General features: G+C 49.5%; 56 protein-coding genes and 1 tRNA gene (1 of these 57 cut by a window edge). 29 read left to right on the forward strand and 28 right to left on the reverse strand.

Annotation, left to right across the window (positions count from 1 at the left end):
• The first annotated feature begins 69 nt into the window (after positions 1–69).
• On the forward strand, positions 70–213 hold the full coding sequence (locus tag B5D63_RS34675) for a hypothetical protein (RefSeq protein ID WP_200817013.1): 144 nt from the start codon (positions 70–72) through the stop codon (positions 211–213).
• Positions 214–417: 204 nt separating this feature from the next.
• Positions 418–1101, forward strand: coding sequence for a carboxypeptidase-like regulatory domain-containing protein (locus tag B5D63_RS17310; protein ID WP_078670022.1), 684 nt, complete (start codon positions 418–420; stop codon positions 1099–1101).
• Positions 1102–1183: 82 nt separating this feature from the next.
• On the opposite strand, the gene B5D63_RS17315 is transcribed toward B5D63_RS17310, so the two are convergent.
• Positions 1184–2776, reverse strand: coding sequence for a RagB/SusD family nutrient uptake outer membrane protein (locus B5D63_RS17315; protein ID WP_078670023.1), 1593 nt, complete (start codon positions 2774–2776; stop codon positions 1184–1186).
• A 20-nt stretch (positions 2777–2796) separates the two neighbouring features.
• Entirely contained in the window at positions 2797–5910 is a 3114-nt protein-coding gene (locus B5D63_RS17320) for a SusC/RagA family TonB-linked outer membrane protein (protein WP_159456058.1), read from the reverse strand.
• Between the two features lie 908 nt (positions 5911–6818).
• On the opposite strand from B5D63_RS17320, the gene B5D63_RS17325 reads away from it, so the two are divergent.
• The gene (locus tag B5D63_RS17325; protein ID WP_078670025.1) at positions 6819–7478 is read left to right on the forward strand and encodes a hypothetical protein; all 660 of its coding nucleotides are present in this window, start codon (positions 6819–6821) and stop codon (positions 7476–7478) included.
• Positions 7479–7543: 65 nt separating this feature from the next.
• Positions 7544–9628 carry a glycosyl hydrolase family 28-related protein gene (locus tag B5D63_RS17330; RefSeq protein WP_078670026.1) on the forward strand — a complete coding sequence of 695 codons (2085 nt, stop codon included), beginning with the start codon at positions 7544–7546 and terminating at the stop codon, positions 9626–9628.
• A gap of 168 nt (positions 9629–9796) precedes the next feature.
• Here the strand turns inward: B5D63_RS17330 and B5D63_RS35050 are convergent.
• Positions 9797–9868: transfer RNA gene (locus B5D63_RS35050), tRNA-Arg, on the reverse strand.
• Between the two features lie 48 nt (positions 9869–9916).
• Positions 9917–10483 (reverse strand): MarC family protein, encoded by a 567-nt coding sequence (locus B5D63_RS17335; RefSeq protein WP_078670027.1) that lies wholly within the window; start codon positions 10481–10483, stop codon positions 9917–9919.
• Positions 10484–10547: 64 nt separating this feature from the next.
• Here B5D63_RS17335 and B5D63_RS17340 point away from each other — a divergent pair, with 64 nt between their 5' ends.
• From B5D63_RS17340 to B5D63_RS17355, 4 genes are all read left to right on the forward strand, one after another.
• Entirely contained in the window at positions 10548–11132 is a 585-nt protein-coding gene (locus B5D63_RS17340) for a helix-turn-helix domain-containing protein (RefSeq protein WP_078670028.1), read from the forward strand.
• 124 nt (positions 11133–11256) lie between these two features.
• Positions 11257–14466 (forward strand): SusC/RagA family TonB-linked outer membrane protein, encoded by a 3210-nt coding sequence (locus B5D63_RS17345; protein WP_078670029.1) that lies wholly within the window; start codon positions 11257–11259, stop codon positions 14464–14466.
• 20 nt (positions 14467–14486) lie between these two features.
• The gene (locus tag B5D63_RS17350; protein WP_078670030.1) at positions 14487–16073 is read left to right on the forward strand and encodes a SusD/RagB family nutrient-binding outer membrane lipoprotein; all 1587 of its coding nucleotides are present in this window, start codon (positions 14487–14489) and stop codon (positions 16071–16073) included.
• A 189-nt stretch (positions 16074–16262) separates the two neighbouring features.
• A complete protein-coding gene (locus B5D63_RS17355) occupies positions 16263–17564 on the forward strand; it encodes a DUF5690 family protein (RefSeq protein WP_078670355.1) in 1302 nt (433 codons plus the stop codon).
• A 62-nt stretch (positions 17565–17626) separates the two neighbouring features.
• Here the strand turns inward: B5D63_RS17355 and B5D63_RS17360 are convergent, their stop codons facing one another.
• The 12 genes from B5D63_RS17360 to B5D63_RS17415 form a co-directional block, all read right to left on the reverse strand.
• Entirely contained in the window at positions 17627–17842 is a 216-nt protein-coding gene (locus tag B5D63_RS17360; RefSeq protein WP_078670031.1) for a Sec-independent protein translocase subunit TatA/TatB, read from the reverse strand.
• Between the two features lie 132 nt (positions 17843–17974).
• The gene (cobC, locus tag B5D63_RS17365; protein ID WP_159456059.1) at positions 17975–18532 is read right to left on the reverse strand and encodes an alpha-ribazole phosphatase; all 558 of its coding nucleotides are present in this window, start codon (positions 18530–18532) and stop codon (positions 17975–17977) included.
• Positions 18514–19290, reverse strand: coding sequence for an adenosylcobinamide-GDP ribazoletransferase (locus B5D63_RS17370; protein ID WP_078670033.1), 777 nt, complete (start codon positions 19288–19290; stop codon positions 18514–18516). Before B5D63_RS17370 ends, cobC begins: the two co-directional genes overlap by 19 nt.
• Entirely contained in the window at positions 19287–20330 is a 1044-nt protein-coding gene (gene cobT, locus B5D63_RS17375) for a nicotinate-nucleotide--dimethylbenzimidazole phosphoribosyltransferase (RefSeq protein WP_078670034.1), read from the reverse strand. Before cobT ends, B5D63_RS17370 begins: the two co-directional genes overlap by 4 nt.
• A gap of 11 nt (positions 20331–20341) precedes the next feature.
• Positions 20342–20854: a bifunctional adenosylcobinamide kinase/adenosylcobinamide-phosphate guanylyltransferase gene (locus B5D63_RS17380; RefSeq protein WP_078670035.1), complete on the reverse strand. Its 513-nt coding sequence runs from the start codon at positions 20852–20854 to the stop codon at positions 20342–20344.
• A 110-nt stretch (positions 20855–20964) separates the two neighbouring features.
• Positions 20965–22293, reverse strand: coding sequence for a DUF5074 domain-containing protein (locus B5D63_RS17385; RefSeq protein WP_078670036.1), 1329 nt, complete (start codon positions 22291–22293; stop codon positions 20965–20967).
• Positions 22294–22421: 128 nt separating this feature from the next.
• Positions 22422–23018, reverse strand: a complete 597-nt coding sequence (locus tag B5D63_RS17390) for a DUF6580 family putative transport protein (RefSeq protein ID WP_078670037.1) — start codon at positions 23016–23018, stop codon at positions 22422–22424.
• Positions 23019–23035: 17 nt separating this feature from the next.
• Complete coding sequence (locus B5D63_RS17395) at positions 23036–24976, reverse strand: TonB-dependent receptor plug domain-containing protein (protein WP_078670038.1); 1941 nt, start codon at positions 24974–24976, stop codon at positions 23036–23038.
• A gap of 102 nt (positions 24977–25078) precedes the next feature.
• On the reverse strand, positions 25079–25729 hold the full coding sequence (locus B5D63_RS17400) for a tetratricopeptide repeat protein (protein WP_078670039.1): 651 nt from the start codon (positions 25727–25729) through the stop codon (positions 25079–25081).
• Positions 25730–25793: 64 nt separating this feature from the next.
• Complete coding sequence (locus B5D63_RS17405; RefSeq protein WP_078670040.1) at positions 25794–26699, reverse strand: EamA family transporter; 906 nt, start codon at positions 26697–26699, stop codon at positions 25794–25796.
• 93 nt (positions 26700–26792) lie between these two features.
• On the reverse strand, positions 26793–28022 hold the full coding sequence (locus tag B5D63_RS17410) for an MFS transporter (RefSeq protein ID WP_078670041.1): 1230 nt from the start codon (positions 28020–28022) through the stop codon (positions 26793–26795).
• Positions 28023–28105: 83 nt separating this feature from the next.
• Positions 28106–28780: a FadR/GntR family transcriptional regulator gene (locus B5D63_RS17415; protein ID WP_078670042.1), complete on the reverse strand. Its 675-nt coding sequence runs from the start codon at positions 28778–28780 to the stop codon at positions 28106–28108.
• A gap of 64 nt (positions 28781–28844) precedes the next feature.
• On the opposite strand from B5D63_RS17415, the gene B5D63_RS17420 reads away from it, so the two are divergent.
• The 8 genes from B5D63_RS17420 to B5D63_RS17455 all read left to right on the forward strand — a co-directional run bounded on the left by B5D63_RS17420 (position 28845) and on the right by B5D63_RS17455 (position 38351).
• Positions 28845–29534, forward strand: a complete 690-nt coding sequence (locus B5D63_RS17420) for a sterol desaturase family protein (protein ID WP_078670043.1) — start codon at positions 28845–28847, stop codon at positions 29532–29534.
• Between the two features lie 92 nt (positions 29535–29626).
• Positions 29627–32020 carry a S9 family peptidase gene (locus B5D63_RS17425; RefSeq protein WP_078670044.1) on the forward strand — a complete coding sequence of 798 codons (2394 nt, stop codon included), beginning with the start codon at positions 29627–29629 and terminating at the stop codon, positions 32018–32020.
• A gap of 259 nt (positions 32021–32279) precedes the next feature.
• Complete coding sequence (locus B5D63_RS17430; protein ID WP_078670045.1) at positions 32280–33158, forward strand: helix-turn-helix transcriptional regulator; 879 nt, start codon at positions 32280–32282, stop codon at positions 33156–33158.
• A gap of 18 nt (positions 33159–33176) precedes the next feature.
• The gene (locus tag B5D63_RS17435; protein ID WP_078670046.1) at positions 33177–33638 is read left to right on the forward strand and encodes a DUF983 domain-containing protein; all 462 of its coding nucleotides are present in this window, start codon (positions 33177–33179) and stop codon (positions 33636–33638) included.
• A 147-nt stretch (positions 33639–33785) separates the two neighbouring features.
• Complete coding sequence (locus B5D63_RS17440; protein WP_078670356.1) at positions 33786–35132, forward strand: TolC family protein; 1347 nt, start codon at positions 33786–33788, stop codon at positions 35130–35132.
• Positions 35133–35145: 13 nt separating this feature from the next.
• Positions 35146–36378, forward strand: a complete 1233-nt coding sequence (locus B5D63_RS17445; RefSeq protein ID WP_078670047.1) for an efflux RND transporter periplasmic adaptor subunit — start codon at positions 35146–35148, stop codon at positions 36376–36378.
• Positions 36375–37121, forward strand: coding sequence for an ABC transporter ATP-binding protein (locus tag B5D63_RS17450; RefSeq protein ID WP_078670048.1), 747 nt, complete (start codon positions 36375–36377; stop codon positions 37119–37121). The genes B5D63_RS17445 and B5D63_RS17450 overlap by 4 nt, the downstream gene beginning before the upstream one ends.
• Positions 37122–37130: 9 nt before the next feature.
• Positions 37131–38351: an ABC transporter permease gene (locus B5D63_RS17455; RefSeq protein ID WP_078670049.1), complete on the forward strand. Its 1221-nt coding sequence runs from the start codon at positions 37131–37133 to the stop codon at positions 38349–38351.
• Between the two features lie 89 nt (positions 38352–38440).
• Here the strand turns inward: B5D63_RS17455 and B5D63_RS17460 are convergent, their stop codons facing one another.
• Positions 38441–38746, reverse strand: a complete 306-nt coding sequence (locus B5D63_RS17460; protein ID WP_143312950.1) for a hypothetical protein — start codon at positions 38744–38746, stop codon at positions 38441–38443.
• A gap of 204 nt (positions 38747–38950) precedes the next feature.
• Between B5D63_RS17460 and B5D63_RS17465 the strand changes: the two genes are divergently transcribed.
• The gene (locus tag B5D63_RS17465; protein ID WP_143312951.1) at positions 38951–39514 is read left to right on the forward strand and encodes a hypothetical protein; all 564 of its coding nucleotides are present in this window, start codon (positions 38951–38953) and stop codon (positions 39512–39514) included.
• A 108-nt stretch (positions 39515–39622) separates the two neighbouring features.
• On the opposite strand, the gene B5D63_RS17470 is transcribed toward B5D63_RS17465, so the two are convergent.
• Complete coding sequence (locus B5D63_RS17470) at positions 39623–40018, reverse strand: nuclear transport factor 2 family protein (protein ID WP_078670357.1); 396 nt, start codon at positions 40016–40018, stop codon at positions 39623–39625.
• A 148-nt stretch (positions 40019–40166) separates the two neighbouring features.
• On the opposite strand from B5D63_RS17470, the gene B5D63_RS17475 reads away from it, so the two are divergent.
• The gene (locus B5D63_RS17475; RefSeq protein WP_078670052.1) at positions 40167–41168 is read left to right on the forward strand and encodes an AraC family transcriptional regulator; all 1002 of its coding nucleotides are present in this window, start codon (positions 40167–40169) and stop codon (positions 41166–41168) included.
• Here B5D63_RS17475 and B5D63_RS17480 read toward each other — a convergent pair.
• On the reverse strand, positions 41156–41710 hold the full coding sequence (locus B5D63_RS17480) for an SMI1/KNR4 family protein (protein WP_159456060.1): 555 nt from the start codon (positions 41708–41710) through the stop codon (positions 41156–41158). The genes B5D63_RS17475 and B5D63_RS17480 overlap by 13 nt on opposite strands.
• 162 nt (positions 41711–41872) lie before the next feature.
• Here B5D63_RS17480 and B5D63_RS17485 point away from each other — a divergent pair, with 162 nt between their 5' ends.
• Positions 41873–42154 (forward strand): hypothetical protein, encoded by a 282-nt coding sequence (locus tag B5D63_RS17485; protein ID WP_078670054.1) that lies wholly within the window; start codon positions 41873–41875, stop codon positions 42152–42154.
• A gap of 55 nt (positions 42155–42209) precedes the next feature.
• Here B5D63_RS17485 and B5D63_RS17490 read toward each other — a convergent pair whose 3' ends face one another.
• Positions 42210–43061, reverse strand: a complete 852-nt coding sequence (locus tag B5D63_RS17490; protein ID WP_078670055.1) for an AraC family transcriptional regulator — start codon at positions 43059–43061, stop codon at positions 42210–42212.
• Positions 43062–43144: 83 nt separating this feature from the next.
• On the opposite strand from B5D63_RS17490, the gene B5D63_RS17495 reads away from it, so the two are divergent.
• Complete coding sequence (locus B5D63_RS17495) at positions 43145–43543, forward strand: DoxX family protein (protein WP_078670056.1); 399 nt, start codon at positions 43145–43147, stop codon at positions 43541–43543.
• An 82-nt stretch (positions 43544–43625) separates the two neighbouring features.
• On the opposite strand, the gene B5D63_RS17500 is transcribed toward B5D63_RS17495, so the two are convergent.
• On the reverse strand, positions 43626–45221 hold the full coding sequence (locus B5D63_RS17500) for a Na+/H+ antiporter (protein WP_078670057.1): 1596 nt from the start codon (positions 45219–45221) through the stop codon (positions 43626–43628).
• A gap of 109 nt (positions 45222–45330) precedes the next feature.
• On the opposite strand from B5D63_RS17500, the gene B5D63_RS17505 reads away from it, so the two are divergent.
• Complete coding sequence (locus B5D63_RS17505) at positions 45331–45765, forward strand: hypothetical protein (RefSeq protein ID WP_143312952.1); 435 nt, start codon at positions 45331–45333, stop codon at positions 45763–45765.
• 1 nt (position 45766) lies between these two features.
• On the opposite strand, the gene B5D63_RS17510 is transcribed toward B5D63_RS17505, so the two are convergent.
• Positions 45767–46486 carry a carboxypeptidase-like regulatory domain-containing protein gene (locus B5D63_RS17510; protein ID WP_078670059.1) on the reverse strand — a complete coding sequence of 240 codons (720 nt, stop codon included), beginning with the start codon at positions 46484–46486 and terminating at the stop codon, positions 45767–45769.
• Between the two features lie 68 nt (positions 46487–46554).
• Here B5D63_RS17510 and B5D63_RS17515 point away from each other — a divergent pair, with 68 nt between their 5' ends.
• Complete coding sequence (locus tag B5D63_RS17515) at positions 46555–47520, forward strand: hypothetical protein (protein ID WP_078670060.1); 966 nt, start codon at positions 46555–46557, stop codon at positions 47518–47520.
• A gap of 9 nt (positions 47521–47529) precedes the next feature.
• Positions 47530–48303, forward strand: a complete 774-nt coding sequence (locus tag B5D63_RS17520; RefSeq protein ID WP_078670061.1) for a hypothetical protein — start codon at positions 47530–47532, stop codon at positions 48301–48303.
• Here the strand turns inward: B5D63_RS17520 and B5D63_RS17525 are convergent.
• Complete coding sequence (locus B5D63_RS17525; protein WP_159456061.1) at positions 48281–48847, reverse strand: 2'-5' RNA ligase family protein; 567 nt, start codon at positions 48845–48847, stop codon at positions 48281–48283. The genes B5D63_RS17520 and B5D63_RS17525 overlap by 23 nt on opposite strands.
• A gap of 204 nt (positions 48848–49051) precedes the next feature.
• Between B5D63_RS17525 and B5D63_RS17530 the strand changes: the two genes are divergently transcribed.
• Complete coding sequence (locus B5D63_RS17530; RefSeq protein WP_078670063.1) at positions 49052–49798, forward strand: glycosyltransferase family 2 protein; 747 nt, start codon at positions 49052–49054, stop codon at positions 49796–49798.
• 9 nt (positions 49799–49807) lie between these two features.
• On the opposite strand, the gene B5D63_RS17535 is transcribed toward B5D63_RS17530, so the two are convergent.
• A complete protein-coding gene (locus B5D63_RS17535) occupies positions 49808–50389 on the reverse strand; it encodes a hypothetical protein (RefSeq protein ID WP_078670064.1) in 582 nt (193 codons plus the stop codon).
• 157 nt (positions 50390–50546) lie between these two features.
• Between B5D63_RS17535 and B5D63_RS17540 the strand changes: the two genes are divergently transcribed.
• The 4 genes from B5D63_RS17540 (at position 50547) to B5D63_RS17560 (ending at position 53452) form a co-directional block, all read left to right on the forward strand.
• A complete protein-coding gene (locus B5D63_RS17540; RefSeq protein ID WP_078670065.1) occupies positions 50547–51272 on the forward strand; it encodes a hypothetical protein in 726 nt (241 codons plus the stop codon).
• Between the two features lie 495 nt (positions 51273–51767).
• Positions 51768–52049 carry a hypothetical protein gene (locus tag B5D63_RS17545; RefSeq protein ID WP_078670066.1) on the forward strand — a complete coding sequence of 94 codons (282 nt, stop codon included), beginning with the start codon at positions 51768–51770 and terminating at the stop codon, positions 52047–52049.
• An 18-nt stretch (positions 52050–52067) separates the two neighbouring features.
• Positions 52068–52580 (forward strand): hypothetical protein, encoded by a 513-nt coding sequence (locus B5D63_RS17550; protein WP_078670067.1) that lies wholly within the window; start codon positions 52068–52070, stop codon positions 52578–52580.
• Between the two features lie 644 nt (positions 52581–53224).
• Positions 53225–53452 carry a helix-turn-helix domain-containing protein gene (locus B5D63_RS17560; protein ID WP_078670069.1) on the forward strand — a complete coding sequence of 76 codons (228 nt, stop codon included), beginning with the start codon at positions 53225–53227 and terminating at the stop codon, positions 53450–53452.
• A 633-nt stretch (positions 53453–54085) separates the two neighbouring features.
• Here the strand turns inward: B5D63_RS17560 and B5D63_RS17570 are convergent.
• Both B5D63_RS17570 and B5D63_RS17575 read right to left on the reverse strand, forming a co-directional pair.
• On the reverse strand, positions 54086–54430 hold the full coding sequence (locus tag B5D63_RS17570) for a DUF5615 family PIN-like protein (protein ID WP_078670071.1): 345 nt from the start codon (positions 54428–54430) through the stop codon (positions 54086–54088).
• Positions 54427–54654 (reverse strand): DUF433 domain-containing protein, encoded by a 228-nt coding sequence (locus B5D63_RS17575; RefSeq protein ID WP_078670072.1) that lies wholly within the window; start codon positions 54652–54654, stop codon positions 54427–54429. The genes B5D63_RS17570 and B5D63_RS17575 overlap by 4 nt, the downstream gene beginning before the upstream one ends.
• A 945-nt stretch (positions 54655–55599) precedes the next feature.
• On the opposite strand from B5D63_RS17575, the gene B5D63_RS17580 reads away from it, so the two are divergent.
• Positions 55600–55935, forward strand: coding sequence for a thioredoxin family protein (locus B5D63_RS17580; protein WP_078670073.1), 336 nt, complete (start codon positions 55600–55602; stop codon positions 55933–55935).
• Between the two features lie 88 nt (positions 55936–56023).
• On the opposite strand, the gene B5D63_RS17585 is transcribed toward B5D63_RS17580, so the two are convergent.
• Both B5D63_RS17585 and B5D63_RS17590 read right to left on the reverse strand, forming a co-directional pair.
• Positions 56024–56404 carry a hypothetical protein gene (locus tag B5D63_RS17585; RefSeq protein ID WP_078670074.1) on the reverse strand — a complete coding sequence of 127 codons (381 nt, stop codon included), beginning with the start codon at positions 56402–56404 and terminating at the stop codon, positions 56024–56026.
• A gap of 39 nt (positions 56405–56443) precedes the next feature.
• Positions 56444–56739, reverse strand: partial view of a DUF6371 domain-containing protein gene (locus B5D63_RS17590; protein ID WP_143312953.1) — the 3' end only. Its footprint extends 373 nt past the window's final position; the window shows 296 of its 669 coding nt (coding positions 374–669); its start codon lies off the right edge, out of view — the gene reads right to left on this strand; the stop codon is at positions 56444–56446.

Consider the following 56739-nt stretch of genomic DNA (forward strand, 5'->3'; position numbering starts at 1 on the left):
GGTTATATACCAGGGAGTCCGGAGATGCATCTCCGGACTTTTTTATTTTTGACTCAAAAAACAAGGGTGATGGAATACAGACAACTAGGACAATCAGATTTAAAAGCCTCCGTGATCACGTTTGGCGCCTGGGCCGCCGGCGGCTGGATGTGGGGCGGCACGGAGCGGAAAGGTGCTGTTAGGGCCATCAGGGCATCACGATTGCGCTGGTAGGCGCCCGTAACGCCGAACAGGCGGTACAAAATGCCAGGGCGGCCAACATTCAGCTCTCACCGGAGGAAATCCGTTTCATCTCGGCAGAACTGGATAAGCTGGTGCTGGAAAAATAACGGGCATAAAGTAACGGCCGGCGCGGGATCTCCTGCGCCGGCCGTGCTGTTTCAGTCAAAAGCTGTAATTTACGGTAACTGATACCTTATGCGAAAAACATCCCTGACCGTTTCCATACCAAGTCCCTGCCAGCAATCCTGGGAAAATATGACACCGGCAGCCGGCGGCCGCTTCTGTGGCAGCTGCCAGAAGACGGTTGTCGATTTCTCCGGCCTTACGGACAGCCAGATACATGAATTGCTTTCCGATACCTCTCAGCGGTATTGCGGCCGTTTCAGGAAATCACAGCTGGACCGGCAGATACAACCGGAGCAGCAGGCGGCTTCGTTGTTGCCCGCTGCTGTACTGGGTGCGCTGCTGGCAGCCGGTTTACCGGCGACTGCAGCTGCGGCGGGTGACCACGCCGCGCAAATGGCGGATACGGCAACAACACGCACTATTACCGGAAAAGTAACCGTGGAAAATGGTCAGCTCATGCCGGGAGTGAGCCTGGTAGTTAAAGGCACGAACAAAGGAGCGGTAACAGATGTCAACGGTTATTACCGGTTAACCATTCCTGTTTTGCCGGCGGACCAGAAAGTGACGGTGGTAGTTGACTGTATTGGATTTAAGCGAACAGAGATGGCAATAGCAGCAGAACAGACGGTAGACGTAGTGTTGAAGGACGCGGATGCGCAGCTGAGTGGTGAAGTTGTTGTTGTCGGTGGCGTGCGTAGAAACAATACCTGGCAACGTTTCAAATACAAATGGAGAAAGTTCTGGCATCGCTGATGGCAACAGCTTATAACTGATTGTATAAAAAAACGGGGACGGCTATACGCCGCCCCCGTTTGTATTAAAAGAGAAAAGAGGATTAATTGGATTTTACCGGTGCAGAAGTGTTGCTGGGAGTATTAAAGTCCAGTTCATTTTGCGGAACGTCCCAATAATCGAGGTAGTTGTACTCGATAGTAGCATCGGCATCGAGGGTATTGTCTGGTTTTATTACCCAGGCATGCTGGCGTCCGCCGCCTTGTGCGGCAGGAGCGGTAACGTTCCATCTCCGGGCGTCGTAGAAGGCCACATTTTTCAGGAAGAGGCCAATCCTTCTTTCGCGGCGCAGCTCTTCGAGGGCGTTTGCCTGGGAAAGGCCGGTACCGGATACATGTGCCAGGCCTGACTGCTGATAGTCACGTACGGCGTCAACATATTTCAGCCCTTCGTCGATATTACCGAGGCGGATATTTGCTTCCGCAATCATCAGGGCATTTTCTTCGTAAGTGCAGGCAACCGGTAATTCAGCAAGGCCGGTAATAGTAGATGCCCAGTCGCCGCCGTCGGCAACATCATAGAGATACCACCTGGTAGCATATTGAACGCCCCTGTTTCTTTCATTGCCGTATGCAGCATAAGGACCGTCGATGTTACGGGTATAACGTTCATCACCGGCTTTGAAGTCCTGGATGAGGCGTTCGCTGATATTTTCCCAACCGATCTGTAAGCGGTAGGGAGACCAGGCGGTGATGGAAACGAGGTCGTTTACATCGGCGCTGCGCATCGTAAAGATTTTATCGTCTTTGGTAATGCCGGCAGTAGCGAGGTTTAACACGTTGGTCCAGTCGGCATTGGTCATTTGCGCCACCTTTTTGTTTACCAGGAGGTTTCTGGCTTTATAGGTGCTGATATGTCTCTTCCATGCTTCGGGGCTGATAACGCCGCCTTTACCGCTGGTGGTGAAATCGGGGACGAGGCGTTTAAACAGCACGTTATAGGCGCTGATGTTGGATACTTTGTTCAGTTCAGCCACGCAGGCGTCGAAGTTGTCGTTGCCCAGTTTTACGATCGCGTCGTGTGTAACGAAATCGCTGTTCATCAGGGTACCGTCTACGAACTTATCGGCTTGTACGCCGGCGATGTAGATGGAACCGAGGCGGGAGTAGGCATACCCCTTCCACCAGTAAGCAAATGCACGGATAAGGGCTTTTTTGGTAGCAACTTCTTCGGCGCCGCCGCTCATGACCAGGTCATTTTGTGCACTTACGTCGAGCACCTGGTTGGCCTGGTTATTTACGAAATAAAGGGCGGCCCATTCGTTATAGAAGGCGTTGTCATTGCCGAAAGAACGGTCATTGCGGTTTTTGAGCTCCTGCCCTTGGGAACCGCCCTGGGGTGGAGTCAGCACGGTGCCGTTGGACAAAGTAACTTTGGATACCTGGTTTACCCATCTCCAGGAGAAGTTACCTGCGCTGATGGTATAGCTGTCGCCCATAGCGTCATGGTTGGCGAGGGCTATCCACCAGAATTCAAGGCCAAATTTGTTGTAGATACCAAGGGTACCCCTGATCAATCCTTCTTCTGTTTTCAACACCGCCGGGGTGGGTTCATTTGGGTTCAACAGATCCAGGCTGCTCTTGCTGCAACTAAAAAAAAGGGATGCTGATAATATGGTGATGAATATTTTCTTCATGATCTTGATTTTTTTGTTTTTTAGAAACCGAACGTTACGCCAACCTGTATAGACCGGAAGTTGGGGAAAGAGTATACATCGATACCTCTTCTAACGGGGTTGTTTACACGTGCGCTGGCTTCAGGGTCCAGGCCAGAGTAGCTGCTGATGGTGAAAAGGTTTCTGCCTGTGAGGCTGATCTGCGCTGTGTTGATGAATTTGTTGGTGAGGAATTTGTCCAGTCTGTAGTTCAGCGTGAGGTCACGCAGTCTCAGGAAGGAACCGTCTTCTACGAAAACAGCGTTGGTGGTGTTGGTATTGTAAAGGCTGTTGTAATAAGCTACAAAAGCGCCGGTCTGACCGTTGATGGTAACAGGTTTTTCCAGGTCGCTGCTGATTTTATCAGCGTACAGCCATTGGCGTGTCTGGTTGTAGATCTGACCGCCATATACCCAATCTAATTGGAAGGACAATGTGAGCTGACCGTTGAAGGTGAGGGTATTGTTAAAGCTCATGTTGAATTTCGGCGTAGGGTCACCGATTTTTTTATTTTCGGTACCGAACATTACAGCCTTGGTATTTTTATTCACAACATAACCATTGGGGCCTACTTCATAGTTGCCTTTTACAGCAGTAGCGGGGAGCTCATCGATGCTGGTGAGCGGTGTAACGCCAAAGAATGCACCAATGCTTTCACCTTCTTTCAGGACGAACTGACCTTCGCCGGAGCCGCCAATAGTGATGGGTTTGCCGTTGGAGATCTTATCAACAAGAGAGCGTTGTTTACCGAATTTAACGCCAAAGTTCCAGTACATTTTTCTGCTTTCCAGTACGTCCAGGTCGAAAGAGAACTGGAACCCGTTGGATTTGAGACTCAGCGCATTGGTCAGGATACCGCTGGCTCCTGTAGAAGGAGAAAGGTCGATAGCGCGGATAACGTTTTCCGAGGTCCTGGTCCAGTAAGTAGGATTGATAAAGATTTTTCTGAACCACATGCCTTTGTTTAGCTGCAGGCCGAAGTCGATACCTAATTCTGTTTCTTTAGATGTTTCTACTGTGAGGTCTGGGTTATTCAAAGTGCCTTTGAGAATAAGGTAGTTTGAATTTCCGATAGCGCCCTTTTCAAGCGTGATCTGACGGTCGTATACGCCCGGCTGGATACCTGCCGCGCCATACGCGCCTCTGATCTTCAGTTCGTAGATGCTGGGCACTTTCAACAATTCACCCACCCGGAAGTAACCGTCAGCGCGACCGAACGTAAAGGGTTTGGTACCGCGGCCGAAAGCGGAAGAGTAGTCAACCCGCACGCCACCGGAGATGCCGAACAGGTTGCCGTAGTCAATACGTTGGTTGATCAGGTAGCCGTAGGTAACGAATTCTTCGCGGAGTTCATCGTTGCTTTTGGAAGCGGCGTTGGCCAGGGTGTAGGGAGGGAAAGGAGCGAAGCCAACACCTTCCATGGTAACGTTGCCATATACACGTTTACGCCAGTCGTATGCAAACTGGGTGCTGGTGGTGATGGGAACTTTCATGTTGAAATCGCGTTCAAAGTCGGTTTTTACGAACAGCGTCAGCAAGGAGTTTTGTGTGGTTTCGTTATCTCTGTCGTAACCCAGCCGGCCGTTAAACGGATCGAGGCCTTTACCGGGAGTTAGTGTTTTTTCCTGGTTGTGGATAAAGTCGGAAAAATCATAACGATAGTAGTCGATACCGTATTTATAGTCTAATTCAATGAATCTGATTGGTTGATAGTTGAGGTTCACACCTTGTACTACACGGCTTGTTTTAGCTTCGTAGGTCCTGTTCTGGAAGGAGTAGTACGGATATACGGAGTTATCTGTCATGATGGTGTTAAACGGATAGTTGCCGAGGGAATCTCTGAACAGCAGGTCCTCATAAGGATAAGAGGACATGGCAGTACCGAGGCCGCTGTAGATGTTGTTCTGGCCCGTGATACCGCCGGTAGTATTCTTGGAGGTAATGAGCTGTGTAGTGGAACGGAGTTTAAGATTTTTCATGAGGTCGGCCCCTACGTTCAGGGAGAGGTTGGTCCTGCTGTAATCCCCGTTGATAATACTTGTTTGTTTAAGGTTTGAGACGTTGAGGGCGAAGTCCATGCCATCGCGGCCACCGGCGATGTTGATGGAATTGTTGTAAGTGGGAGCGCCGTTTTTGAACAACTGATCGACGTGATCGTAGGTAGGTTCCTTGAAGTTTTTATCTGTTACGGTATTAGGAGTGATGTCTCGGTTCGGCTGTGACCAGATGCCTCTGGCGTCGGGTTTTATGCGTTTCCCGGAAGGATCGATAATGTATCCCTCAGCATCGGTGGGGTAGTAGTGTTTGTTGAGGTATTTGAAGTTGCCGGTCAATACGTCGTCGAAACTAGCCCTTGAGCTGAAGTTGACATTTATTTTACCACTACGGGTACCCTTTTTGGAAAAGAGCTGGATAACGCCGTTGGCGCCCTGTGCACCGTAGATGGTAGCTGCGGCAGCACCCTGTACCACTTCCACTCTTTCTATATTGGAGAGGTCGAGGTCAGCGAGCCTGGAGGAGAGGTTACCGGAAGAACCGTTGGTGCTGTTGCCTGCGTTGATCTGCACACCATCGAGGAGTATCATGGGCTGAGTGCCACCCAGTGAGTTGATACCACGTAAGATGATCTGTGCCTGCTGGCCTGGCTGACCGGAAACAGAAGATATCTGTGCACCGGCGATTTTACCTACCAGTGCCTGGTCAATAGAGGCGGCGGGTACTTTAGGTAAATCTTTTGCAGACAACGATTCTACGGCGATAGCGACTTTTCTTCTGTCAGTAGCTGCACCCACACCGGTTACCACTATTTCCTGCAGACCTTTGGTGTCTATATGCATGGAAACATCCACGCGGCTTTTACCGGTAGTGGATACTGTTTGGTTGAGATAACCCACATAGGAAAACACCAGCGACGCATTGTCGCTCACCGGTATTTTGAAGCCTCCGTCAGGACCTGTCATGGTACCCGTTCTGGTGCCACTGATGCTGACAGTCACACCCGGTATAGGTGAACCGTCTTTTGCATCTGTGACTTTACCGGAGATTGTTCGCGTCTGAGCATAAGCATGCACAATACTGCTGGCCACGAACAGCCATAAGAGTAGCAAATTTTTCATGAGCAATTTAGATTTGATTTTCTGAGATAACATATAAAGACAGGAATTCCCCGACCACCTACAGTATATGGCTCCGAGATCAGTAAGAAATAAAGACAGATCGTCCTTGATTACTGTGGGTCACTCACGAGTATATATGTAAATGGCAATAGCAAAACCGCAGGCCTTGACAAGGCCTGAAAATGACAGTATGGATGTTTAAAAATGTCTTTAATTAAAAGCAAAAACAAGTGTTGCTACGATGCTGTGACTACTTTTTTGATCATAGGTTGACTTAGATTTATTGGTTGAAAAAGTACCCTTTCTCTTCACGGGCAACAGCACAATTTTTAGATTTATGATTTACTTCGCTGATATAGATTGTTTAGTTTCCAAACAATTTGGCAACATTATGGGCGATAAGGATTATACAGATTTTGGTTATCTAGTTGTATGTCTCCAAATATAGATAAAACCCTGCTATTCAACATAACACATTGGTGTTATAGAGAAGTTTACGAGAATATGCTTCAGTGCAGGCAGGTAGCATCAGGCGAAAATTCAGCAAATCACCGCAAATATTGAAACACTTACTGCGGATATCAACTGGCCGTGCGGGGCGTTTTAGGTTGTACTACTTTTACTTCAGTTTACAGGATGACGCTTAAGAAAAGAAGGTTTAACGCCATCCGGCATAAAAAATATCCACTGTTTGATGGTTTGCTGCCATTGATATCATGACTGTTCAACGTCAGAACACTGGCAGCAAACATCCCCCAAAGTTATGCTGTTAAAACGAATGAACAATACTGCGGCGTTATGCCAAAGTTCACAATCATAAACGACTAGTAACGTTAACCCAAATCAAAAAAACGCCCATTCAGTTCTCTGATGGGCATTTTTCTTATCTTTTAACGAGGCATTTTTACATGGCAAAGAAAATTTCAACAGGCGACATTTTTTACTGGAAACAGGAAGGGCATCCCCGCTATATTTTTGGCAGGGTGCTGTTTGATGTGGACCGGCAGCTGAAAAATGTAATCGTCGATAAAGAGAGTTATTTTAACAGTTATGCCGGTTGCCAGCTGGTCGAAATATTTAAAGGAATATATGCTTCCACCTCTCCTCCTGATAACCCGGAGATATTGATCCCAAGGGTGTTTGTTTTTCGTATGGACCTGAAGAGCCATCAGATGGAATGTGGAAAAGCCGGATACAAGGAAGTAGATATTACCAAAGTAGAGTTTCCGGAGGTCGTAGGGAATGCTTACAATGAGGTGAGACTGATGAGAGGTGAATTGTATTTCCGTACCGCGATAAAAGATGCCGTGGCGTATCCTGGCATACTGCCGGGAGCGGAGTTTCCGGCGGTGATACTGGACGCGGCATTGGCACTACAGGGGAGAGAGGATTTAATAGAAGGGGAATATTATCCCGAAAGCCTCACAGACCTGGACCTGCATTACCATCCGGATTTACGGCAGAAGATTTACCATGACCTGAAAATAAGTCCCGATGTCAGTTATTATGAACTGGCGAAAGAAATGGGGCGGGATTTGGAGCGGTTGTATGCAGTACATAAAAAATAGCTTCGGCGCGCAGGTATGATGCGTAGTGGTCTGTTATCTTAGTTTGGTAACCAAATTGATGTAGTATGACAACAGAGACAATCAGTATTTTAAAGACCACCGCCAGTACCCAACAAAATGAGCATTCCTTTGTACTCGGTTATTATGCCGCAGGTGATGGTGGCGGAGGTGATTTCTATTGGGATAACACTTCCGATCAGGGAAACAACGATGGCACCATTATTTCGGTTGCAGGTCAGGGAAGGTGGAAACGGCTCGTGACAGGCGGCAGCATTAATGTGAAATGGTTTGGCGCGAAAGGCGATGGAGTATACAACGATACGGATGCCATTGCTAAAGCTGCAAAAATTATTGAAGATAATGATGGTGGAACGTTGATTTTTCCCGGAGGCACTTACCTGGTGGGAGGGCAGCTTTCCGGCCAGCCGGGCATATACCTGGCACCGAAACCTATTGTTTCAATTGCCAATTGTAAGGGAAATGTGAGCATTATTGCTGAGGGATGTAAAATTAAGTTTGTATCGGGTTTGAAGTTCGGCACCTTCGATCCTGCAACAGGGGCACCGTACTTTCCGCCGCTCCCTTTTCATATATCATCTTACAGGGCGGATATTGGCTCCTTTATTGACCTGGAAAATAATAGTAATGTTTCTGTATCGGGTTTCACTATTGATGGAAATATCCAGCAACAGATTATTGGTGGCGCATGGGGAGATGCTGGCTATCAGTGCCGGCATATTGGTGTGCGTTGCCTGGGAAATGTTTCGGTGGAAATATCCGATGTGGTAGCAGAAAACTTCGGCCTCGACGGGGTATACCTGGCACAAAATGTAGGCTTTTCTGAAACCGGCAACCACACCAGCAGTATTCTGGACAATGTCACTTGTCAGTACGCGGGGCGTAACGGATTATCCATTGTGGGCGGTACCCATCTAACAGCGAGATGTAGTAAGTTTAATCACACAGGAAATGGTATTATACCGACATCTGCACCGGGAGCCGGTGTGGATATTGAACCGGAAGAGCAATACATCGGGGAGGTCGTATTCAATAATTGTGAGTTTATCAATAACGAGCGCGTAGGGTTGCTCGCATTGGCGCATGCTACAAATATTAAGATCGAGAACTGTTTGTTTTGGGCCATCAATGGTTTAGCTGCGGAGTGCCACAGTGACAGGCTACACTTCGCTGATTGTACCATTTACGGAAGCGTATCCCTTTCTCCATATACAGAAATAAAAGAGGTGAGTAACTTTTTGAAGTTTACCAGGTGTCATTTTGAAGACAGAAAACACCCGGTATATGGTGGGAATCAGTCAGGCAAGCCTATGCTGACAAACAACGGCTGCCTTATTGATGCCTGTACGTTTAAATATACCAATAGCAATATGATTGCTAATAACACCACGATGGCTATCAACGTGAACCTGAGCTATATTACCGATTCCTTTCTGATATTTTCAGACAACAACAGGCCTGACGGGTCTGCCATCTTGCAGCTGTTCAAAACCAAGTTCTCCCGTTTTACCGTTATAAATGATCTGCCTGCGCAGCCTGTCAATGGCTATTATATTAGTGATAATGGGAACAATACCTTGGAGGATTACTGCGAAGGGGACTCGACTATCATCTCCACGACAGCTGGTAACAACATATTCTGGCAATCCGTTTCTGGAAAGAAGACATCTCTGTATAAAAGCGGGAACCTGTCACTGAGTGAAAAATCTGTGACCCTGAGCGCAAATTATACCTGTACCGATATGGGGCATGAAAAAGTGTTCATAGATGCAAGCGGTGCAACAAGAGTGGTAACACTGCCGGCTGCCAGGGTGCTCAACACCGGCTATTGCAAGACTATCAAGAAGATTGACAGTACCGGCAACGCTGTTACAATTAATTGTTTCAGCGGAGATGTCATCCCGGAATTGGCGGCGGCCACAGTGTCATTATTGGGTACAGGGGATTTAATTACGTTGCAGGTAGTCTCAAACGGAGCCTGGAGAATTGTAGGCAGCATGATTAAAGCCGGGACCTCACCCGATTCAGCACTATCAGCCGGAACTAGTTATTCCCAAACGCAGGTACAGGGCATCCTGAACGAACTGAGAGACCTGAAACTTAAATTGCGTACAGCCAGGATATTGTCCTGAGAAACCTACCGGGCGCTATATTTTGGGGTACACTGGGGTACATTTTGGGGACATTTTTGCTTAATTTCTCTTTACTCCCCTTTACCGCTCTTTCCTCTGAAACCCACGCCCATAAATGAAAAACGCCCAAACCTAGTAAAGCTAAGTTTGGGCGAATTAATGTTTTAGTAGCCTCGTCAAGAATCGAACTTGAATCTGGAGCTTCGGAAACTCTTATACTATCCATTGTACTACGAGGCCAAAAGGGAACGCGAAGTTACATTTTCTCCTGAATAATCCCAAATTACATTAAAGATTGATATTACTTTTAAAAATTTTTACAGCGATAGCCAGCAGGATCACCCCGAAAAATTTACGCAGCACCATCAGTCCGGCCTTTCCCAGCAGGCGTTCTATGTAGTTAAGGCTCTTTAAAACCAGGAAAACGATCAGCAGGTTCAGCACGATACCGGCGAAGATATTATACTCCCCGAAGTTGGCTTTGAGCGACATGATGGTGGTCAGGGTGCCGGAACCAGCGATCATCGGGAAAGCTATGGGGACGATACTGCCGGATTTAACGTCCTGGCCGCTCTTGAAAAGTTCAAGCCCCAGGATCATTTCCAGGCCGATCACGAAGATAACAATGGAGCCGGCTACCGCAAACGAATGCACGTCTACGCTGAACAGCCGGAGGAACTGCTCGCCTACCAGCAGGAACAGCACCATCAGGAAGCCGGAAGCAAGCGTGGCCTTGCCGGCGTCGATATGCCCCAGCTTCTCCTTCAAAGATACCAGCACTGGGATGGAGCCAACAATATCTATAACGGCAAACAGTGTGAACGCGATGGCTAGAATTTGGTCGATACTGAACATGCGGCAAATATATAACGTAATGCATTAGCTTTCTCTCCCTATATTTGTCCCAAGACCGACCTATATGACCGAGGATATTATTATTCAGATCAGTAACAGGATCAAAGAAAAGCGGAAAGCCAAAGGCATTACCATACAGGAACTGGCTGATAAGGCGGAAGTCAGCAAAGGCCTTATCTCTCAGATCGAGAACAACCGCACCGTGCCTTCCCTGCTGGTGCTCATCAATATCATCCGCGCGCTAAACCTCGACCTGAATGAATTTTTCAATGAAATAGACCAGCAGTCGCAACAGGCCAAGGTCATCATCAAACAGAAATCCTCCTACCAGGAGTTTGAAAAGGAGCCAGCCAAAGGGTTTCAGTATAAAAGAATACTCACCAAAAACGTCAAACATTTCCCGGTGGATATCGTTATGCTGGAACTGAAAAAAGGAGCCCGCCGTTCCCAGGTCGTTAAAACCGACGCCTATGAATATAAATACATCATCAAAGGCAAAGTGGAATACCTGATCGATAACGAAAAATATATCCTCGAAGAAGGTGACTCCCTCTTCTTCGACGGCCGCCTGGGCCATAAACCCGCTAATATCGGCGAAGAAACCGCGCAGATCCTCGTCGTTTATTTCTTCCTCGAATCAGAGAAATAGTAAACTTTTTTGACCTATTATATACAAATACTTAACGTTAAATTTAGTATATCTTAACATTTCCATCATATTCGAACCTAACCTTTGCATGGTAATCAACATTACCCCCTTAATCTAAATTGCCATGCAAGCAAACCTACGACAGGCACTTACGAAGTTATGTGCCCTGCTACTGCTGTTGCTGAACGTATCTACAGCAACAGCACAACAAGCCGTTACCGGAAAAGTCCTTTCGGCCGACGATCACCAGCCGGTCATCGGCGCTACCGTGAAGGTAACCGGCGCCAACAGAGGAGCAGTCACCGATGCCAACGGTAACTTCAGCATCACCGCCAGCGGCACAGATATCCTCGAAGTAAGCTCCATCGGCTTCCTGACGGGTAAATTCCCGGTCAACAACCACAACTTCCTCTCCATCGTCCTGCAGACAGACAAAAAAGCGCTGGATGAAGTAGTGGTAACGGCACTGGGCATACGTAAAGAAGTGAAACGCGTAGGCTACGCGGTACAGGAAGTCAAAGGCGCCGATCTTGTGAAAGCCAGGGAACCCAATCCCATCAACGGGCTGGTAGGTAAAGTGGCCGGCCTCACCGTAGGAGCCTCGGCGGAACTCCTGGCCGCCCCCATGGTACAGCTCCGCGGTAATAACATCAACCTCTACGTGGTGGACGGCGTACCTATCAACTCCGATACCTGGAATATCTCCCCGGACGATATCGAAAGTTACACCGTCCTGAAAGGTGCTACAGCCTCCGCCCTCTACGGTTCCCGCGGCCTCAACGGCGCCATCATGATCACTACCAAAAAAGGCTCCAGGGACAAAAGAGGCTACGCTATCGAATTCAATTCCAGCACCATGTTCGAAAGAGGCTTCAACGCCATTCCCAAAGTACAGGACCTCTACGGCCCCGGCGATCACGGTAAATACGCGTTCGTAGACGGTAAAGGCGCCGGCGTCAACGATGCCGACTACGACGTATGGGGACCGAAATTTGAAGGCCAGCTCATTCCGCAATACGACAGCCCTATTGATCCCGCTACCGGCAAACGCACCGGTACCCCCTGGACAGCCCGCGGGAAAAACAACCTGCAACGCTTCCTCCGCACCGGCATGCTCAGCACCAACAACCTCGCCGTTTCGGCACATACTGAGAAAGCCGACCTGCGCTTCTCTCTGTCTAATTCCTACCAGAAAGGCATCGTTCCCAATACCTCGCTCGATATCGTCAATTTCAATATCTCCGCAGGCTATAGCTTTTCCCCCAAACTGCGACTGGAAGGCTACCTGAACTATAACCGCCAGGCCAGCGATAACTTCCCGGATGTGACGTACGGCCCCAACAGCCTTATCTATAACACCGTTATCTGGGCAGGCGCCGACTGGAGCATGGACGACATGCGCAACTACTGGCAGCCGGGCAAAGAAGGCATTCAGTCCATCTACGCTGAATACCAGCGTTATCACAACCCCTGGTTCATGGCCTACGAATGGCTGCGCGGTCATCATAAAACAGATCTGAACGGCTACGCTAAACTGACCTACAAACTGTCAGACAAGCTGGAACTCATGGCCCGCACGCAGGTCACCAGCTATGATCTTGTCCGCACGGAGAAAATGCCCTATTCCGCCCACCCTTACGGCCGCGAAGAAGGCAAAGGCGACTACCGGGAAGACAAACGCTCCCTGTACGAAAACAATACCGACGTGATGCTGTCCTATGCCAATGTATTTCCGCACAAAATAGGTATCCGTGCATCCGTAGGCGGTAACGCGCGTTCGTATAAATATAATTCCAGCTTCGTTTCCACCAGCTACCTCAACGCACCGGGATGGTATGGCTTCGGAAACTCCCGCGATCCATTGTTTGCTACCAGCTACAGCGCACCCATGCTGGTGCTCAGCGCCTACGGCTATGTGGACATCGACCTGGGCAAATACGCTACAGTGTCCCTGACCGACAGGCTGGACAAAGCATCCAACCTGCCCGTAACACACAACACCTATTCTTACCCTTCCGTATCCCTCAGCACCGTGGTGTCTGACTATGTACACCTGCCGGAAGTGATCTCTTTCCTCAAATTCCGTGGCTCCTATGCCAACGTGAAAGGCGGCTTTACAGTACCGACCATCGGCGCCACCCCGGAAGCCAGCTATCCGCTGGGTTATGGTACGGAATACCAGTCCTCGTACGACGGTCCCCGCTATAACACGCCCGTGTACAGCGTGTCCCCGGTATATGGCAACCAGGCCGCGGCCTATTATGCCCGCGTGATTGCCAACCCCGACCTGCAGCCGTTTACCAGTAAAGTAACAGAAGTGGGCATGGATATCCGCTTCCTGAAAAACCGTATCGGCGTAGACGCTACTTACTTCTCCAACCTCAACGGCCCGCGCATCTATTCCCTGCTGCTGGCCCCCAGCACCGGCTATTCCGACTATCTCGTGAATGGGGTGAACACCCGCAAAACCGGTTATGAAGTATCCGTAAACGCTACCCCCATCAAGAACACCCGCGGGCTCACCTGGACGGTAACCGCCAACTGGGCCACCTTCCAGGAGAAATACGTGAGCATCTACGGAGACCAGACAAAACTGAACGCCTACATCGGCGCAGGCGACCGGGTGGATAGATTCTTCGGGACCAAATTCGTCAGAACGCCGGACGGCCAGATCATCAACGGCCCCGATGGCCGCCCCATCGTGAATCCCACGCAGCAATACCTCGGTAACGCCAGCGCCGACTGGGTATGGGGCATCAATAACAGCTTCCGGTACAGAGGCTTCAATCTCAGCTTCCAGTTCGATGGCCGCGTAGGCGGACAGATGATCGACTATATTCAGCAGCAGACTTTCCGTGGCGGCCGTAATATTCTTACCACAGAAGGCGCCATGGGAGATGCCCGCTACCAGGACTATAAAGGCGTGAAGTCATGGCAGGGGGAAGGAGTGGTGATCACCAACAATGTCCCCATCCAGTATGATAACAACGGTAATGTTACGAACGCAGATAAACTGCAGTTTGCTCCTAACACTACCAAAACTTTCCTGCAGGATTATATCAGCGTATACTATAAAACCAACGAAGCAAACCTGATCAGTAAAACTTTTGCCAAACTGAGAGAAGTGACACTGGGCTACACCCTGCCGGAAAGCCTGTTGAAAGGTACTTTCATCCGTTCGGCCAATGTTTCTTTCGTGGGCAGGAACCTCCTGTATTTTGCCAAAAATAAAGATGTGGACCTGGACCAGTACCCCGGCGCCGACCAGGGTTCTTCCACCCTGCAAACACCGACTACGCGCCGGTTTGGCTTTAATGTTAATCTCACTTTCTGATCCGCTTAAACACGCATTGTATGAAATCACTGAAAATAGTTGCCTTTGCTGCGCTGGCCGGTATCGCCCTCAGTAGCTGCAACAAAAAGTTTGAAGATTATTCCGTCAATACAAATAAACCCGCGAAGGTGCCGCCAAGCCTGGTATTAGGCGGTATCCTGGGAGATATGAATGCAGACAAACCCTGGAGCGCGGTGATGCGCTGGAACCAGTTTGACTGCTGCAACTATAACTATTATGGCGACCAGCGTTACGATTGGAACGGCGCCGATTTCGCCAGCTATTTCTCCCTGACCAATGTGCAGCAGATGGAAGCAGAAGCCATCCGCCTCGGCGGAAAGGACGTGAACCCCTATAGCGCGCTGGGGAAATTCGCCCGTGCCTTCTTTTACTACCGGCTGTCCAGCCTTGTAGGGGACGTGCCGCTGAAGACCGCATTGCAGGGCAAAGACAATATCGCGCCAACCTACGACGCGCAAAAGACAGTGTTTGTACAGGTCCTGCAATGGCTGGAGGAAGCAAATACACAGCTGGCCGCACAGATCGCCAATCCGGATAAATCCAATACCGCCGAAGGGCAGGTGCTGAAAGGAGACTTTTATTATGGCAACGATCTTACAAAGTGGCAGCGCGCCGTGAACACCTTCCGGCTGAGGGTATTGATAGCGCTGAGCAAAAGAACAGGAGAGTCAGATCTTAACATTGCGCAGCAGTTTAAGGATATTGTTGGTAATCCTTCCAAATACCCCTTGATGGAGTCGATGGACCACAACATGCAGTTCATCTACAACAATATCAACAAATACCCTTCCAACCCGGATAACCTCGGCTTCGATGCTACCCGTTACAATATGTCGGCCACCTACCTGAACACGCTGGTAGCACTGAAGGACCCAAGGGCCTACATCACAGCGGAACCGGCCACCAAACAGATCAACGAGCTGCATAAGCTGCCTTCGGATATCACCGCCTATGTGGGTGCTTCTTCCGGGGAGAGCCAGGAAGATATGTCTTCCAAAATGTCTAACGTAGATACCGCCGCTTATTCCCTGCGCAGCAGAAACCGCTACTATAGCAGCTATGCGGCCGAGCCAGGCGTGATCGTCGGTTTTCCTGAACTGTGCTTTAACATGGCGGAAGCCATTAACCGCGGCTGGGTTACCGGAGATGCGGAAGCATGGTATAAAAAAGGTATCAAAGCTTCGCTGGGTTTCTACGGTATCCCTACAGAAGTAGCGGGTACCGTAAGCAAAACGTATAAGGGTACACGTTATGACATACCGTTCAGTTTTGAAAGTGGTTATTACCAGCAGGCTGCGGTGAAGTATCAGGGCAACAATGCGCAGGGGTTAACACAGATCCTGACGCAGAAATACCTCGCGTTCTTCGAAAACTCCGGCTGGGAGGCCTATTTCAACTGGCGCCGTACGGGGGTGCCTACCTTCCTGACAGGTGCTGGTACGGGCAACAGCGGCATGATCCCCAAACGGTTCAAATATCCGGACACCGAAAGGGCAGCGAATACCGTTAACTGGACCACCTCGCTGAAAAGCCAGTTCGGCGGCACTACAGATGATATTAACGCGGCGATGTGGCTTGTTAAATAAATAGGATCATCATCTAAGTAAAAAGAAGGGCTGACCTAACCGGTCGGCCCTTCTTTTTATACCGCTTCTCATCGCCCGGGTCTTTAGCATTACTACTCTTGTTTTAGTAATACTTAACAATTAGTTCAGTATTGCTTAACAATTAGTTTACATTGGATAGGCACCTTTGACCCAAATACCTGAATGGAAATGCTGACTATTCCCTGGATACAAAAGCGGCTGGAGCGTGCGCCGAATATTGTTTTGTCTTTGTATGCCGCATTGGTGGCCTTTGGCACCTATTCCTGCATGTATGCTTTCCGGAAACCGTTTACCGCGGGAATATTTGAAGGGGTGTCCTTTCTGGGGATAGACTACAAAATCTGGCTGGTGATCAGTCAGACGATAGGCTATGCCTGCAGTAAGTTTTATGGTATCCGGTTTATTGCGGAAATGAAGGGCAGCAACCGCGCGCAGTACATCATGATGCTGATCCTGGTTTCCTGGGTGGCGTTGCTGGGCTTTGCGCTGGTACCGGCGCCATATAACATCCTCTTCCTGTTTATCAACGGCTTTCCCCTGGGCATGATCTGGGGATTGGTGTTCAGTTACCTGGAAGGCAGGCGGAGCACGGAGTTTATGGGCGCGGTATTATCCATCAGTTTTATTTTCTCTTCCGGTTTTGTGAAATCAGCCGGGAAGATGACCATCCTGTCCTGGCATGTATCGGAGTTCTGGATGCCGTTTGTAACGGGACTGTTGTTTTTAGGGCCTATCCTGGTGTTTATCCTCTTGCTGGAGCAGATACCGCCGCCGGGCGCGGAAGATGTGAAGATGCGCACGAAAAGGGTGCCAATGAACAAGCAGGAGCGGAAACGTTTCCTGCAGACATTCCTGCCAGGCCTGGTGCTGTTGATAGGCAGCTATGTATTGCTGACTGTACTGCGCGATATGCGGGACAATTTTGCGGCAGATATCTGGAAAGACCTGGGGTATGGCACAGACACAGGCATCTTCACCCGTACGGAAATACCGATATCTATCGCCATTATTGCTATTATGGGAATGCTGGTTTTTGTGAAGAACAACTATCAGGCGTTTATGCTGAACCATGTGATCGTGATCTCCGGATTCCTGATCGCGTTGGTGAGCACGCTGCTGTTCCGGCAGCACCGGTTGGATCCCGTATGGTGGATGACGCTGACAGGATTAGGTTTGTACATGGGGTATATTCCTTTCAATTGTATCTTCTTCGAGCGACTGATAGCCGTTTTTAAATACGCCAGTAATGTAGGCTTTATCATGTATGTGGCCGATTCGTTTGGATATCTGGGTAGTGTAGGAGTGATGCTGTTCAAGAACGCCAGTCATATGCCCTTGTCCTGGAGCCAGTTTTTTGGAGATGCCGTACTGGGCGTTTCTGTTACAGGAATAGTAATGATGGGGGTATCTTCCTGGTATTTCAAAAAAAAGTATAATGGCGACAGCCTCAAATTAGGAATAGTGAACTAAACAAAAAAAAGCGAAACTGAATTTCAGTTTCGCTTTTTTAATAGCTTTCTTATTCACGTTATTTATGCCTTAGGAGCTTCAGAAGCACCTTTTGATTCTTTTTTGGGTTCATCTTTGGCATCTTTGAACTCGCGTATGCCACTACCCAAACCACGCATTAACTCAGGTATCTTTTTACCACCAAACAAGAGGAGAACTACCAGCGCAATCAGCAGTAATTCTTTGATACCGATTTCCTGCAGGAACAAAAACGGAATATTCAAAAGTGATGTTGCCATTATAAACTGTTTTTTATTGTGTGCTTTTAATATACGGCGATTCCGGACATAAAGTTAGCACGAAATAAGAGTTTTTTCGACTTTTGCCGAGATATTTGAGAATTTTAATATAATTGTCATCAAAACAATGGGTTACGAATTATAAAAAACAACTTTTATATCTCCATTCTCCACTTGCAGTTGTGAAATTCTCCCGTATTGTACCTTCAGGTCGAAGGAATCTGCCAGGGGGGTATTGGTGGCGTGGGCCAGGATAGACCGGATGACACCGCCATGGGTAACGAGCACTGCGTTGTTGCCCTTTTCGATGATCTCTTCTATAAAAGCCATACTGCGGGTATAGAGTTCCTCGTAGCTTTCGCCCTGCGGTACCTTTGCCTGTACAAAATCGTCCGCCCAGGTTTGCAGCTCTTCTTTGCCGATGGCTTCCCAGGCCAGCATTTCCCAGGCGCCGAAATTCATTTCCTTCAATCGGTCATCTGTATGGACATCTTCACCAAAGAGAGTGGTGGCGAGCTTCTGACAGCGTTGCAGAGGGCTGCTGTATACATCGAACGTGCCGGTGGGCACTTTGGCCTTTATGGCGGCAGCTTCCGTTTCAAAGGTACCGGCTACGCCGATGTCTGAAAAGCCGTAACAGATGCCGCTTTCAATAGCCGGCGTCGTATGTCTTATGAGGTAAATTTCCATGCGAGAATGCAAAAGCACAAATATATGACTGTTTCGGCAACCTGCTGTACGGCCCCGAGGCAGTCGCCGGTGTAGCCGCCGATCCATTTGTTCATCAACCGGGCCATGTACCATCGTACCAGTACCAGCGCGGGGAGGATCAGCAGCAGCGCGTAATTACGGGTAAAGGCGATCACCATCAGCAGGGGCAACAGCCCGAAAGCGCCGGCGAGCAACAGGTCCGGCAGCAAAATACCTTTGGATACCGGCTTTGCCTTGCTGTCTTCGTTTTCCCTGACATACTGGTGCGTATAGATAATGCTGACAGCCACAAAGCGGCTCAGCGGCTGCGCGATGATCACAGCCAGCATCACTTTGTTGAGCGTCAGTGGTATGAGGCAGATGTATTTTGTGGTCATCAGCAGCAACAGGCCCAGCATGCCATACGTACCGATGCGGCTGTCTTTCATGATTTCCAGTATCTTTTCTTTGGTCCACCCGCCGCCAAAGCCGTCGCACATATCGGCAAAGCCGTCTTCATGAAAAGCGCCGGTCACCCAGATGCTGATAACAAGGGATAATAACACGGTCACCAGGCGGGGTGCAATATCGCCCAATGCATACAACACTGCCAGCATAAAGCCTCCGGTGATCCAGCCTATCAGCGGCAGATAGCGGGTAGCCTTGTTGAGCATATCAGGACTGTACGCATTAACGGTGACGGGTATACGGGTATAGAACATAATAGCGGTTAGCAAAAGCTGCCACTGTTTTTTCATATGCTGCGGTTTGAGACCTGGGCGCTGTTAAAGCTGGCCATTTCCTGCAGGAAGAGCACAGCGCTTTGGATAACAGGAATGGCCATGGCTGCCCCGGTACCTTCGCCGAGGCGCATATCCAGCTGTAGCAATGGCTGTACGCCCAAAAACTGCAACATGGCCTTGTGACCTTTTTCTTCGGAGCAATGCGCAAACACACAGTAATCTTTTACGGCAGGCTGCATGGCCACGGCGGCCAGCAGTGCGGAGGAGACAATAAACCCGTCGATCACCACCATCATTTTCAGGGCCGCTGCCTGCAGAATGGCACCGGTGATCATGGCAATTTCGAAACCGCCATAGGTGGCCAGCGCCAGCTCGGGAGTGGGCGGTTTCACATGATGGGCCATCACTTGCTGTAGTACCGCTTTTTTCTGCGCCAGCTGCTGCATATTGCTGCCGGTGCCGGTACCTACGCAGTCAGCAATGGAAATACCGGTAAAATAACTCATCAGCAGCGCAGCAGACGAGGTGTTGCCGATCCCCATCTCTCCGAAACCAATGATATTGCAACCGGCGGCATGCGCCAGCTCCACTTCCCCGGCGCCGGCAGTCATCGCCAGCCGGCACTGGTCCGGCGACATGGCGGGACCATGCAGATAGTTATTCGTACCACAGGCAATCTTACGGTCATGCAACAACGGATGTGCAGGAAATTCATGATTGACGCCCGCATCCACCACGGTCAGCTGCAGCTGGTGCTGCCGGCAGAATACATTAATGGCGGCGCCACCCTGCAGGAAATTGTAGACCATCTGCGCGGTAACGGCCTGCGGAAAAGGATTTACCAACCCTTCGGCAGCGATGCCATGGTCGCCGGCAAACACCAGCAGGTGGGGGTGCCGCAATTCCGGAGTAAGGCTGTTTTGTATCAGTCCGGCCTGTAATGCCAGCTGTTCCAGCCTGCCCAGGGAGCCGGGCGGTTTTGTCTTCTGATCAATCTTGTCCTGTAACGCTGCTTTCAGTTCTTCGGACAAAGGGGAGACGGCTATCTGCATCATCTGTTTTTTTATCAGTCTCTTTTCTTTATTACAACCGGAATGCCGGAAACCATTAGTATAACCGTGTCGGCGATACGTGCAATGTACTGGTTGGCCCAGCCCTGGAGATCGGTAAACTTACGGCCAACGGCTGTTTCGGCATGTAAGCCCATACCTATTTCATTGGTGACAATGAGGAAATGCCCCGGTTGTTCCCGCAGCGCGTCAATCTCCGCCTGCAGGGACGCCAGCGCTTTGTCAATATCGTAATCGTGAAGCGTGAAAAAATTCGTGAGCCATAAGGTGACACAGTCTATCACCACAGTCCGCCCGGCGAGCGGCAACCGGCTTACATGCAACGCTTCTTCGTAGTTGGTCCACGAAGGACCGCGCTCTGCCTGATGGCGCCGGATACGGGCGGCAAAATCCTCGTCCCATATTCTGGCGGTGGCCACATATACCGGCTGCTCACAGGAGGCCAGCGCCTGGTCCTGTGCATACCGGCTTTTACCGGACCGGGCGCCACCTGTAACGAGTGTGATCATACGGGTAAATTACGAATGATGGATGGCGGATTACGAATGGAGGGCCGCCTTTTTGAAAGGTTATTAAATAACCCCTCGCAAGGAGGCCCTCCATTCGTAATGCGTAGTTGCTAATTAAAAACGGGTATAGCCGGGAAGAAATAGCCGGTATACGGAATGCTCTTCACAACAGCGCCGGTAGAGGCGTTGTAGATAAAGAGGGTGTTCTTTTCAAAGTGGGTACCGTAGCCGGGCTCTACGCCGGTGGCCACCAGAGTGTTGTTGGCCGGGTTATACCTGAAACCGGCGCCATACAGCTCTCTGTCGGCCGGTAAGGTGATGAAAGGCGTCTGCAGGGAAGCAGCGTTGCCCGGTAAGTATTTAAAAATCTGTTTGCCATTGATGCCCCAGTCATTGGTTTTAGCAATGAATACGGCATTCTCAACGGTAGAAGCGGTGATCATCGTTGCGTTCCATGCGCCCCATGCGCCATACAACGGGAAGGGCAGCGCTATGGTGTTCACCGCCAGCGAGGTGGGATTGATAGCATACAGGTGCTGTCCTTCGCCTGCCCAGATGGTACCATCCGGCGTACGCGCCAAACCTACGTCTGCTTTTACCAGGGTAGACACAATGCTGAAGTTACTGGCGTTGAGGACCACGATACCGGCGGACTGAGACATCACAAACACGTAGTTGCCTGCTTTCAGCATGCCACCCACCTGACCGTCGATACCGGCGATTTTGGCGCCGATGGTGAAAGCCCCGAGGTCTACAGGATAAACCCCGTCGGTAGTGGAGAGCAGGCCGGTGCTGTTGTTAACAGGGCAAAAAGCATTAGCCATCGCCGGAGGAGGGGCAGTGCGGCCCACCTCTTTCATGGAATGCACATCGGCTACCACCAGCGGCGCATCTTTGGACACCAGGTAGATCCGGTTGTTGAATACAGTGCCGTAACCAGCAGTATTGCCCAGGGTCTTGCCAGGGTTCTCCCGCTGGAAGATGTTGCGGTGCAGGGTGTCTTCACCATAACGGTAAAAGTTCACATCAGCCTTGTCATGGCCAAACCAGCCTTCATTCACGATGAAGAAGCCATTATCATACTTATCTGTTACCTTGATACGGTAGAAGTAGGAGTTGAGACTGTTGCCTGCGCTTACCTTAAAGGAGATGGTATAATCACCTGCAGCGGTAGGCGTAAAGGTATAGGTAGAGTCGGTGCCGGCAGTTACTCCGTTAACCAGCCAGAGGAACGTAGGCTCTTTGGCGTTAACGAGCTGTGGACGCAGCACGCGCGTTTCGCCAACGGCAATGGTGTCTTTACCGTCTTTAAGTCCGGGGTTGCTGATAACAGGAATAACCACTTCTGCCACATTATCTTTCTGACAGGCGGAAAAAGTCAGCAATGCAGCTGCTGCCAGTAGAAAGAGCTGTTGCAAACGGCATGTAAATCTTCGCATGGTACGATTGTTTGTTGGATCTAAATATTTAGAGATTTAGCTACTGCTACAGTGCAGGCTATTCTTATCAAATAGCCGGTGCGCTGTAACAATAATTAAATCTCTAAATCAAAAAGTGAGAAAATATCTTAGTGAGCCAGACGCAGTTTGCGTTGTACAAGGGCATAGCCGCCGAAGAAAATAGCGCTGTATACCAGGGTGCCTACCAGGAAGTACTTCATGAAAGGAATAGCCAGTATATAACATTTGGTCAGGCCTGCCATGTCTCTGGTGAAAGGCAAACCGGTGGTAATATCGGTAGAACCGCTTACCCATACGCCAAAGTTGGAAATCAGGAAATGCACCAGCGCTCCTGCCACCGCTGCAACAGCGATGCGGCCCACACTCATTTTACGGATCACCAGCTGGCCAATCAGCACGATAAACACGAAGCTGATATAGTTAGCTGCCCAGCCTTTGTAGAGCAGGCCCTGTGCATATTCGCGGTGGAAAACCTGCATCAGGATCACGTCACTGAGGAATAACGTCAGCAGCGGGAATGCATAGGATTTCCATTTTTCAGAGAAAGAAGCACCGCCAAACAGCGCCATGGCGCCCACCGGGGTGAACATAGCGATCGGCTGGAGCGTAGACTGGTCTGCTCCCAACACTACTCGTATTATACCTGCTACGAGCATAAACAGCAGCAGAATGCCAAACCGGGGATTAAGATTCTTTAAAGACATTATGTTGGATTTAATGTTTACAAATTCAAAACAACACCGGCATTACAGTTAAACCGGCGGGAATTATAGCCAAGGATATCAAAATACTGATAATTGGTAATATTTCGGAACCCGGCATAAATTTTCAGCAAGTTACCAAATTTATACTCACCATAGAGGTCTACGGTGTAATAATCTCCCATGGGCGTTGTTCCCTGGTAACGCTCGCCGGTGTACCGGAAGGCGGCGCTGGCGTACAACGCCGGGGTTACCTGGTAGCCCAGGGTAGCATTCACGGCATGTTTGGGAATCCTGTACAGGTTATACCAGGAGGTGTCCTTGCCACTCTGGGTGGTGTGTAACCGACCGTCGGTATAGACATAGTTCATATTCAGGTCCAGCTGGCGGGTAATGTGCCAGTCTGCCTCCACCTCGGCGCCGTAAGCCCACTGTTTGTCGGCATTTACATAATGACTGGTGAAAAGGATCAGGTCTTTGGTATGGCGGGCGAAGCCTGTTACCCGGAAATCCAGCGCGCGGTTGGCCACGGAAGCCTGATAACCGGCCTCATAGCTCACTGTGGACTCCGGCTTCAGGTCTTTGTTGCCGTATATCGCGGTATATAACTGGTACAGGGAGGGGATTTTATACCCGGAAGAAACGTTCACAAACACCTTATGGTTGTCCCTGATCAGGTAAGACGGGTTGAAGGTGAAGGTGCCGTTGTTGCCGTAGATATTATGGTGGTTGAAACGACCGCCGGCTTCCATATTGAACCCGCCGAGGTTATGGAGCAGCACGGATGCATAGGCGCTGATCTGGCGGGCATGGGCGCTGTCGTCTGCCAGCCGGGTGTATTCCATCTTCGGATTGGGGTCCCACGGAGCGGGCTGGCCCAGGCGCTGGTTCAACTGGTCCATATTGGCTGCGCTGAAAGCGCCACCGGCCACCAGCCGTATAATACGGGAGGCGTTCCAGTTTACATAACTTTCAACCTGGTGTATGTTGGAGGTAAAATCAGACAGGTCGAACACGCTGTAGCCGGTAGGGGCTACATAACCGGAATCGTTGACGATATGGCGTTTGGTTCGCTGGTAGCTGTATAATACCTGCCAGCTGCCGTTTTTGAACTGGTATTCGCTGCCGAAGCCGTTGAGCAGGTTATTGGATTTGCCGGTATAGTCGCGGTCATCGATAAAAGCGCCTTCGTCGAGATCGTGATGGTAGTCGCTGTAGTTGAACAGGTACTGCAGCCTCCAGCGGGAAGCAGCCTGCAGGCCCAGTTTGGCGAATACGCTATGCTGGCGGAAGCCGTCTTTATCGAAACCGGCTTTGCCGGTGGAATCGTAGGCGTCGGACAGGCCGTTGGAGGTTTCGTATTTGTAGCCCAGCAGGTAGGAGAACTTGCCGGCATTGCCATAGGCGCTGACATTACCGAGGAAGCTGTTGTAGCTGCCGTAGCTGGTATTGGCAGATACGCCGAACTTTTTATCGCTTTTTTTCCGGGTGATGATATTGATCACCCCAGCCACGGCATTGGAGCCGTAGAGGGTGGACTGGCTGCCGCGGAGGATCTCAATTCTCTCTACCTGTTCGGGGGTAATGAAGTTGAGGTCGAAGGAGTTGGCGATCTGGGAAGCGTCGCTGACCGGCAGACCGTCTACCAGTATCAGGGCATTGCCGTTGGAGGCGCCCCGCATATATACTTCCGGTACGGTGCCCCGGTTGTTCTGGGCGCCGTTGATCGTAATGCCTGCTTGTTCACCAAGAAGGGCGGCGATGGTTTTACCGCTGTTTTTCTCCAGGTATTCGTGGGAAAGGATGGTGACCACCTTTCCGGTTTCACTGGCTTTCTGGGGGCCTTTAGTGGCTGTGACAGATACCTCGTTCAACTGGCTGATCCGCGGCACGGAATCTTGTGCTGTAGCGGAAAAAGGTAAAGAGAAGAGGAGGGGAAGTGTGTAAAGTTTTAAGTTCATAGGGGGCGAAATTACGAATTCGGCAGTATGTGCCGCATTAAAATAGCAGGGCCGGATGAAAGTTCATCCGGCCCTGCTTTACACTTAAATATGTTGATCAGATCAACCAGGCATTCTGGAGATGTATTTGTCCATTTCCTTGATCTGGCTAACGATCTGGGCGGTAGTGGGCTTCTGTGCTTTGGCTCTGCGGAAGTATTCTTTGGCAGATTTGAAGTCACGGCGGCTCATGGCGATGGACGCCAGGGTGAGCAGGGCGGCGGCGGTGTTTTCCTTGTCAGGCAAACCCATCCGCACCGCTTTCTTCAGGTTCTGGTCAGCCGTTTTGAGGTCGTTCTTCTGGTAGGCGATGGTGCCCAGCTGGAAGTACTGCATGCCTTCGTATTCTTTCATCGGGCTGCCGGACTGGATGCTTTGCCGGATGGTAGCTTCCGCTTTGTCCAGGTCGTTGCTGTACATGGCCATGTTGCTTTGCATGAAGTAGTATACAGAACGAATAGGTTTATACAGCAGTTTAGGGAACTTCACTTTGTTCATGAGAGCAGTGGCGCGCTCTATATCACCGGCTTCCACGGCTTCCTGTACCAGCCGCATAGGGCCAAACAGGAGGTGCGTTACAATACAGATAACGGCGAGCAGCAGCACAATGGTCGCTTCCCACCAGCCTATCGTGAACCCGAGGGCAATACCGGCTACCAATAACACGATCCCGACCGGGAAACGATATAGAATAAAAAAGTTAAATGCTTTCATGAAAAAACTGTTCGTAAGTCACTTGTTTCTAATAGCGGGGGCAAAGATAAATAAAAAAAACACCTCATGGGTTTAATAGTTCGCTTTTAGCCGGCGCCGCTTTCGGTTTTTTCAGGTTGGCCGCCACAATGGCCGCCAGGATAACGAAGATGCCGGTGATCTGTACCGGGGTAATGACTTCGTGTAACAACAGGGTGGCGGCTATCGTTGCTACCGGCAGCTCCGCGGCGCTGAGAATGGCGCCCAGTGCCACGCCTGTTTGCGGCATGCCCTTAGAGAACAGAAAAGGTGGCAGTACCGTCCCGAAAAGGGCCAGGGGGAGCCCCCAAAGCCACAGCGGAGGGGCGGTGAACCGGCCGTTCCACAGATAGGCCGGCGGGAACAGCAGGCTGATGATGATAAACGCGCCGGTAACGATCCAGGCGCTTTTCAGCACCGGCGTGAGGGAATGGCCCACCCGGCCGCTGACTACGATGAAAGTGGTGTAAAAGAGCGCTGCCAGCATGCCAAAGCCGATGCCCCGCCAGTCGAGACGGAAACCGTTGCTGTTGAACAGCCCGCCCGCCAGCAGTGTGCCTGCCAGGATAAACGCAACAGCCACCCATTGGATAGCGGTAGGCCGCTTTTTATAAATCAGCCATTCCGCCAGCATGCTCATCCAGGTAAATTGCATCAGCAGTATGATGGCTATGCTCGCCGGGATATATTGTACACTTTGATAATAGGTGATGCTTACAAGACCGGTAGAACTACCCAGCATAAAGCAGGTGCGGGCCTCTTTGTTCTTCAGCCCCGGGGTGGCACGGCCCGATAAAAAGTGAAGGCCCCATAACGCCAGCATGCCGAAGCCAGCCTGCACACTGCATAACTCCCCCAGGGTAAAGCCCTCCTGGTAACCCAGTTTAACGATCGTCGATAAAATTCCAAAGCTGCAGGCGCCCAGGAGCACCAGCAGAATACCTTTCCACATGCTCAATAAATTTTTGATTTTTTGATTTTCGATTTTGAGATTTTATAATTCCCAAAATCGAAAATCAAAAAATCAAAAAATCGAAAATCAAAGTTATCGCTTTTCTTTTTTCTCCAGATTAGGCAGGAATCCTGTAAGGAGACCAATCAACGGGAGGAAAGAGCAAACCTGGTATACGTACCCGATACTGGTAGCATCGGCCAGTTTGCCCAGCAGTGCTGAGGCTACGCCGGCCATACCGAACGCCAGGCCAAAAAAGAGGCCGGCAATCATACCCACTTTACCAGGCACCAGTTCCTGTGCATACACCAGGATAGCTGAGAAGGCGGAGGAGAGGATAACGCCGATGAATACACTTAATATGGCGGTCCAGAACAGATTTGCGTAGGGCAGCAACAATGCGAAAGGCGCTGCGCCCAGGATGGATATCCAGATCACATACTTACGGCCGATACGGTCGCCCAAAGGGCCTCCGAAGAAAGTGCCGGCAGCCACGGAAAACAGGAAGATGAACAGGTATACCTGTGAACGCTGAATGGAAACGCCGAAACGGTCTATCAGGTAAAAGGTATAGTAGTTGGTCATACTGGCCATGTAAAAATATTTCGAGAAGATCAGCATCAGCAGGATGCCCAGTGATACAATTACACGGGTGCGGGGCAGGCTTGGCTGCTGCAGATGATGCTGTACTGCCTTCTTCGGTTTTATCCGGTGCGTGTTGCCTTTATACCATTTGCCTATATATACCATCACAAAGATGGCCAGCAGCGCCAGCAGGGAGAACCAGATCACATGGAACTGGCCGAAGGGCACAATGATCAGGGCCGCCAGCAAGGGGCCCAGCGAACTGCCGGCGTTACCGCCTACCTGGAACAGCGACTGTGCCATGCCGTGTTTACCGCCGGAGGCCATATGGGCCAGCCGGGAGGCTTCCGGATGAAAGACAGAGGAACCAATGCCTACCAGTGCCACGGATACCAGCACCATAGGCAATGAATGCGAGAGGGACAGGCAAATCAGCCCCAGCAGGGTGAAGGCCATGCCCACCGCCAGTGAAAAGGGCTGCGGCTTTTTGTCTGTGTACAAGCCTACCAGCGGTTGCAGGATAGAGGCCGACATCTGAAAAGTCAGCGTAATCAGCCCAATCTGCGTAAAGTTCAGTTTCAGGGAGTTGCGTACCAGCGGATAGATGGCCGGGATCAGCGATTGTAGCGTGTCGTTCAGCAGATGCGTAAAGCTAAGCGCAATCAGTATGGGAAATACCGTCTGATGGGCGACCTGTTCAGAGGCTGTTTTAGGGGCCTCCTGTGTAAAAGTTGTCATGGTTTCTTGTTTGAAGGTCAGATCATCTGATGTTTTAAAATAAAAAAATTACGAGGTGCCGGCGAAGCACGGTAGCCTCCGGGCTACTTGCTTTGTGTACTGATTTTTGTAGCCCAGAGTAATGCTTTCTTGGAATCCTTGTCTACAATACTTTGCAGCAAGGCGTCGTGCAGCGATTGTGATTCCACGAACGAATCCGTGTTGTGGTAACGCGATACGAAGGACGTTTTCAGGTGGGTGGCCACCGTTCTGTAAAGGTCCAGCATAATTTCGTTTTTGGAAGCTTCCGCAATCGCCGTATGGAAATTGATATCCGCCTGAATACAAGGCTCCAGCTCATTGGCCGTTGCATAGGTGAAACGTTTCCTGAGAAAACCTTTCATCTTTTCTATGTCCTTGTTATTGCGGTGGATGGCGGCTCTTTCCGCAATCTTCACCTCCAGCAGCAGCCTCACTTCGTTCAACTCTTCAAAATCTGCCCGTTGCAGCCGCTGGCTTAGCGGTTCCCCGCTGCCGATCTGTGATATCACAAATGTGCCAAGTCCCTGTTGCACCTTCACCAGCCCCTTGTTGGCCAGTATCTTCACCGCCTCCCGTATACTCGAACGGCCTACGCCGAATTGTTGCATTAACTCCGGTTCCGTCGGCAGCCGCTGACCGGTGGTATATTTACCGCCAAATATCAGCTCCTGCAGCCTGTCGGCCACTTCTTCCGCGAGATTTTGACGCTTTAATGGTGCAGATCCTGTATTCATCATATCATCAGATGTTTGCAAAGGTAATGAAAGATTTTGTTATTTGGTAATTTTGTGGCCACATGATATGATAAAATACCTGAATGATATTCCTGACTGGCAACTGTGGTGTTTCTTCCTGATAGAAAACGCGCTGATTGTTCCGGGCGTGCTCGCCTGGGGCAACTACCTGCTGCAGCGCCCACGACAGGAGATGTTCCGCTATACCCGTGACCAGTGGAAAATGTGTATCGTGACCACCCTGCTCAATACACTGGTGACGGTAGCCGGTTACCAGCTGTGGAAACATGGGTACGTCCGCATTCACGAAACCCTGTCATGGCGCGTGCTCACAGATGCCCTCGCGCTGTTTCTCGTCATGGACCTGCTCATGTATATCTTTCATTACCTGATCCACCAGACTTTCCTGTACCGGCTGCTGCACCGCCTGCACCATGAAGCGACAGACCCGGTGCCCATCGATCTGTTTGTGCTGCACCCGCTGGAAACACTCAGCTTCGGCGCACTGTGGCTGCTGGTACTGCTGCCGTTCAACATGAACCTGTACGGCATACTGATCTACCTTACCGTCAATGTTGTTTTTGGTATGACCGGCCACCTGGGAATGGAACCCCTGCCGGAAAACATGCGTCAATGGCCGGTACTAAAATACCTCGGCACCTCCACCTTTCATCACGATCATCACCGGCAGGAGCAATACAACTACGGCTTCTATACCAGCATATGGGACCGCCTCTTCGGTACTTTCAAGCAGTAAAACTGCCGCTTACCGTTCAAATAACACACTTTCGATAACCGGAATAATGTACTATTTTGGCCGGATTCATTTTTTCAGAATCAAACTGCTGTATGAGAAAATTAGTACTGACACTGTCGGTGTTCATCACGTTCCGTGCCTATGCACAGGATGCGCTGAAATACCAGACACCTGCACAAAGCATTATGGAGCTGGCCATGGCAGCGCCTTCGCCCGCTGTTAACTTCAGCAGGGGAGACCTCATGCTGATCATGGACCGAACAGGATTCCCTACCATCGAAGAACTGTCACAACCGGAATACCGCCTGGCCGGCTTCCGTATCAACCCGTCTAATTTCGGCCCGAGCCGCGCCAGCTATGTAACCGGTATCCGTATCAAAGAAATGAACGGTAAACGGGAATATGCCGTGACCGGCCTGCCGGCCAACGCCCGCATCGGCAACGTGACCTGGTCCCCGCAGAAAAAGCACCTCGCCTTTACCGTTACCATGAACAATGGCATCACCCTCTGGAAAGCGGATGTAGCCACCGGCGAAGCAAAACAAGTCAGCACCCGCCGCCTGAATGACACGTTCAACGGCGCATTCCGCTGGATCGATGAAGACCGTATCCTGGTACTTTCCGTGCCCGCCGGCCTGGGCGCCGCACCGGAAAAACCACTGGCGCCGGAAGGCCCCACCGTGCAACAAACAGCCGGAAAAGCCGCTCCCGCCGCCACTTACCAGGACATGCTCAAAAATCCCTACGATGAAAAGCTGTTCGACTACTACTTCCAGTCAGAACCTGTGATCATCAGCGCAGCCGGCGAAAAAGTCATCGGCAAACCCGCCGTATATACCGGTATCACACCTTCTCCCGATAAACAATATTTGCTGGTCCACCAGCTGAACCGTCCTTATTCTTACCTCGTGGGCGCCTACCGCTTCCCCGCAGAGATCAGCATCTGGGACCTCCAGGGCACTGTGGTGAAACCACTCGCCAAAAATCCGCTGGATGAAGTACGACCCAAAGGTTTCGACGCTACGAGCAACTACCCCCGCGGCTATCAGTGGCGCGGCGACGCTCCCGCCACCATTTGCTGGGTGCAGGCCCTCGACGGCGGCGATCCTAAAAAAGAAGTACCCTTCCGCGACGTGGTGAATACCCTGGAAGCGCCATTCACCGCGGCGCCTGTGGAACTGGTGAAAACCCGGGACCGCTTCGGCGGCCTTACCTGGGGTAATAACCAGCTGGCCCTCGTAGCAGAAGGCAACAGCTCCAAACAGACCGTGAAAGTGAGCCGCATCGATCCGTCCCATCCCGGACAGGAGCCCGTAGTAGTGATCAACCGGTCCGAAAACGACCGTTACAACGATCCCGGCGAACCGGTTATGGTAAAGAATCAGTATAACAAGCCTGTTTTATACGTGTCTCCTGCCAATGAACTGCTGATGATCGCGCCGGGCGCTTCCCCTGAAGGCGACCGCCCGTTCCTTTCCAGCTTCAGCCTGAAAAACGGCAAACAGCAGATACTGTGGCGTTCACAAGCCCCCTATTATGAACAGGTGGCGGAAGTGATCGACCCTGCTAAACTGCAGATCGTGGTAGCCCGCGAATCAGCAGCAGCGCCGGTGAATTATTACCTGCAAAACCTGAAAAAGAAATCAGCGGCTGTAGCGCTGACCAGCTTCCCGCACCCGCAACCCCTGCTGGAAGGCGTACAGAAACAACTGCTCAAATACAAAAGGAAAGACGGCGTGGACCTCACCGCCATGCTATACCTGCCTAAAGGTTACGATCCCGCTAAAGACGGCCGTTTGCCGGTACTGATGTGGGCTTATCCCCGTGAGTACAAATCCGCCAGCGATGCGGCACAGGTAAGAGGCTCCGCCTATAAATTCACCCGTGTTACCTACGGTTCCCCCATTTTCTGGGTTACCCGCGGCTTCGCCGTGATGGACGCCACCGAAATGCCGATCGTAGGTGAAGGGGATAAAGAGCCCAACGACAACTTCGTGGACCAGCTGGTGATGAACGCTGAAGCAGCGGTAGACAAAATCACCGGCATGGGTGTGGGCGACAAAGACCGGATCGCCGTGGGCGGCCACTCCTATGGCGCCTTTATGACGGCCAACCTGCTGTCGCATACCAGCCTGTTCAAAGCAGGCATCGCCCGCAGCGGCGCCTACAACCGCACGCTGACGCCCTTCGGTTTCCAGAACGAACAACGTAGCTACTGGCAGGCGCCGGAAGTGTACTATAAAATGTCGCCGTTCTCCTACGTGGACAAGCTGAAGACGCCGATCCTCCTGATCCACGGCGAAGCGGACAACAACTCCGGTACGTTCCCCATCCAGAGCGAAAGACTGTACAATGCCCTTAAAGGCAATGGCGGTACCGCCCGTTTGGTGTTCCTGCCCCAGGAAAGCCACGGATACGCCGCTAAGGAAAGTATCCTGCACATGCTGTGGGAAATGGACAACTGGCTGATGAAATACGTGAAATAATCCGGACCTGTCAACTCAGCAATTAACGAGCGGAGGCTTCATCGCGCTTTTTCAATAAACGGCATTAGTAAAGCGTAAGCCTCCAATTAATAAAAAGCCTGAACAAAACATCGTAGCCCAGGGCCTTAGCCCTGGGTTTTTTATATGATGCCATCCCGAACCTTTTATATGATGAAAATATGCCAATAGGTAAAAAGTGCCATTGAAGACCCATTTAACACAATCAATTTCACGCCATGCCCTGTACCTTTGTGTCATCATGTCAAAGGCACATATCCATACATATGATATCTGTTCGCTGGTGATGGACAAACCTGCATCAGAAGACATTCTGGTGGCGAGATTTACCGACTACCTGGCAGCACACCCGGACATCAGATTCCCGCACCGGCATTCCTTCTACCACCTGGCATTTTTTACCGGTGGAAGAGGTTCGCATACAATCGATTTTGAGCGCTTTCCGGTGGCGCCGGGCCAATTATACTTCATGGTCCCCGGACAGGTGCACAGCTGGTTTTTTGAAGGACGGACGGAAGGATATGTCGTTAATATGGCGGCCGGCTTTTTCAACGCTTTTTTGCAGGATGCCGGTTATGTGGAACGTTTCCCTTTTTTCAGCGGCGTAAGCGCCGAAGGGGTAGTGACACTGCCGGAAGAAGCACAGCCCGGCATTGTGGCGCTGTTTGAGGAAATGCTGGTGGAAATGGACGGCACAGAAGCCTACAGCCATGACATGCTACGATTGCTGATGCTGGAGATGTTTGTGAAAGTAAGCCGGGAAACACGCAACGGCGACGTTCCGCAGGAGCCGCCGCACAACTATGTGCTGCTTCGCAACTTCCGCAAACTGGTGGAACAGCATTATATGCAGCTGCGGCTGCCGAAAGAATACGCTGCGCTGCTGTACGTCACCCCCAATTATCTCAACGCTTTTTGCCGGCATATGCTGGGTAAATCGGCCGGAGAGATTATCCGTGACAGGGTACTGCTGGAAGCCAAAAGACTGCTGATCAATGTTGATATCAGTATCTCCACCATTGCCTACCAGCTGAGCTTCGCCGACAATTCCTACTTCACGAAATTCTTCAAAAAATATGAAGGGGTAACACCGGAAGAATTCCGGAAAAGTATTTCCTGACATTAAAAGCTTCATTATATGTGTGCAGATAAAAATCATGAGAAACCGAACATCTTCAAAAGCGTATTTACCAATAAATGTGCACGCTGCAGAAGAGGTGCTATCTTCCTCAGCAAAAATCCCTATGACCTTAAAAGCTGTATGAAAATGCCGGAAAAATGTCCGGTGTGCGGCCAGCAGGTAGAGGTGGAAGTAGGGTTCTATTACGGTACCGGCTACGTGAGCTACGCCCTCTCTATCGCTATTTGTGTGGCCAGCCTTATCGCCTGGTGGCTGTTTGTAGGCTTCTCTATTTATGATAACAGTATTTACTGGTGGCTGGGATTCAACGGCATGCTGTTGCTGGGCCTGCAGCCGATACTGATGCGCTGGTCCAGGACCATCTGGATGGCCTTTTTTGTAAGATATGATGAAGACTGGCACCAGGGCCCTCCGCAGGGTACCGGCCGGGTGAACACCACCTTTAAAGGCGCCATTTAAAAAAGGATAGCAGCATTGAGTATAACGAATGAAAAAAAAGAAGACCCGGTATTTTTTGCCCGGGTCTTCTTTTTTTTCGTTATATTAGGATTACTATTTAACTCCATATCTGTCATTAGCTATTTTTCTAACAGCAATGATTACACGATGAAGTTCCCCCGGCGGTTTGTTACTTGTTTATGTCTGTCCCTCTGGATGTATGGCAACAATCCGCTGAAAGCCCAGGATAGCGCGCAAACGCCGCTGCCGGCTATCTGGAGCTTACAGGATTGTCTGAACTACGCCATGCAAAACAACATCCAGCTGAACAGCCTGCGGCTGAGCCGGATGAGTAGCGAACAGGACCTGTTGCTGTCCAAAGCGGCCCGGTTACCTGATCTTTCCGGCTCGGCTTCTCAAACGCTGACCGGCCGTAAAACCCTCACTGCCAGTGGTAACATGCCCTACGAAGGCGCGCTGTCGGGCAACTACTCCGTCAACTCCAACGTCACGCTTTACCAGGGTGGCTATCTTAACTACGATATCAAACAAAAAGGGCTGCTGACACAGGTCGCTGATCTCAACATCGCACAGCAGATCAACGATATGACCATCCAGATCACGCAGGCTTACCTCAACATCCTGCTGGCCCGGGAAAATATCGTGTACGTGAGAGACCTGGTAACTACTTCAACAGCGCAGGTACAGCAGGCGCAACAGCGTTATGATGTGGGCAGCATCGCGCTGAAAGACCTGGCTTCGCTACAGTCGCAGCTGGCGGCCGACCGCTACAACCTCGTCACCGCTGAAAACCAGCACCGGCTGAGTAAACTCACGCTGAAACAGCTGCTGCAACTGCCCAGCCCCTACGACTTCGATATTTTTTCCCCGGACACGCTGGTGTCCAGCCACCTGGTGGTGCCCCTGCAGGAAGCACAGGATACCGCCCTCGCTAACAGGCCGGAAATAAAAAGCGCGCAACTGGGCGTCAACATATCCTCGCTGGACCTGGCCAAAGCCCGTGCAGGGTTCCTGCCTACGCTCAGCGCCGGCGGCGCACTGGGCAGCTCCTCACTTAAAGATCCAGGCAACAACTTCTTCAAACAACTGGACAACAACTTCTACCAGCAGATAGGCCTCACCCTGTCTGTCCCGATATTCACCCGCCGGCTCAATAAAACCAACGTGGAAAAATCAAAGCTGGAGGTGGACCAGTCGCAACTAACGCTGAAGAATACACGTACTAACCTGTCACAGACAGTGGAGCAGGCGTATATCAACGTACAGAACGCACAGGGGCAGTATGACGCTGCGGTGGAGCAGCTGCGCTACGCCACCGAAAGCTACCGGATTGCTACCGAGCAGCTGAAAGTAGGCGTGGCCAATATGGTGGATTTTCTGCAACAGAAAAACCTGTATATACAAGCCTTTCAGTCTTATATACAGGCTAAATACAATGCCGCACTGACAATCAGGATATATGATTTTTACAGGGGCGTGCCTGTAAAACTATAAATGTATTTGACGTATGAGAAAATATAAAAAGGTTATCATCGTGGCGGTTATCCTGCTGGTGGCGCTGGTCATCTGGTTTCTTTTTTTCAGAAAGAAACGTCAGCCGGTAGCATTCGATACGGTGAAACCATCCTACGGTCATATAGCCACTACCGTTACTGCCACAGGGACCATCCAGCCGGTGGATACCGTAGCGGTGGGCGCCCAGGTGTCCGGTACGCTGAAATACCTGTATGTGGACTTTAACTCGCAGGTGAAGAAAGGAGAGAAGCTGGGTGAGCTGGACAAGGTATTGTTTCAGGCACAGGTAGACCAGTACCAGGCTAACTTACAGGTGGCGCAGAGCAACCTGGATTATCAGAACAACAATTTCCACCGGCAGGAGCTGCTGTATAAAACAGGCGCCATCGCCAAAGCAGATTACGATGTGGCTTACAACCAGCTGGGTCAGGCAAAGGCACAGGTGGCCAGCGTCAGCGCGCAGCTGGCATCGGCCCTGAAAAATCTCTCGTTTACAGATATCATCTCCCCGATCAACGGCGTTGTGCTCAACAGAAGCGTGAGCGTAGGACAGACGGTGGCCGCCAGTTTTAACACGCCTACCTTGTTCGTTATTGCGAAAGATATTACCAGGATGCAGGTGGAAGCCAGTGTGGACGAAGCGGACATCGGTAATGTAAAAGACTCGCAGCGTGTAACCTTCACCGTAGATGCCTACCTGGAAGATGTGTTTGCCGGTAAAGTGCAGGAGATACGGCTGCAGCCTTCCGTATCTTCCAATGTAGTGACGTATAATACCATCATCAACGCCACCAATGAATCTATGAAGCTGAAGCCGGGGATGACGGCCAACGTGACCATCTATACCGCAGAAAAAGACAGCGTATTGTTGCTGCCGGTAAAGGCGCTCAAGTTCAGGCCGGATTCTGCGTTGCTGAAAGATTATGTTATTGTCAGCGCCGTTGGGCGCCGGCAACGCGCTGCGTCGCCTGCCGACACGAGTGGTAAATTCAAAAGTGTGCAGCGTGTGGGATCATCCAATTATGTATGGGTGCTGAAAGGGGATAGCCTGTTGCAGAAACATATTCGTACAGGCCTCAATGATAACACCCGGATTGAAGTCATTCACGGCCTCACGCCGCAGGATGTGGTGGTGATGGCCGTCAACGGCAGCACCGGACCTGCGGCGACGGCCGGTAACAAAAGCCCGTTCCTGCCAAGGATGGGAGGAGGGCGCAGACGATGAACAACAAGATCCTCGAACTACAGCAGATCAGGCGTGAGTTTGTGATGGGCACGGAAATAGTCCGCGCCCTTAAAGGCGTGTCGTTCGACGTACACGCTGGCGAGTTCGTGACGATCATGGGGAGCAGCGGCTCGGGTAAAACGACCTTGCTCAATCTCCTCGGTTGCCTGGATAAACCAACGTCCGGTGAGTACCTGCTGGACGGGGTGAATGTCAGCCACCTGTCGCGCAATGAGCTGGCCCGGCTGCGCAACCGGAAGATAGGCTTTGTGTTCCAGGCTTATAACCTGCTGCCCCGCACTTCCGCACTGGAAAATGTGGAGCTGCCGCTGTTCTATAACCCTGCGCTGTCGGCCTCGGAGCGGAAAGAAAAAGCGGTGAAAGCCCTCGCGGCGGTAAAACTGGCCGACCGGCTGGACCATACGCCCAGTCAGCTGTCCGGCGGGCAGCAGCAAAGGGTGGCCATTGCCCGCGCGCTGGTGAACCAGCCGGTGATGATCCTGGCCGATGAGGCGACCGGCAACCTGGACACCCGCACTTCCTACGAAATTATGTCGCTCATGCAGGACCTCAACAAGGATGGCAAAACCATCGTTTTTGTGACCCATGAGCCGGATATCGCCGCTTTCAGCAGCCGGACAGTGATGCTCCGGGATGGCAAGGTGGTGAAAGATACCGTCAATGAAAATGTACGCTCGGCCAAAGAGGCGCTGGAAGCGCTGCCGCCGGCAGATGATTACTAATTCAACAGCATGAGCGCCATCAACCTCATACGGATAGCTTTAAGGGCCTTACAGCGCAACAAGCTGCGGGCTTTCCTGACCATGCTCGGTATTATCATCGGCGTGGCAGCGGTGATCGCCATGGTGGCCATAGGAGAGGGTTCCAAGGAAAGTATCCAGTCGCAGCTGAGCGCCATGGGGTCCAATATGATTACGATACTGCCGGCCAGTAACGTATCGGGCGGCGTGCGTATAGAAGGGGCGAGTTTTCAGTCACTTACCATCGTGGATGTAAAGGCCATACAGAAAGGGGCCGAACATGTGGCCGCCGTATCGCCGGTTTCCGCTACCAAAGGACAGGCGATCTATGGCGCGCTGAACTGGCCTACCAGCCTGCAGGGCGTAGCGCCGTCCTATTTCGAGATCCGTAAACTGGACATAGCCGATGGCGTTAGTTTCACCGATGCGGATGTGGGCATGGCCGCCAAGGTGTGCGTACTGGGGAAAACCGTGATCGATAACCTCTTTCCCAGCGGAGAAAGCCCGGTGGGCAAAGTCATCCGGCTCAATTCCATCCCGCTGCAGGTGATCGGTACTTTGGTGCCTAAAGGGCAGAGTTCTTTCGGGCAGGACCAGGACGATATTATCCTGACGCCCTATACTACGGTACAGAAGCGTATCCTGGCCACCATCTATTTTCAGAGCATCTATGCTTCCGCTGTCAGCGAAGGCACCTCTGTGCAGGCAACCGATGAAATTATAGATATACTAAGGGAAACACACCGGCTTCGCGCTACAGACGAAAACAATTTCCAGGTGCGTACCATGGAAGAACTGATTAAAACGCTGAGTTCCACCAGCAGCCTGCTGACCGTGCTGCTTACGGCCATAGCGGGCATTTCCCTGGTCATCGGCGGTATCGGGATCATGAATATTATGTACGTGTCGGTGACCGAACGCACGCGGGAGATAGGGTTGAGAATGTCCATCGGCGCCAGGGGCATAGACATCCTGTTGCAGTTCCTTGTGGAAGCCATTATTATCAGCGTTACCGGCGGGATCATCGGTGTGATACTGGGGATCACAGCCGCCAAGGTGATCACCCTTGCCCTGGGATGGCCCACCATCGTGTCTGAATCGTCTATTGTGCTTTCGTTTATGGTATGTGCGCTGACGGGCGTATTCTTCGGCTATTACCCTGCGCAGGCGGCCTCCCGGCTGGACCCGATAGAGGCGCTGCGTTATGAATAACGGCTTGATAATTTGGAAAGTGTACTTTGTGTTAAAAAACCGCCGGAAAATGATCCGACGGTTTTTGAAACACAATTTTAACTTACAAACTACGCTTTCTTGTTATGAATCTGTGACGGTTTTAGGTACACTTTCCTGCCTTTTTCGTTGACGATGTATTTCTGGTCTTTTCTGTTGATGTACACCGTTTCTCCGTTAGGGCCTTCTTTACCCTTATAGATTTTATCAGTAATGGCGGAGGCGCCTTTCACTGCGATGGAGGCTGTTTTATTCCCTACTTTTTTTGCGGTGCTGTCGAGGTTGTTCTGCGCAAATACAGCTTGAGCCGGCAGGGTCGCCACTGCACCAAAAGCGAGGGCGAACAGCACGGCGGAAATTGTTTTTGGAGCTCTCATGATGATTGTCTTTTTTGTTAGTTAATGATCTAATGCAGTGGTTGTTAATTCAATTTTGATGCCATTCCCAAACACAGGCAGTGGTTAATTGAAAGACAAATGGTTACAGATAATATTTTTCTAACCGGCAGAAAGTGACCGGGGATTTTCCCCCGCGGTAGTATCAGGACTTTTTCGTATATTGATTAACGATAACCTGTGTCTATGAGATATTCGAATGGTCTGTACCTGTCTGTTCCTACACCTTGCGGGGAGAATTGGGATCAAATGACCAATACTGCTGCGGGTAAACACTGCGATAGTTGTGCTAAAACCGTAATAGACTTCTCCTTCATGACGGATGCTGAAATTTTTGCTGTTATCAGTAACAGCAGGGGGAAGATTTGTGGCCACTTTCAGGATAACCAGCTGAACAGACGGATCAATCCTCCGGTATCTCCCCGCAAAAATTTTTTACCCGCACTGCTGTTGACGGCCGGTCTCATCACAGGGATCGCCAATCACAGCTATGCAGAAGCACGCGACCTGGAGCAGGTGGAAATACTGCTGGCGCCCCTGCCTGAAGACACATTGACAAAACCTATGAAGACTTATGATTTACCTGCTATAGAAGTGGTAGCCGTACCGGCTACCGTTTGCCGGATGTGGACAGGAACGGCCGTCGTCGTTGAAGCGAAAGAATTGCGCCCCCGCGGCCGCTATTTTACGGACCAGGTATACCCCACTGACGAAGAACGCCGTCAGGTTAAAAAGAAACGTTGGTTTTAACAGTTGGTATTTGCTTGTCTTAATTATTCCTGTAATTCCAATACAATAACAGCACAACCCTTCAGGAGGCCCGCTTCCCGAAGGGTTGTGCTGTTCCGGAGAATGCTGTTAGTTTCCCCAGAACAGATCTTCATGTGCGGTATCGGCTGCATATACCTTGGCCGCTACAATCTGACCGTCTTTTACCGTATATACGTCTACGTTGTCAGTGTCCAGGGTAGCGCCGTCCCTGCTGGCCTGCCAGCGTAATACTACTGCTGCCTGGTCCCCGTTTACCGTGATGGATTTTACATCGGAGAGTTTCATGGTGTTGGCAGATACTTCGAACATGCCGCCCACCATCTGGAATACTTCGCCACTGGAATTTTTGACCCCGGAGAAACGATTGCTGCCCGGCTGGTCCCAGGTGATGGCAGGATGCAGCAAAGCGCCCAGTTTTTCAAGATCTACCTGCTGAACTGCTGTAACAAATGCTTTAACGACGGCTAAGGTTTGATTTTCCATGATTATCTTTTTTTTGAGTGATTTGTTGATTGTTTGATGATACAAAGCTACTACCGCGGGCATCCTCGTTATTTATCATTTCACGACAAACGATTGTCATTTCACGCCAACCTCTTTTTTATCCGGAAGGGATGGATAACTTTATACGATGAAACAAATCGTATTATCCATCATCGCGTATGCGGTGCAGCGTGATATAGATACGGCCAAGTTGTGTCGGCTGGCGGGCATCAACCTGACGGCATTAAAGAAAACCAACGCGCCGCCGGTCACGCAGCAGCAACTGGATGCGCTGTGGCTGCATGGTGCACGACTGTCAGGCGATCCGCTGTTTGCACTGCATTTTGCCGCCTCCGTACAGCCGGCTGCGTTAGGTGTTGTGGGGCAGATTATTCAAACCAGCGCCACAGTGGGAGAGGCGATCACTCATGCTGCAGCACTGACGCACTACGTAACTGACCAGTGCCGGCTGGAGATTGCCCGGAACAATAAAAACTTTACAGTAAGGTTCATCCCTGCCGGCGGTAACGTGAACGAGCCCACGATGGCCTTCCGCGTCTTGGTGGAATTGCTGATGGTGATCACCATCCATGAGGTGTCGGGGCTGATGCTGGAGAAGATAGTGCCGTTAACGGTAAGATTACCTTATAACGTACCGGACGCAGCGGCTTATGAACAGATATTCCGTTGCCGGCCAACAAAACGCGCCGGGGAGTATGCGCTGGTGTTCGATATCCGTTATTGGGAAGAGCCGATATTAACGGCCAATTATGAACTGCAGGACCTGCTGCTGAAGAAGGTAGCGGCCATGGCACCGCAGCAACCTGCGAAAACGGCGGGAACGCTACAGGCAAGGGTATATAATTACCTGTTGGCCAATTCTTACCTGGGCGTTATATCACTGGAGGAAATGGCGGCCAATTTTAACCTGAGTCCGCGCAGCCTTCAGCGCAAGCTGAAGGAAGAGGGGGTAAAATACCAGGATATTGCAGATGCGGTGAGGAAATCCCTGGCGTTGTATTATATCTCTTCCGGCAGTTACCCGCTGAAGGATATTTCTTATATGCTGGGGTATAATGAACTAAGTGCTTTTACCCGTGCTTTCCGTCGGTGGACAGGCAGCAGTCCGTTACAATATCAGTCGTTGTAGTTGAAGGTGGTGTCTTTGTGTACGATGCCCCACTTTTTAACGAAAATATAATCTCCTTTTTCGAGGGCGTCGAGGTAATTGCTGATCCATTCCCGGAAGGAGCGCGCTACAATTTCGCGGTGGCCGTCATCATGCCAGAGGGTAATGATCTGGCCATGGTGGCCGCCGGGAGCGGGGTCCAGGTCCAGGCAGAGGAAATTGCCGAAGCCGTCGGCGGTAATGGGTATCCACCGGGGATTCCACCAGTCGGACCGGATGCCGGTGTCCGGTTCGGAAGCGATGGGCTCATCATTATAGGTAAAGGTACCGGAAGCGATCAGATCGTGCCAGTAATGCCATTTATTGATGATCTCTTCCAGGGGCAGCAGCTGGTCGCCGTCTACCAGTCCGGGCCTTGGCTTCTGTTGCCCGTCATGAAAGGTGTAGAAAGCCTTGAAATCGGCCGGCAGGGCCGATTCAACGAGTTTTTCCAAAGACTCCAGCGATGCATTGGAGACGCCGGGGTTAAGTACATGCAGTAGCTTGGGGGCATGCTGTCTCATCCAATTTTCCCATCGTGTCCAGTATTCTTGCATATGGTATGGGTTTAAACCGACTATAAAGATGTAAAAATTCCGCCATAAATAAAAGCGGGGAATGATATGGGCGCGTGAAAGAAATGCCTACTTTTGTAACCAGCATCATTTAAACGAAAATATACCACTATGGCACAGTTACCTAAATTTCTGATCGCGGACGATCCAGTAACAGATCCGGAAAATGAATATATTTTTCACACTGAAAAACCCCGCTTCTTTGCCAAACGTGTAGAAGAAGACGAAGAAACTGCCTACATCGATATCATCGAGGAAATCGACGATGTAGAAGCATTCTACAAAAATGCTCCGGAAAAGAAACAGGAGTTGCTTGAACAATTGGAAGACTGGTACTACTCTTACATGGAATGGCTGGAAGACGACGGCGAAGAAGACGACGAAGAAGAATAGTAACTGTAAGAAATTGAAAAGCGTCCGCTATCGCGGGCGCTTTTTTGTTGCCTCATCAGTCAGGTTGCAATTGCAACTGCAGTTCCTTTCTGAATGCGGATGGATTGACCCCTTTGTATTTTTTGAACATCCTGTTAAGATGGCTTTCGTCGGTGAAGCCCAGTTCATAAGCTATTTCCCCTACGCGCATGCTGCTGTATTGCAGCCTCGTTTCCACCAGTTTCAGTTTGTACTGCGTGATATATTGCTGCAGGCTGTCGCCATTGTTCCGTTTGAAATACTCGCTCAGGTAAGTCGGCGATATATTAAAGTGGGAAGCGATCTGCTCAGCCCGGAGTTTTTCGGGAGCATAGATATTTTCATGAATATAATGGAGGATGTTCAGCGGCGCCTCGCTTTTGCCTGGTTGCCGGGATGGCTCGGGCAACTGGCTGGAGATATTGCGGGCCACGATCATCAGGATGGTATTCACGATCTGTTGTGACAGGGCCTTGTGGTAAGGCTGCTGGTTCACCTGCTCGCGGATAAGCGCGTCTATCAGTGATTTTACCAGTGGTTTGTCGCTTTTGTTTTTGAGAATACAGCCCGGTAGGTGATTGTTGTTCTGGAAGATGAATTCCAGCTGCTGTATCCACTCTTTAGGCTGATTTTTCAGGTAGACGTCATTAAAACGGATAAAGAAAAACTTGGTGCTCTCCTTTACCTGGAAGGAATGACAATCCTGCGGCATTACGAGAAAAAGCTTATCGGCGCTGTAGGGCAACTGGTTCTTGTTTACACACTGGACCCCGCTGCCTTCCATAATATATACCAATTCAAAGAAATTGTGCTTATGCGCGTCTATGGGGCATTCGGTGCACTCGCGGTACTCGATTTCGAAGGGCTGATATAAATTTTCCTGTAACATCTTATAAAATTACTGAATGATCCCTGATTTGTACAAAGAATTTTACAGGGAGAGTCAGACCTTTGATATACAAAATTACTGTAATGGAAAACAACACAATTGCCTTTGTACTGTTAAGACTGGCCGTAGCAGCCAGCATGTTCGGCCACGGTCTCGTAAGACTCCCCAAGCTTAGCGGGTTCAGCCACTGGATGGTTTCTTCCTTTGAAAAATCCATGATACCCAGCGCCCTGGTAGTGCCTTTTAGCTATATACTGCCCATTGCGGAATTTGTAGTGGGCCTGTTCCTGATACTGGGCCTGTTTACACGCCTGTCCCTCATTGGTGGCGGACTGATCATGGTCGCCCTGATATTCGGCAGTACCATGGTGGAAGACTGGCATTCCATCCCTACACAATTGATTCACGCAGCCTTTTTCGGCGTGCTGCTGGTATTCATCCGGTATAATGGTTTCGCCCTGGATAAGCTGATCAGCAAGTGATCCGGGCGGGCAGCCCGCTGACCATACCCTGAAAAGACCACATGACGTGCCTTTTCAGGGTGTGGGAGATCGGCGGCAACGTTTATTCGTGACCGGGACGTTTGATCTTCATTTCATCGAGGTCCAGCTGCATTTCCTGACTACGGATCACCTCATCGCTGAAGGTGTTATGCTGCCGCAGGCGGAACAGCTCCTGCCGTTGCCGGGCGTAGATGTCCATCAGCACGGAATGATACAGGTCCACCTCCGCTTTTTCCGTGTCGTCGCATTCCAGCGACTCCAGTCGCGCAGAGGTGCTGCCGACATTATGTTCCAGGTCTTTTTTCAGAAAGCCTACCAACTCATTGTCAGCGGCTTCCACGCTGTACTTTTCTTCCAGCCGCTGAAGGGCGACTTTCATCATGGCCAGCCGCATACCGGCTTCCTGCTCGGCCAGCGGCGTAATTTCATCAATCTCACCTACTTTGATCAGTTTTATCAGCCAGGGAAGTGTGAGCCCCTGGAACACGAGCGTGACAAGGATAACGATGAACGTGATGAAAATGATCAGGTTACGATGCGGGAACAACAATGGCACCGACAATGCAGCCGCCAGCGACACTACGCCCCGCATACCGGCCCATCCTACTACCAGCGGCCCTTTCCAGCCAGGGCTGGATTCCTGTGTACGGATTTTTTTGCTCAGCATCCGCGGAATGAAAGCACCCGGATATACCCATAACAGCCGCACCCCTATGGTAAGCACCGCGATAATCAGCCCGTAGCGGATGGCATCGCCGATGGAATAGTCGCCCAGCGCATGTACAATAACGGGAAGTTCCAGCCCTATGAGCATGAAAATGATACCGTTGAGCACGAAGATCAGCGTGCTCCAGACGCCCAGCATCTGCATCCGTGTAGCGCCGTCGGGAAAGACCAGGTGAGAGCGGTACGATAGGAACAGGCCTCCGCTGACAACCGCCAGCACCCCGGAAAAATGGAACTGTTCCGCCGCCAGGTAGATAAAATACGGCGTCATCACCGTCAGCGCGGAATCTATACTGGGCGTAGTAGGCAGCCAGCGGTGAATCAGGTACATGACATACGCTACCGCCAGCCCTATCGCCACACCCATACCCGCAGATAAAAAGAACTGTCCGACAGCCTCCTGCATCACAAAGTGCCCGGACACCACCGCGGCAGCGGCAAAGCGGAATACGATCAGGCTGGAGGCGTCGTTGATAAGGCTCTCCCCTTCGAGGATCGTCATCGCCCGTTTAGGGACCTTCAGGTGTTTCAGCACGCTCGTGGCTGCCACGGCATCCGGCGGGGAGATAATACCACCCAGCAGGAAGCCCAGCGCCAGCGTGAACCCGGGTATCATCGAATGAGATACATACGCGATAATACAGGACGTAAAAATGACCGCCCCGAAAGCCAGCATCATAATGGGGCGCTTCCATTTCCAGAAGTCATTCCACGACGTATACCAGGCAGCTTCGTACAACAAAGGCGGCAGAAAGATGGTGAACACCATATCAGGGTCAATCTCAATGGCCGGCAAACCAGGGATGAAACCAATGCTCAGTCCTGCTAACACCAGGAAAATAGGATAGGAGATCTTCAGCCGCTGGCCCAGCATGACCAGCATAAACACAACGAACAATAAAGTAAGGACAAGAAGCAGCGAGTGATGCATAAGAGGGGATATATTTGCCGTTAATTTAAACAATTGGACAACAAATTTTCCGGTGAACTATATGGATTTTTTGCGGCTCCGGAATCTGTAGATAAAGCCTTTTATGCCTTTGCGTCTGATATTCATAGTACTCATCGTGAGTGGATGCCGTTTTCAGCCGGTCAATACGGTAAAAAGCGGGTTGGTGTTAACCGATTCTGCCCTGCCAGCGGACAAGGCAAAGTTTTACCACGCCGACGAATACACGAGCGAGTACCCTATTTATTACATGGGCCCCGTGGCAGATACCATCGTGCTGCCGTTACGGCCGTTATCGCCTCACTGGAAATCCACGGATGAAGCATTCGGGGAAAACGCTCCCTGGACACCTGCAGACAGCGCACAGGTGCTGAAAGCCGGGGAAATGGCGATAGCGAAGCTATTGCTGACAGATGGAGATTATCATACCTCCTGCCGGCTGAAGTTTAAGTCAAGGAAGGATAGTGTGTATTCTAATGTGTTTCCCTTTGTGATTGACAGGCGGTGGTTGCAGAAGGAACTGTAGATTATTTTTCTGTTTGTCGCCGGTATTTATCATACTGTTGCCTGATATAGACATACAGATCGTAATCACTGATATCTCTCACAAAATCGTAAGACGGCTGATACCGCAGCATAAACTGTGTAAGGCTGTCTCCATCCATACCGGTAAGGCGTTGCACCAGCGATGGGTTGAACTTCTGTTCCACTACATTTTCTTTCTCTTTGTCCAGCAGTATTTTCCTGAATTTTTCTTTCTTTTTATTCTTAGCAAAGGACACTGCTTTGTACAGCTGGTTGATATTTACAGCAATGAGTGGTCCTGCGCTTACGATCACTTCGTTCCAGCGCGGCCGGCGGAAATCGAACTCTTTTCTGAATTCCTGCCGCAGGCGAAGGGAGTCCCGCAGATAGTTGTATTGTATGATGTTAATAGCTTTCAGTTCCAAAGGTTGGGATTGCAGCTGGTGGGTGACAGTTGTTTTGTCTTTATTTACGATATAAAGCAGTGGTACGAAACCCAGTGCTTTCAGGAGTAGGGTGTCTCCTTTGTGTGCGCTGAGTTGATAGTAGCCCTGCTCATTGCTGGTAGTAGCGGTCTGTGTACGTTTATTCAATACCGTTACCCCGGCTGCCGGAATAGTGTCTTCCCGGAAAATAGTTCCTTGTATGGTAGTCTGGGCGTGGGTTTGCGACAATACCAGCAGCAATGGTAACAATAAGATAATATGCCGGAGTGGTCGCATAACGGCAAGATATAAACGCTTTCTTAAAGGAAAAGTTAATATTGAGGGTTTTAGTTTAAATTAGTATCATGAAAGGATTCTGGTCATATTTCTGGGTAGTGTACATGCTCTTTTTTGCCATCCCTTTTCCGATGTTGATCTACTATAACACGCGGGAGGGGCTGTCAGATACCAATCCATATCTGGCCATTACGTGGCTGGCGCTGTCAGTAATATTATGGACCATACTGGCGCTGCGTTGGTTCCATAACTGGATACTGTTGCCGTTTAAAATGAAACGGAACATGGATTACCTGTTGCGGGAAGGGGAGCGGCGAGAAGCCCGTGTGGTGGAAAGTAAGGATGGTAAACAGCTCAAACATTACATGATTACCAAGGGGATGACGGTCAGCCTGCGTAATTTTGTGGGAACGCCCATCACCGAAAAGCTGGAGCTGGTGGATACCAAACCGGGGGAGATGCGCTACGAAAAAGGACGGGTTATTTACCTCATGATCGACAAGACCCTGAAGTTACGGCCTTACCTGACCGTAGACACAGCGCAGGCAGACGTGAAGGCAGGCAGGATGCTGGTGACGGTTTTGCTGTGGTTAGGGATTGTAGCAGCTATCGTATGGTACTATTATTTCTCCTACAACCTGGAAAATGATGGTTACGGCTGGCGCTTTATGAAGTTCTATCATCCGCTGGTGTTATGCCCGGTGATTTTGTTTGCCACCCGTTTTGGATTGGGGGCTTTGCTGAAGTTGTTCAGTGGTGGAGATCCGGGCACACTGCTGCGGATCAAATACTACGGTATACAAACGATGGCGGAAGTGGTGAGTGCATCGCAGACCGGTACTTATATCAACGAACAGCCACAGGTGAAATTTGAATTGCGGTATAAAGATGAATATGGTAAGACCTACAACGCGGAACTGAAAAAAATTGTATCGCTTATCGATCTGGGAATGACACGGCAGGAAACTGTTTCTATTTTTTATCTGAAGGATAAACCTTCAGAGGTGGCGTTTGCAGACGATCTGGATGACTAAACTAATTTTATGCTGAAGAACCTGTCTATATTTTCAGGATTATTGCTGATGCTGAGTTGCCTTTCCTGCAACCAGCTGACGGATACGTTCAAGGATACTTTTAAAGAAAAGACAGACGATAAAAAAGAAGAAACCCCTTCCGGTACTAGCAGTACGGTGACTTCTTCCGTCGTTATTGAGTCGCATGTTTCTGCGGATACTGTCAGTACTACCTATAGGTATCGTTCTTCCGGAACGCCCCCTTCTTCCGGCGCTGCTGGTGCTGCCACTACTACCGGTGCTTCCGGTTCATCCCGCGGCACTGCTGCCAAGGCGGCTTTTCTGATGGACGAAGCGGGGCTGAAGGCGGCTCAGGCCAGTCTTCTGGCTTTGCCTGCCTATGCCGGCAAAAAAATGTACCTCTACGATGATATCCACGCATACGATGACGGCCGTATCAACCTGCAGCTCCGGCATCCGGACAACCCTGAATACGTGGACGCTTATCATTACCGGAATGGCAGATGGACAGGGCCGGAGCCGGTACAGCTTTCTGTACGGGATAAAGTGGAACAAAAAATGATACCACTGGATGATATAGATTTTGCCAGTATGGCAAGGGTGTATAAAAATATAGCGGAGAAGTCTGCCACGATAGAAGGTGCGAAAACACCGACCCATATCTATGGTATTGTCCAGGAGAAACGGATGTTATGGTATCCGGCGTCGATCAGCGGCAGCAGAGAAAGATACGCCATCAGTTTTAACCCGGATGGCAGTGTCAAAAGGTTCTTCCGGGAATAAACGGCACTTCCTGTAATACTTCATAATGCGACGCTTCCACTGCCTTTTTCAGTATGGTCACTTTGTTGCAGCAGAAGCTGTCATGACAGTCAAAATCATGCAGGTTTACCTTTAAAAGCTCTTCGTTGGCCACATTCCGCGCAATGGTTATATGCGGCCGGATGCTCCGGCGGCGGTTGAACTCAGCTGTGATAGATCCATGCAGGCGGTGTATGCGATCGCCGTTGGCAGGTTGTAACATCAACGTACCGGTAGCGCCGTTTTGAAAAATACCTGCGCCGCCGAGTTGTACATCGAATTCCCGAAAGCCTTCCACCGCATGTGTTACCCGCCGGATAACAGACTGGTCATCTTCTGTTATTTGAAATTTCATCAGGGAGATATGGGCTATCGATCCCAGGTTGTAAGACGGTATCCTGATCATGCCCGCCAGCAGGTTTTTCATGGCGGCCACCTTGTGGACGATACGCTGCCCCGGAGAGAGCAACAGGAAGTACTCATAGTAACTAAATAGTGAGAGCTGTGCATAGTTCACCCGTCGCATAACAACGAACATTTAACATGACAATAAATGGGTGAAATAATGGGGTAGCAGGTAGTCATTAAAGTTAATAAAAGTATGGATGGCTAACAAAAAATTATAACTGATGCCCGTGTTCCCCGGATAACAGAAAAAATGCGCCTCAAATAATAAATTTCCATGCTATGAGTAAATTTGCCAAATTGCAGGCTGGAAAACAAGCAGGGTATGCAGGAAACAGGTAAACTGGTCAGTATCATTATTGCCACTTATAACTCAGAAAAATACATCGGGGAGTGTTTGTCATCCATCCAGTCGCTGGGACAACCGGCCATAGAGGTCGTGATCGTGGATGGCGGCAGCACCGACAATACCATCCATATTGTAAAAAGCTTTGACAGCGGCCTGGTATCCTGGGAAAGCGGTCCGGACAAAGGCATTTATGATGCGCTGAACAAAGGCGTGGAACGGGCCCGGGGCCGGTGGCTCTATTTTATGGGTGCCGATGACCGCCTGCTGCCCGGTTTTGGCAAGATGATGCAACAACTGAAGGACAACGATACCGTCTACTATGGCAATACTACCGAGTATTTCGAAAAGGAAGGCCCGCGTTACCTCTTGCTGAAAGGGGCTTTCAGCAACTACCGGCTGGCGAAATTCTGTATGAATCACCAGGCGATCCTCTATCCCGCCGGTGTTTTCCGGAAATACCGCTACGACCTGCGTTACCGGGTTTTTGCCGATTATGCGCTCAATATCCAGGTGTGGGGTGACAAGGCTTTTAAGAAGGTGCACCTTCCCATTACTATCGCGCAGTACAATATGGACGGTTTCTCTTCCGTCACCAAAGACAAGGATTTCGTTTTCCGGCAGGAGAAATTCGGGCTGGTCAGAAAAAGCATGGGGTGGTGGATTTACCTGCGCTTACTATCCAGGAAGTACAAATACCAACTGCGCGGGAAAAGCTGGGAATAGTCTCTTTCCTTAATTATGTTGGTTTGCCGGTAACAGCCGGCCGTAGGCAGCCAATACGCGGTCTACTTTTCGCCGGTGCTCCGCCCGTACCGCCTGCACGCTTTGCTGCCTTACATAGGCACATAACCTGATAATTTCATCGTCCAGGATAAACAGAACAATTTCAATCCGCAGCATCCTGTCCCACTGGGTGATGCCGGGGATATCGTCCGTGTCAGGACGTGAGCGGAGGTCTTCCAGCATCAACTGTTCGAACAGCGCAGGATACAGCTTGTAAAGTACCGGAGCGGTGGGGGAGCAGCTCCGCTCTGTTTTCCGGATGGCCGTAGCCATACGAGGCGAACGGAGAAAACTGCGGATACGCCTTCTGAGGCGGGAAAGGAATCTAACGGCCGTCGTCTTTTTAAACTCAATACTGGCTTCTGTCAGAAACCGGATGATCACCTTGATATGTAACTCCGATTTGAGAAGATGGTCATCCATCGTGACGCCTTTGACCATTAAAATCTCGTCGGGCTTCGTGTGGTCCAGCAGGTAAGTTTTAAATAGTTCAGGGTTAGCCTGGTGTAAAGGTATTTCGGGACTGTTCATAACAAATGGTGTTTGGGGTCAATGAGCTGTTACTTATAGATACACGTTGGATATGGGATTTGTTCAGGAATGCCTTTTTTTGCATATTTTAGGTAAACATTATACTCCTAATGTTATCATTCATCAACCGCTGCCGCCAGGCAATAAACCAGTACCCATGAATATCTTTCAGCTCATCGCAAGAAGTATTATCCGGAAGTCCTTTCATCTGTCGGTATGGACGATCGAACAGTTTTATGATATCGCGGTATATGAAGAAAAAGCACGGCAGCTGGACGAGCTGCCGGAAGGAACGTTAGGGAAAGACATTGCAGCATGTCTGAAGCGGAATGGTCTGCGGCTGGTACCGGGATACGAGAGCCATGACTTAAAACATGTACTCCTCGGTTTTAAAATGACACCGGTAGACGAGATACGGTTACAGGCATTTATGTTGGGCAATGGTAATTACACGTTGCCCAGCTTCGCGATATTTATCTTCGGTGCGTTGTTCCTGCCGGACCTCTGGCGCACGTTTTATAAAGACTATCTGGATGGCCGGCAGGCGAGGCCTGTCAGTTCCTGGACAATAGAAGACTACGCGCATTGTAATACCGCCGCATTGCGGGCGGCCGTCTTCCACTACGCCCCCGCAAAAAAGCAGCGTATTACTACCGCAGGTATCGCGCTGGTTGGTGCATATACCGCCATTACGCTGGGTACTTTGGGAATGCTTTACTGCCTGCCGTTTTTATTCTCCTCTTCCATGGAAGATTTGGTGGGTGCCGGGTTTCCCTTTGTAGGCGGAGCGATGATGGCAGGTGCAGGACTCATGGCACTGTCTAATCTGGCAAATGGGAGCAGAAAGGTGCAGGTAGCTGCAGATGCGCACATGCATCAATGAAAAACGCCCAGACTTAGTAAAGTTTGGGCGAATAAACGTTTTTGTAGTCCCGACAGGTGAGTTATCGAACTTGGATATGGACGATGTGCCATATAAAAATACTTTTACAAAACTCGTTTCCATATTATCAATGATTACCTCACTAAAGCTGTCAGACTGAAAAAAACTCTTATCCTGATTGGAGTAACGAAATAAACTGATTTGATCTATTTCGATTGGCAATTGCCCAAAATTTAGAAATGAAATTGTTTCATGTTCTTGCAGTTCGAGCATAGCTCATTTTTAAATAAACCAAAATCACTAGGGAATGTAAGGTTGAAAGTGTTTCGTTATTGAAGTTATAACATATATTTTATTCGCAAATTATCGTCCAATCGTAGACGGATAAAGGATAGGGACTAGGAATCAATATCAGGAGAGTATAAAAACCTCCGTATTACGTTAAATACACCTCAACTTGCAACTGCCTCACAGGAGTATATAGCAGCTACAATAATGCATGAAGTTCTTCATGCCTACTTCAAGGCGTTAAATGTTAATCCCTTGGTGGAAGATCACAATGAAATGGGATTCCTCTATGTCGATGAGATGGCAGCGGGGATAAGAGAAGTGTATCCATCAATCAGCGCTGATGATGCAAAGGCACTGGCTTGGGGTGGTGTCCATGAATCCTATTCATGGCTGAATTTGGTCAGAACAAGCCCGACTGGGGCGCAGAGTATTATTGATAAGAATAAAGCTTATAAGCGCGGTCAATCTGGAACAAAATGTAACTAAATACAAATCTGATTTCACATGAAACAATGTTTTTTGCTGTTGATGTGTTTATTATTCTTTAGCATTGCAGGATTTACTCAAGATGTAAACGCGTATAAGGCTGAGTATGACACTATTACAAAAAAGATCGTCAATGATATACAATTTCCCAAAGAGCTACGGCAGCAATGTAAGTCTATTACGGTATCATTTATTCTTTCTTATACGAATGGAATCAGAGAAAGGGAAATAATCTTTTCAAAAAACTTTCCTTCCGCACTTAAAGAAGAGTTTGTCAGCAAAGTGAAAGTATTTGATGCAGTAAAATGGAAGAATATTTTCCCTGGAGCAACCAAATCGAAAAACTTTTCCATCCTCATTCCCATAATCTATTATTTTGATGATAGCTGTCGAGAAAAAATGACTTCTGTTAATTTTGCTGAGACAGTAAGTGGTGGATTTTCGTTTGACAAAACGCTGACCTCAGCTATATACTTTTTGAAGCCGTTGTCTGTAAGCCTGGTTTCTTGGCCAGGAAAAGCACTGCTATAGTATTAAGAATAAGGAACGCCTCAGTTGTTTTGATTTCTTAAACACGAGAAGGGAAAAAGTGGGAAAGCCCAAGTATGAATATTCATTAAGTGAACTATTTTACTGAATGTGGAGGCAGGCATTATAATCTTGTTTTACTGTAATTTACTGTTGAAGAACCTGAATCACTAGGGAATATGAAGGTTTAGTCTTCCTCATTGTCCTTATTTGCCGTATTCCAGTGACATACAACGTCACATGACATATCTTTCAACAGTTTTTCAGCAGATAGAAGACAAGCTGACCCGTTTAACTTTCCCGGCCTGAACGCTTTCCTCATATGTGCGTAAATTAGTTTTCCTCTGATTTTACATAAGCCTATTTCCTTCCACCCTGTTAACGAATTATCATGAAGGATAAACGATATGCTATTGTAAATAAGCTACTGGAGGCTAAAGGAATCAGCAATTTCAATGAGATATTTGATATTGTTCCTCCATCGGTCGTAGCAACGGATATCAACCTGAATTACTATAGTCTCCAAAAGAGGATGAAAGATCATACCCTTTTTAATCTGCACGAGTTGTTGAAGTTATCTAAACTGATTGGATGTAAGGTAGAGGCGCTAATTGGATTGGCGTTAAAGAGGCATAAATCAGTTTAAGATGATTAATGATTCAAAAGAAGTGCTGGCCCAGTTAGGGCAAACGTTAAAGAAATACAGGGAGCAAGCAAAGCTCAGTCAGGATAAGCTTGCTGCCAAATGTGATACAGAACAGGCAGATATTAGCCGGATTGAATCAGGGTTACTAAATCCGGGTGTGCTGGTTATTGTTGATCTCGCGCGGGGATTGGGTATATCACCATCGATGTTACTTGAAGACCTCAAATAATAAAGCGATTTTATAGTGCTACCTACTCATTGCCAACATCAGGTTTCTTTCACTAACGCTGTTCGCTGCGTTTAGCTGTGCCATTAGTTTAACGTACCGTTTGGTAGGCTTTCCGTTGTAGAACTTTCTGAAATACCGGCTATGGAGCTGGTTATAGAGCTGATCACCCCTCAACGCAGGCCCGTATGTCTTTTCCAGGTGCCGGTAATATTTTGACTGAATCTGCTTTTCGTAGTATCCTTCCCCTCTGTACTGGAAATACCCGTTCTTAAAATACAGCTTCCGGCAGCGCTTACTTGTCTGCGGGCAAATGAAGTACCAAACCTTCCCGGCTCCTAAGTTGCTGGTCAGCGCCGTTAGCTTGACTTTGTAGTGAATTGGTTGTTGCTGCCAGTTGTAGGATAGCTCTAAATATGGCCCGGTTGTAACCATGTCTACACAGAAACTTATTTGACTGTGTACCGTGCCGCGCCGGCTCCAACTCAAGGTACCACTACGCCAGCTATCGGGCTGTAAGTAGTTCCATTTACGGAGGTCGGATATGGAAATTGATTTCCGGTCTTCAAACGTTGCAGGGTAAGTGCCTATTCTGGCCATATAGTGTAGGGGGATTTAACAACACATGAATCGGGCTTAAAGCTGCCTTATCCTTATTTTCTTTGGGGTCAGGGTTACAAATACAGGACGTTGCAGCTCTTGCGTTTGTAATAGATAGATAATTGCTTTTGTGATCTCTTTGTATTCATGAAAAGTATAACGAAGAAACAGGACACTGAGGTTTTGGATATGGTGAGCAAATACCCATTCCCCAAAATCCTTATCTTCTGTGAGCAGTAAATAATCGTTTTTTAAGGCCCATTGTATTACTTCCTCGTCTTTGATGCCTTTGCTTAGTTCTGTTACAGAGGTAACATCAAAGCCTTCTCCCCTCAATGTTTTAACAATGTAGGAATGTATGTTTTCATCAGCTAGGATCATGCTACGGCAATAATACTTTCGTTATCAATAACATCGGACGCATAGGCCAACGCGGCAGTAATGGCCGCCGGAGTAAGGGAAGGATAGGCTTCCATGAGGTTATTAATTGTAGCTCCCTCAGATAATTTTTGCAATATCAATGCTACAGTAATGCGTGTGCCTTTAATGACCGGCTTGCCAAGCATTATATTAATATTTGATTCTATATATTCTCTATAATCCATGATGGTAGATAATTTTAACCACAATTTAAGCAAAAATTACCATCTGCTTATTGGGTCAGACTGTTTTGTCAAGCCTAAATCATTAGGGAATGTGAAGATTTAATCTTCCTCATTGTTCTGTTGGCATTATCATCAAAGAAATGAGGGACATATTATGTCATATCTTTAATAAGGTATTCAACAGCTATAGGAGCTAAGAAGGGGGGATATTCAAGTAAGTAAAGGAGCGTGTTGTAACACAGCTCCTTTTATTTTTGGAAAATTTAAGGTTTAATCTGGAAGTGAGAATATTGATTTAATTATGGCGAACGGAAGCGCAAGACAGGCTTGGAGGAGTGCAACAAGATTCTTAATCATAAGATTGAGTTTTATATGTTGTTTAAATTAAATGATGCTGTCAGTTAAAGCAACTTTGGAGTAAATCTCTTATTCATTTTGTGCATTTGGGAAAAATAAAATCTATTTGTTCAATCTGCTAATATGTCATGCCGGTAATGCTTTGACTGAATCTGCTTTTCGTAGTACCCTTCCCCTCTGTGTTGGAAATACCCGCTTTTAAAATACAACTTCCGACAGCGCTTGCCCGTTAATGGGCAAACGAAGTACCAAACTTTCCCGGTTCCTAAGAGTGTTGCTAATTGGGCTTTGTGGTGGATAGACTACAGCTCCTGTGTTTGTAACAGGTAAATAATTGCTTTTGTGATGTCCTTATATTCATGAAAAGTATAACGAAGAAACAGGACACTTAGGTTTTTAATATGGTGAGCAAACACCCACCCCCCCAAAGTCCTTGTCTTCTGTAAGAAATAAATAATCGTTTTTTAAGGCCTATTGTATTACTTCCTCGAAGAACATATTAGTTGATACTCCGTCGTCATCTTTCGTAAGAACAATTTCATGTAATCTTTGTTTCTATTGAACTGTGACCCTCAAAATCATAATATCATGCCTAATGATAAAGTCAAAAACCTTGATGATGCAAACTTCGAGGTGGAAGTTTTCGGAGAAAGTACTAAAGTGTTGGTTCAATTCTGGGCTTCCTGGAGCCCACCTTGTAGTCAGGTATCTCCTGTTGTTGACAGGATTGCAGATGAATTTAATCAACAAATAATAGTAGGTCGATTAGATATTGAAAATTCTCAAAGAATGACAAGACTATATAATGTTACCCAGGTACCGACTTTAATTCTGTTTCAAAGTGGAGTAGAAGTTTATCGGAAAATGGGAGTTATTAACGAATCAACCCTATCATATTTAATACACTCATATTTAGAAACCTAAATCACTAAGGAATGCGAAGATTCATTTTCCCTCATTGCCCTATTTGGCCTATTTCAGTAATAAATAGCGTCACATCATGACATCTTCTTCAGTAGTTTTTCAGCAGATAAAGAAGACAAGCGCCCCCGTTTAGCTTCCCCAACTTGAACACCTTCCCCATACGTGCGTAAATGACCTGGGAAAAATCTTCCGCCTGATTGGCCAGTTCGCCGGCAGCTGTATATAACACCTCGCAGAACTTATCATTTCTTAGCCTGTAGGTTACTATTTTATAGCTGTCGATTTCCGTAATAACCGCTATGGCGTTGATTTCGTACTCTTGCCCGTCAATGGTGAGGGTATGCCTCGTTTCCGGTGGTTGCGCCGGCTGAAATTGCCGGTAATCGAACCGGGTAAGATAATCCCGCAAGTCCAGCCCCTGAACGCGTTCTACTGCCGTGGCGTTGCGCTCCAACAGATCGGACACCACGACAGTAGCAATATCGGCCAGCTCTTTAGCCTTTTTGTTTCATTGGGCAAACGCTCTGCCGTCAGCTGAAAGGTCGGGAAAAAGATACGCCCGCCGCCCTGCCAGCGCCTGACAACGTTCTGTTGTAAGGTAGGACAAGCTTCCTGCAGCCAGCCAAATAAAAGCCGGTAAGTAAGCACTTGCAACGATGGCGGTTGCAGGCGCTTCCACAATAGCAATGGGTTTGCTGGTATCCGCTGGTAAAAGGTGTTCCCCAAACAGGCAGCTGGCATAGTTGCCGCCTTGTTCCAAATACGCGGTCAACCAGCCGGGTAAGCGCTCTTTTCTGGATTCAT

Source organism: Chitinophaga eiseniae (genome assembly GCF_900167135.1).
GTDB classification, from domain to species: Bacteria; Bacteroidota; Bacteroidia; order Chitinophagales; family Chitinophagaceae; genus Chitinophaga; species Chitinophaga eiseniae.

What these genes read in the sequence shown, in the direction of transcription:
- B5D63_RS34675 (WP_200817013.1), top strand. Translation starts at nt 70, where the DNA reads ATGGAATACAGACAACTAGGACAATCAGATTTAAAAGCCTCCGTGATC.
- B5D63_RS17310 (WP_078670022.1), top strand. Translation starts at nt 418, where the DNA reads ATGCGAAAAACATCCCTGACCGTTTCCATACCAAGTCCCTGCCAGCAA.
- B5D63_RS17315 (WP_078670023.1), bottom strand. Translation starts at nt 2,776, where the DNA reads ATGAAGAAAATATTCATCACCATATTATCAGCATCCCTTTTTTTTAGT.
- B5D63_RS17320 (WP_159456058.1), bottom strand. Translation starts at nt 5,910, where the DNA reads ATGAAAAATTTGCTACTCTTATGGCTGTTCGTGGCCAGCAGTATTGTG.
- B5D63_RS17325 (WP_078670025.1), top strand. Translation starts at nt 6,819, where the DNA reads ATGGCAAAGAAAATTTCAACAGGCGACATTTTTTACTGGAAACAGGAA.
- B5D63_RS17330 (WP_078670026.1), top strand. Translation starts at nt 7,544, where the DNA reads ATGACAACAGAGACAATCAGTATTTTAAAGACCACCGCCAGTACCCAA.
- B5D63_RS17335 (WP_078670027.1), bottom strand. Translation starts at nt 10,483, where the DNA reads ATGTTCAGTATCGACCAAATTCTAGCCATCGCGTTCACACTGTTTGCC.
- B5D63_RS17340 (WP_078670028.1), top strand. Translation starts at nt 10,548, where the DNA reads ATGACCGAGGATATTATTATTCAGATCAGTAACAGGATCAAAGAAAAG.
- B5D63_RS17345 (WP_078670029.1), top strand. Translation starts at nt 11,257, where the DNA reads ATGCAAGCAAACCTACGACAGGCACTTACGAAGTTATGTGCCCTGCTA.
- B5D63_RS17350 (WP_078670030.1), top strand. Translation starts at nt 14,487, where the DNA reads ATGAAATCACTGAAAATAGTTGCCTTTGCTGCGCTGGCCGGTATCGCC.
- B5D63_RS17355 (WP_078670355.1), top strand. Translation starts at nt 16,263, where the DNA reads ATGCTGACTATTCCCTGGATACAAAAGCGGCTGGAGCGTGCGCCGAAT.
- B5D63_RS17360 (WP_078670031.1), bottom strand. Translation starts at nt 17,842, where the DNA reads ATGGCAACATCACTTTTGAATATTCCGTTTTTGTTCCTGCAGGAAATC.
- cobC (WP_159456059.1), bottom strand. Translation starts at nt 18,532, where the DNA reads ATGGAAATTTACCTCATAAGACATACGACGCCGGCTATTGAAAGCGGC.
- B5D63_RS17370 (WP_078670033.1), bottom strand. Translation starts at nt 19,290, where the DNA reads ATGAAAAAACAGTGGCAGCTTTTGCTAACCGCTATTATGTTCTATACC.
- cobT (WP_078670034.1), bottom strand. Translation starts at nt 20,330, where the DNA reads ATGATGCAGATAGCCGTCTCCCCTTTGTCCGAAGAACTGAAAGCAGCG.
- B5D63_RS17380 (WP_078670035.1), bottom strand. Translation starts at nt 20,854, where the DNA reads ATGATCACACTCGTTACAGGTGGCGCCCGGTCCGGTAAAAGCCGGTAT.
- B5D63_RS17385 (WP_078670036.1), bottom strand. Translation starts at nt 22,293, where the DNA reads ATGCGAAGATTTACATGCCGTTTGCAACAGCTCTTTCTACTGGCAGCA.
- B5D63_RS17390 (WP_078670037.1), bottom strand. Translation starts at nt 23,018, where the DNA reads ATGTCTTTAAAGAATCTTAATCCCCGGTTTGGCATTCTGCTGCTGTTT.
- B5D63_RS17395 (WP_078670038.1), bottom strand. Translation starts at nt 24,976, where the DNA reads ATGAACTTAAAACTTTACACACTTCCCCTCCTCTTCTCTTTACCTTTT.
- B5D63_RS17400 (WP_078670039.1), bottom strand. Translation starts at nt 25,729, where the DNA reads ATGAAAGCATTTAACTTTTTTATTCTATATCGTTTCCCGGTCGGGATC.
- B5D63_RS17405 (WP_078670040.1), bottom strand. Translation starts at nt 26,699, where the DNA reads ATGTGGAAAGGTATTCTGCTGGTGCTCCTGGGCGCCTGCAGCTTTGGA.
- B5D63_RS17410 (WP_078670041.1), bottom strand. Translation starts at nt 28,022, where the DNA reads ATGACAACTTTTACACAGGAGGCCCCTAAAACAGCCTCTGAACAGGTC.
- B5D63_RS17415 (WP_078670042.1), bottom strand. Translation starts at nt 28,780, where the DNA reads ATGATGAATACAGGATCTGCACCATTAAAGCGTCAAAATCTCGCGGAA.
- B5D63_RS17420 (WP_078670043.1), top strand. Translation starts at nt 28,845, where the DNA reads ATGATAAAATACCTGAATGATATTCCTGACTGGCAACTGTGGTGTTTC.
- B5D63_RS17425 (WP_078670044.1), top strand. Translation starts at nt 29,627, where the DNA reads ATGAGAAAATTAGTACTGACACTGTCGGTGTTCATCACGTTCCGTGCC.
- B5D63_RS17430 (WP_078670045.1), top strand. Translation starts at nt 32,280, where the DNA reads ATGTCAAAGGCACATATCCATACATATGATATCTGTTCGCTGGTGATG.
- B5D63_RS17435 (WP_078670046.1), top strand. Translation starts at nt 33,177, where the DNA reads ATGTGTGCAGATAAAAATCATGAGAAACCGAACATCTTCAAAAGCGTA.
- B5D63_RS17440 (WP_078670356.1), top strand. Translation starts at nt 33,786, where the DNA reads ATGAAGTTCCCCCGGCGGTTTGTTACTTGTTTATGTCTGTCCCTCTGG.
- B5D63_RS17445 (WP_078670047.1), top strand. Translation starts at nt 35,146, where the DNA reads ATGAGAAAATATAAAAAGGTTATCATCGTGGCGGTTATCCTGCTGGTG.
- B5D63_RS17450 (WP_078670048.1), top strand. Translation starts at nt 36,375, where the DNA reads ATGAACAACAAGATCCTCGAACTACAGCAGATCAGGCGTGAGTTTGTG.
- B5D63_RS17455 (WP_078670049.1), top strand. Translation starts at nt 37,131, where the DNA reads ATGAGCGCCATCAACCTCATACGGATAGCTTTAAGGGCCTTACAGCGC.
- B5D63_RS17460 (WP_143312950.1), bottom strand. Translation starts at nt 38,746, where the DNA reads ATGAGAGCTCCAAAAACAATTTCCGCCGTGCTGTTCGCCCTCGCTTTT.
- B5D63_RS17465 (WP_143312951.1), top strand. Translation starts at nt 38,951, where the DNA reads ATGAGATATTCGAATGGTCTGTACCTGTCTGTTCCTACACCTTGCGGG.
- B5D63_RS17470 (WP_078670357.1), bottom strand. Translation starts at nt 40,018, where the DNA reads ATGGAAAATCAAACCTTAGCCGTCGTTAAAGCATTTGTTACAGCAGTT.
- B5D63_RS17475 (WP_078670052.1), top strand. Translation starts at nt 40,167, where the DNA reads ATGAAACAAATCGTATTATCCATCATCGCGTATGCGGTGCAGCGTGAT.
- B5D63_RS17480 (WP_159456060.1), bottom strand. Translation starts at nt 41,710, where the DNA reads ATGAGACAGCATGCCCCCAAGCTACTGCATGTACTTAACCCCGGCGTC.
- B5D63_RS17485 (WP_078670054.1), top strand. Translation starts at nt 41,873, where the DNA reads ATGGCACAGTTACCTAAATTTCTGATCGCGGACGATCCAGTAACAGAT.
- B5D63_RS17490 (WP_078670055.1), bottom strand. Translation starts at nt 43,061, where the DNA reads ATGTTACAGGAAAATTTATATCAGCCCTTCGAAATCGAGTACCGCGAG.
- B5D63_RS17495 (WP_078670056.1), top strand. Translation starts at nt 43,145, where the DNA reads ATGGAAAACAACACAATTGCCTTTGTACTGTTAAGACTGGCCGTAGCA.
- B5D63_RS17500 (WP_078670057.1), bottom strand. Translation starts at nt 45,221, where the DNA reads ATGCATCACTCGCTGCTTCTTGTCCTTACTTTATTGTTCGTTGTGTTT.
- B5D63_RS17510 (WP_078670059.1), bottom strand. Translation starts at nt 46,486, where the DNA reads ATGCGACCACTCCGGCATATTATCTTATTGTTACCATTGCTGCTGGTA.
- B5D63_RS17515 (WP_078670060.1), top strand. Translation starts at nt 46,555, where the DNA reads ATGAAAGGATTCTGGTCATATTTCTGGGTAGTGTACATGCTCTTTTTT.
- B5D63_RS17520 (WP_078670061.1), top strand. Translation starts at nt 47,530, where the DNA reads ATGCTGAAGAACCTGTCTATATTTTCAGGATTATTGCTGATGCTGAGT.
- B5D63_RS17525 (WP_159456061.1), bottom strand. Translation starts at nt 48,847, where the DNA reads ATGCGACGGGTGAACTATGCACAGCTCTCACTATTTAGTTACTATGAG.
- B5D63_RS17530 (WP_078670063.1), top strand. Translation starts at nt 49,052, where the DNA reads ATGCAGGAAACAGGTAAACTGGTCAGTATCATTATTGCCACTTATAAC.
- B5D63_RS17535 (WP_078670064.1), bottom strand. Translation starts at nt 50,389, where the DNA reads ATGAACAGTCCCGAAATACCTTTACACCAGGCTAACCCTGAACTATTT.
- B5D63_RS17540 (WP_078670065.1), top strand. Translation starts at nt 50,547, where the DNA reads ATGAATATCTTTCAGCTCATCGCAAGAAGTATTATCCGGAAGTCCTTT.
- B5D63_RS17545 (WP_078670066.1), top strand. Translation starts at nt 51,768, where the DNA reads ATGCATGAAGTTCTTCATGCCTACTTCAAGGCGTTAAATGTTAATCCC.
- B5D63_RS17550 (WP_078670067.1), top strand. Translation starts at nt 52,068, where the DNA reads ATGAAACAATGTTTTTTGCTGTTGATGTGTTTATTATTCTTTAGCATT.
- B5D63_RS17560 (WP_078670069.1), top strand. Translation starts at nt 53,225, where the DNA reads ATGATTAATGATTCAAAAGAAGTGCTGGCCCAGTTAGGGCAAACGTTA.
- B5D63_RS17570 (WP_078670071.1), bottom strand. Translation starts at nt 54,430, where the DNA reads ATGATCCTAGCTGATGAAAACATACATTCCTACATTGTTAAAACATTG.
- B5D63_RS17575 (WP_078670072.1), bottom strand. Translation starts at nt 54,654, where the DNA reads ATGGATTATAGAGAATATATAGAATCAAATATTAATATAATGCTTGGC.
- B5D63_RS17580 (WP_078670073.1), top strand. Translation starts at nt 55,600, where the DNA reads ATGCCTAATGATAAAGTCAAAAACCTTGATGATGCAAACTTCGAGGTG.